Origin of the sequence: Sphingobium sp. AntQ-1 (genome assembly GCF_028538045.1) — a bacterium.
Lineage (GTDB): Bacteria > Pseudomonadota > Alphaproteobacteria > Sphingomonadales > Sphingomonadaceae > Sphingobium > Sphingobium cupriresistens.
On sequence record NZ_CP117158.1, the window covers coordinates 3,618,883 to 3,675,752 of the forward strand.

The 56,870-nt window shown below is 63.8% G+C and carries 52 protein-coding genes, 2 tRNA genes and 1 pseudogene (2 of these 55 only partly in view); 26 read left to right on the forward strand and 29 right to left on the reverse strand.

Annotated elements, in window-relative coordinates; genetic code table 11:
* On the forward strand, positions 1–332 hold the final stretch of the coding sequence (gene rpoH / locus sphantq_RS18115) for an RNA polymerase sigma factor RpoH (protein WP_066605261.1). It extends 580 nt beyond the left edge of the window; only the last 332 of its 912 coding nucleotides appear in the window; the start codon falls outside the window, past its left edge; it ends in the stop codon at positions 330–332.
* Between the two features lie 81 nt (positions 333–413).
* Here rpoH and sphantq_RS18120 read toward each other — a convergent pair whose 3' ends face one another.
* Positions 414–893, reverse strand: coding sequence for a GNAT family N-acetyltransferase (locus tag sphantq_RS18120; RefSeq protein WP_129926093.1), 480 nt, complete (start codon positions 891–893; stop codon positions 414–416).
* Positions 890–1,453: a TetR/AcrR family transcriptional regulator gene (locus sphantq_RS18125; RefSeq protein WP_066605259.1), complete on the reverse strand. Its 564-nt coding sequence runs from the start codon at positions 1,451–1,453 to the stop codon at positions 890–892. Before sphantq_RS18125 ends, sphantq_RS18120 begins: the two co-directional genes overlap by 4 nt.
* Positions 1,454–1,540: 87 nt before the next feature.
* On the opposite strand from sphantq_RS18125, the gene sphantq_RS18130 reads away from it, so the two are divergent.
* Together sphantq_RS18130 and mtgA are read left to right on the forward strand one after the other, a co-directional pair.
* Positions 1,541–2,833 carry an MFS transporter gene (locus sphantq_RS18130; RefSeq protein WP_272799180.1) on the forward strand — a complete coding sequence of 431 codons (1,293 nt, stop codon included), beginning with the start codon at positions 1,541–1,543 and terminating at the stop codon, positions 2,831–2,833.
* A gap of 33 nt (positions 2,834–2,866) precedes the next feature.
* Positions 2,867–3,562, forward strand: a complete 696-nt coding sequence (mtgA, locus tag sphantq_RS18135; RefSeq protein ID WP_272799181.1) for a monofunctional biosynthetic peptidoglycan transglycosylase — start codon at positions 2,867–2,869, stop codon at positions 3,560–3,562.
* 151 nt (positions 3,563–3,713) lie between these two features.
* On the opposite strand, the gene sphantq_RS18140 is transcribed toward mtgA, so the two are convergent.
* The 6 genes from sphantq_RS18140 to sphantq_RS18165 form a co-directional block, all read right to left on the reverse strand.
* Positions 3,714–6,275: a TonB-dependent receptor gene (locus sphantq_RS18140; RefSeq protein ID WP_066601935.1), complete on the reverse strand. Its 2,562-nt coding sequence runs from the start codon at positions 6,273–6,275 to the stop codon at positions 3,714–3,716.
* Between the two features lie 369 nt (positions 6,276–6,644).
* Complete coding sequence (clpX, locus tag sphantq_RS18145) at positions 6,645–7,913, reverse strand: ATP-dependent Clp protease ATP-binding subunit ClpX (protein ID WP_066601934.1); 1,269 nt, start codon at positions 7,911–7,913, stop codon at positions 6,645–6,647.
* 140 nt (positions 7,914–8,053) lie between these two features.
* Entirely contained in the window at positions 8,054–8,689 is a 636-nt protein-coding gene (gene clpP / locus sphantq_RS18150; protein ID WP_129926099.1) for an ATP-dependent Clp endopeptidase proteolytic subunit ClpP, read from the reverse strand.
* Positions 8,690–8,778: 89 nt separating this feature from the next.
* Positions 8,779–9,768, reverse strand: a complete 990-nt coding sequence (locus sphantq_RS18155; RefSeq protein ID WP_272799182.1) for a glycosyltransferase family 2 protein — start codon at positions 9,766–9,768, stop codon at positions 8,779–8,781.
* A gap of 150 nt (positions 9,769–9,918) precedes the next feature.
* Positions 9,919–11,514: a trigger factor gene (gene tig, locus sphantq_RS18160; protein ID WP_129926100.1), complete on the reverse strand. Its 1,596-nt coding sequence runs from the start codon at positions 11,512–11,514 to the stop codon at positions 9,919–9,921.
* 59 nt (positions 11,515–11,573) lie between these two features.
* Positions 11,574–11,658, reverse strand: a tRNA-Leu gene (locus tag sphantq_RS18165).
* Between the two features lie 125 nt (positions 11,659–11,783).
* On the opposite strand from sphantq_RS18165, the gene sphantq_RS18170 reads away from it, so the two are divergent.
* From sphantq_RS18170 to sphantq_RS18180, 3 genes are all read left to right on the forward strand, one after another.
* Positions 11,784–11,981, forward strand: a complete 198-nt coding sequence (locus sphantq_RS18170; protein WP_066605257.1) for a hypothetical protein — start codon at positions 11,784–11,786, stop codon at positions 11,979–11,981.
* Positions 11,982–12,193: 212 nt separating this feature from the next.
* Positions 12,194–12,799, forward strand: coding sequence for a sigma-70 family RNA polymerase sigma factor (locus tag sphantq_RS18175; protein WP_066601922.1), 606 nt, complete (start codon positions 12,194–12,196; stop codon positions 12,797–12,799).
* Positions 12,717–13,745 carry a FecR family protein gene (locus sphantq_RS18180; protein WP_066601918.1) on the forward strand — a complete coding sequence of 343 codons (1,029 nt, stop codon included), beginning with the start codon at positions 12,717–12,719 and terminating at the stop codon, positions 13,743–13,745. The genes sphantq_RS18175 and sphantq_RS18180 overlap by 83 nt, the downstream gene beginning before the upstream one ends.
* 3 nt (positions 13,746–13,748) lie before the next feature.
* Here the strand turns inward: sphantq_RS18180 and sphantq_RS18185 are convergent, their stop codons facing one another.
* From sphantq_RS18185 to sphantq_RS18210, 6 genes are all read right to left on the reverse strand, one after another.
* Positions 13,749–15,491: an MFS transporter gene (locus sphantq_RS18185; RefSeq protein ID WP_129926102.1), complete on the reverse strand. Its 1,743-nt coding sequence runs from the start codon at positions 15,489–15,491 to the stop codon at positions 13,749–13,751.
* 2 nt (positions 15,492–15,493) lie between these two features.
* Positions 15,494–16,240, reverse strand: a complete 747-nt coding sequence (locus sphantq_RS18190; RefSeq protein WP_066601913.1) for an FkbM family methyltransferase — start codon at positions 16,238–16,240, stop codon at positions 15,494–15,496.
* A complete protein-coding gene (locus sphantq_RS18195) occupies positions 16,237–17,382 on the reverse strand; it encodes a glycosyltransferase family 4 protein (RefSeq protein ID WP_272799183.1) in 1,146 nt (381 codons plus the stop codon). Before sphantq_RS18195 ends, sphantq_RS18190 begins: the two co-directional genes overlap by 4 nt.
* The gene (locus sphantq_RS18200) at positions 17,379–18,683 is read right to left on the reverse strand and encodes a hypothetical protein (RefSeq protein WP_272799184.1); all 1,305 of its coding nucleotides are present in this window, start codon (positions 18,681–18,683) and stop codon (positions 17,379–17,381) included. The genes sphantq_RS18195 and sphantq_RS18200 overlap by 4 nt, the downstream gene beginning before the upstream one ends.
* The gene (locus sphantq_RS18205; RefSeq protein ID WP_129926104.1) at positions 18,680–19,432 is read right to left on the reverse strand and encodes a methyltransferase domain-containing protein; all 753 of its coding nucleotides are present in this window, start codon (positions 19,430–19,432) and stop codon (positions 18,680–18,682) included. The genes sphantq_RS18200 and sphantq_RS18205 overlap by 4 nt, the downstream gene beginning before the upstream one ends.
* Positions 19,433–19,516: 84 nt before the next feature.
* A complete protein-coding gene (locus sphantq_RS18210) occupies positions 19,517–20,218 on the reverse strand; it encodes an NAD-dependent deacylase (RefSeq protein WP_066601903.1) in 702 nt (233 codons plus the stop codon).
* A gap of 106 nt (positions 20,219–20,324) precedes the next feature.
* On the opposite strand from sphantq_RS18210, the gene dapB reads away from it, so the two are divergent.
* The 4 genes from dapB to sphantq_RS18230 all read left to right on the forward strand — a co-directional run bounded on the left by dapB (position 20,325) and on the right by sphantq_RS18230 (position 22,449).
* The gene (gene dapB / locus sphantq_RS18215; protein WP_272800258.1) at positions 20,325–21,089 is read left to right on the forward strand and encodes a 4-hydroxy-tetrahydrodipicolinate reductase; all 765 of its coding nucleotides are present in this window, start codon (positions 20,325–20,327) and stop codon (positions 21,087–21,089) included.
* Positions 21,090–21,752 carry an endonuclease III gene (gene nth, locus sphantq_RS18220; RefSeq protein WP_272799185.1) on the forward strand — a complete coding sequence of 221 codons (663 nt, stop codon included), beginning with the start codon at positions 21,090–21,092 and terminating at the stop codon, positions 21,750–21,752.
* A gap of 101 nt (positions 21,753–21,853) precedes the next feature.
* Complete coding sequence (locus sphantq_RS18225) at positions 21,854–22,240, forward strand: hypothetical protein (protein WP_272799186.1); 387 nt, start codon at positions 21,854–21,856, stop codon at positions 22,238–22,240.
* A gap of 132 nt (positions 22,241–22,372) precedes the next feature.
* Positions 22,373–22,449, forward strand: a tRNA-Arg gene (locus sphantq_RS18230).
* On the opposite strand, the gene sphantq_RS18235 is transcribed toward sphantq_RS18230, so the two are convergent.
* The 4 genes from sphantq_RS18235 to sphantq_RS18250 all read right to left on the reverse strand — a co-directional run bounded on the left by sphantq_RS18235 (position 22,450) and on the right by sphantq_RS18250 (position 28,799).
* Positions 22,450–22,947 (reverse strand): methylated-DNA--[protein]-cysteine S-methyltransferase, encoded by a 498-nt coding sequence (locus tag sphantq_RS18235; RefSeq protein ID WP_272799187.1) that lies wholly within the window; start codon positions 22,945–22,947, stop codon positions 22,450–22,452.
* Positions 22,948–23,022: 75 nt separating this feature from the next.
* Positions 23,023–24,435: an efflux transporter outer membrane subunit gene (locus sphantq_RS18240; RefSeq protein WP_272799188.1), complete on the reverse strand. Its 1,413-nt coding sequence runs from the start codon at positions 24,433–24,435 to the stop codon at positions 23,023–23,025.
* Between the two features lie 5 nt (positions 24,436–24,440).
* Positions 24,441–27,614, reverse strand: a complete 3,174-nt coding sequence (locus tag sphantq_RS18245) for an efflux RND transporter permease subunit (protein WP_272799189.1) — start codon at positions 27,612–27,614, stop codon at positions 24,441–24,443.
* A 3-nt stretch (positions 27,615–27,617) separates the two neighbouring features.
* Positions 27,618–28,799 carry an efflux RND transporter periplasmic adaptor subunit gene (locus sphantq_RS18250; RefSeq protein ID WP_129926110.1) on the reverse strand — a complete coding sequence of 394 codons (1,182 nt, stop codon included), beginning with the start codon at positions 28,797–28,799 and terminating at the stop codon, positions 27,618–27,620.
* A gap of 123 nt (positions 28,800–28,922) precedes the next feature.
* On the opposite strand from sphantq_RS18250, the gene sphantq_RS18255 reads away from it, so the two are divergent.
* Positions 28,923–29,507, forward strand: coding sequence for a TetR/AcrR family transcriptional regulator (locus sphantq_RS18255; protein ID WP_066601794.1), 585 nt, complete (start codon positions 28,923–28,925; stop codon positions 29,505–29,507).
* A gap of 4 nt (positions 29,508–29,511) precedes the next feature.
* On the opposite strand, the gene sphantq_RS18260 is transcribed toward sphantq_RS18255, so the two are convergent.
* From sphantq_RS18260 to sphantq_RS18275, 4 genes are all read right to left on the reverse strand, one after another.
* The gene (locus sphantq_RS18260; protein ID WP_066601793.1) at positions 29,512–30,636 is read right to left on the reverse strand and encodes a glycosyltransferase family 4 protein; all 1,125 of its coding nucleotides are present in this window, start codon (positions 30,634–30,636) and stop codon (positions 29,512–29,514) included.
* A 446-nt stretch (positions 30,637–31,082) separates the two neighbouring features.
* Positions 31,083–33,974 carry a M16 family metallopeptidase gene (locus sphantq_RS18265; protein ID WP_129926111.1) on the reverse strand — a complete coding sequence of 964 codons (2,892 nt, stop codon included), beginning with the start codon at positions 33,972–33,974 and terminating at the stop codon, positions 31,083–31,085.
* A 152-nt stretch (positions 33,975–34,126) separates the two neighbouring features.
* Positions 34,127–35,509: a DEAD/DEAH box helicase gene (locus tag sphantq_RS18270; protein ID WP_066601788.1), complete on the reverse strand. Its 1,383-nt coding sequence runs from the start codon at positions 35,507–35,509 to the stop codon at positions 34,127–34,129.
* A 307-nt stretch (positions 35,510–35,816) separates the two neighbouring features.
* Complete coding sequence (locus tag sphantq_RS18275; RefSeq protein ID WP_129926147.1) at positions 35,817–36,287, reverse strand: pyridoxamine 5'-phosphate oxidase family protein; 471 nt, start codon at positions 36,285–36,287, stop codon at positions 35,817–35,819.
* Positions 36,288–36,386: 99 nt separating this feature from the next.
* Here sphantq_RS18275 and sphantq_RS18280 point away from each other — a divergent pair, with 99 nt between their 5' ends.
* The 11 genes from sphantq_RS18280 (at position 36,387) to sphantq_RS18330 (ending at position 45,646) form a co-directional block, all read left to right on the forward strand.
* Positions 36,387–36,962, forward strand: a complete 576-nt coding sequence (locus sphantq_RS18280) for a NifU family protein (RefSeq protein ID WP_066605236.1) — start codon at positions 36,387–36,389, stop codon at positions 36,960–36,962.
* A 99-nt stretch (positions 36,963–37,061) separates the two neighbouring features.
* On the forward strand, positions 37,062–37,688 hold the full coding sequence (gene tsaB / locus sphantq_RS18285; protein WP_066601783.1) for a tRNA (adenosine(37)-N6)-threonylcarbamoyltransferase complex dimerization subunit type 1 TsaB: 627 nt from the start codon (positions 37,062–37,064) through the stop codon (positions 37,686–37,688).
* A complete protein-coding gene (locus sphantq_RS18290) occupies positions 37,685–38,164 on the forward strand; it encodes a GNAT family N-acetyltransferase (protein WP_066601782.1) in 480 nt (159 codons plus the stop codon). The genes tsaB and sphantq_RS18290 overlap by 4 nt, the downstream gene beginning before the upstream one ends.
* 112 nt (positions 38,165–38,276) lie before the next feature.
* Positions 38,277–38,708, forward strand: a complete 432-nt coding sequence (locus tag sphantq_RS18295; RefSeq protein ID WP_066601775.1) for a MucR family transcriptional regulator — start codon at positions 38,277–38,279, stop codon at positions 38,706–38,708.
* 145 nt (positions 38,709–38,853) lie between these two features.
* The gene (locus sphantq_RS18300; RefSeq protein WP_066601774.1) at positions 38,854–39,276 is read left to right on the forward strand and encodes a Fur family transcriptional regulator; all 423 of its coding nucleotides are present in this window, start codon (positions 38,854–38,856) and stop codon (positions 39,274–39,276) included.
* 4 nt (positions 39,277–39,280) lie between these two features.
* Complete coding sequence (locus sphantq_RS18305) at positions 39,281–40,051, forward strand: lysophospholipid acyltransferase family protein (RefSeq protein ID WP_272799190.1); 771 nt, start codon at positions 39,281–39,283, stop codon at positions 40,049–40,051.
* 8 nt (positions 40,052–40,059) lie between these two features.
* Positions 40,060–41,424, forward strand: a complete 1,365-nt coding sequence (miaB, locus tag sphantq_RS18310; protein ID WP_272800259.1) for a tRNA (N6-isopentenyl adenosine(37)-C2)-methylthiotransferase MiaB — start codon at positions 40,060–40,062, stop codon at positions 41,422–41,424.
* 121 nt (positions 41,425–41,545) lie between these two features.
* Complete coding sequence (locus tag sphantq_RS18315) at positions 41,546–42,550, forward strand: PhoH family protein (RefSeq protein WP_272800260.1); 1,005 nt, start codon at positions 41,546–41,548, stop codon at positions 42,548–42,550.
* Between the two features lie 62 nt (positions 42,551–42,612).
* Positions 42,613–43,125 carry an rRNA maturation RNase YbeY gene (ybeY, locus tag sphantq_RS18320; RefSeq protein WP_129926114.1) on the forward strand — a complete coding sequence of 171 codons (513 nt, stop codon included), beginning with the start codon at positions 42,613–42,615 and terminating at the stop codon, positions 43,123–43,125.
* Positions 43,126–43,133: 8 nt separating this feature from the next.
* Complete coding sequence (locus tag sphantq_RS18325; protein WP_066601763.1) at positions 43,134–44,075, forward strand: hemolysin family protein; 942 nt, start codon at positions 43,134–43,136, stop codon at positions 44,073–44,075.
* A gap of 83 nt (positions 44,076–44,158) precedes the next feature.
* Positions 44,159–45,646 (forward strand): DUF2142 domain-containing protein, encoded by a 1,488-nt coding sequence (locus tag sphantq_RS18330; RefSeq protein ID WP_272799191.1) that lies wholly within the window; start codon positions 44,159–44,161, stop codon positions 45,644–45,646.
* 48 nt (positions 45,647–45,694) lie between these two features.
* Here sphantq_RS18330 and sphantq_RS18335 read toward each other — a convergent pair.
* The 4 genes and pseudogenes from sphantq_RS18335 to sphantq_RS18350 form a co-directional block, all read right to left on the reverse strand.
* A pseudogene (locus sphantq_RS18335) lies at positions 45,695–46,282 on the reverse strand (phosphatase PAP2 family protein); the annotation flags it as partial.
* Positions 46,239–47,633: a dihydrolipoyl dehydrogenase gene (gene lpdA, locus sphantq_RS18340; RefSeq protein WP_272799192.1), complete on the reverse strand. Its 1,395-nt coding sequence runs from the start codon at positions 47,631–47,633 to the stop codon at positions 46,239–46,241. The pseudogene sphantq_RS18335 and the gene lpdA, both read right to left, overlap by 44 nt.
* A gap of 29 nt (positions 47,634–47,662) precedes the next feature.
* Entirely contained in the window at positions 47,663–48,064 is a 402-nt protein-coding gene (locus sphantq_RS18345; protein ID WP_066601756.1) for an acyl-CoA thioesterase, read from the reverse strand.
* The gene (locus tag sphantq_RS18350; RefSeq protein WP_066605231.1) at positions 48,064–49,371 is read right to left on the reverse strand and encodes a pyruvate dehydrogenase complex dihydrolipoamide acetyltransferase; all 1,308 of its coding nucleotides are present in this window, start codon (positions 49,369–49,371) and stop codon (positions 48,064–48,066) included. The genes sphantq_RS18345 and sphantq_RS18350 overlap by 1 nt, the downstream gene beginning before the upstream one ends.
* A 184-nt stretch (positions 49,372–49,555) precedes the next feature.
* On the opposite strand from sphantq_RS18350, the gene sphantq_RS18355 reads away from it, so the two are divergent.
* On the forward strand, positions 49,556–50,011 hold the full coding sequence (locus sphantq_RS18355; RefSeq protein WP_066601754.1) for a universal stress protein: 456 nt from the start codon (positions 49,556–49,558) through the stop codon (positions 50,009–50,011).
* 15 nt (positions 50,012–50,026) lie between these two features.
* On the opposite strand, the gene rnr is transcribed toward sphantq_RS18355, so the two are convergent.
* The 3 genes from rnr to sphantq_RS18370 all read right to left on the reverse strand — a co-directional run bounded on the left by rnr (position 50,027) and on the right by sphantq_RS18370 (position 53,389).
* Entirely contained in the window at positions 50,027–52,384 is a 2,358-nt protein-coding gene (gene rnr / locus sphantq_RS18360) for a ribonuclease R (RefSeq protein ID WP_272800261.1), read from the reverse strand.
* Between the two features lie 73 nt (positions 52,385–52,457).
* On the reverse strand, positions 52,458–53,111 hold the full coding sequence (locus tag sphantq_RS18365; protein WP_066605228.1) for an MOSC domain-containing protein: 654 nt from the start codon (positions 53,109–53,111) through the stop codon (positions 52,458–52,460).
* A gap of 59 nt (positions 53,112–53,170) precedes the next feature.
* On the reverse strand, positions 53,171–53,389 hold the full coding sequence (locus sphantq_RS18370) for a DUF2945 domain-containing protein (RefSeq protein WP_272799193.1): 219 nt from the start codon (positions 53,387–53,389) through the stop codon (positions 53,171–53,173).
* A gap of 185 nt (positions 53,390–53,574) precedes the next feature.
* On the opposite strand from sphantq_RS18370, the gene sphantq_RS18375 reads away from it, so the two are divergent.
* The 3 genes in view from sphantq_RS18375 to sphantq_RS18385 are tightly spaced (at most 27 nt apart) and all read left to right on the forward strand, a layout consistent with a single transcriptional unit that may run on beyond the window.
* Positions 53,575–54,753 carry a glycosyltransferase family 4 protein gene (locus sphantq_RS18375; RefSeq protein ID WP_272799194.1) on the forward strand — a complete coding sequence of 393 codons (1,179 nt, stop codon included), beginning with the start codon at positions 53,575–53,577 and terminating at the stop codon, positions 54,751–54,753.
* A 27-nt stretch (positions 54,754–54,780) separates the two neighbouring features.
* Positions 54,781–56,097, forward strand: a complete 1,317-nt coding sequence (locus sphantq_RS18380) for a replication-associated recombination protein A (RefSeq protein WP_272799195.1) — start codon at positions 54,781–54,783, stop codon at positions 56,095–56,097.
* Positions 56,094–56,870 carry the 5' portion of a hypothetical protein gene (locus tag sphantq_RS18385; RefSeq protein WP_242495970.1) on the forward strand. The gene runs 78 nt beyond the window's last position, so the window shows 777 of its 855 coding nt (coding positions 1–777); its start codon is at positions 56,094–56,096; its stop codon lies off the right edge, out of view. The genes sphantq_RS18380 and sphantq_RS18385 overlap by 4 nt, the downstream gene beginning before the upstream one ends.

Sequence of the window (56,870 nt, forward strand, 5' to 3'; positions counted from 1 at the left end):
TGCGCGAAGATGGCGAAGGTCAGTGGCAGGACTGGTTGCAGGACAATGATCCGTTGCAGGACGAGCGCGTCGCGGAAGAGCAGGAGCGTACCCAGCGGCATGAGATGCTGGTGGAGGCGATGACCGACCTCAACGACCGCGAGAAGCATATCCTGGCCGAACGCCGTCTGGCCGAAGAGCCCAAGACGCTGGAAGAACTGTCGCAGGTCTATGGCGTGTCGCGCGAGCGCGTTCGCCAGATCGAGGTTCGCGCCTTCGAAAAGCTGCAAAAGGCGATGATGCGCATCGCCGGCGACAAGCTGGGAAAGATGGCGCGGTTCGCCCTGGCCTGATCGTGCGATCAGAGTGAAACCAAGAAGCCCCGGAGCGATCCGGGGCTTTTTTGTGCCTCCTGCTGGCAGCGGGGCGGCGGATCATTGGGATATCGTCCGTTCCATGGCGAGGCTGTCCTCGCCATAGCCCGCTCCGTCGTTCACAGGCAGGAAGCCCTGTTTCCGCCAGAAGGCGTCAGCGCCGTTGACGGCGGTCAGTGTGATGCGCGCGAAGCCCGCGCTATCCGCCTGATCGACGACCAACTGTACCGCCTGCGCCGCCGCGCCGGCACCGCGCGCCTGTGGCAGGAGCGCCAGGTCGTGAAGATAATAGCGATCAGCCGTCGCAGGAATGGCGAGGATGGGGGCATTGAGCGCTGGCGAGTGATCGTCCTGCCAAGGATGGCTGATGAGATAACCCACCGCATCCCCGGCACGCTCCAGCATCCAGCATCCGGCCGGGTAGAGTTGCAGACGTTCAGCGTAGATGTCGGCATGTTCGGTATAGGCGCCGTGCACCGCGTCGGAGATTGCCGCAACCGCCGGAATATCGGGCCATCGCATCGGTCGCCAGGGGCTCATGCGGACAGACCCAATGCGTGGCGGGTCGCGGCCAATATCTCGTCCGACAGCACCGGATCGCCCACGCCGCGCGCCAGCGCCATGGCTCCGACCATCTGCGCCATACGCGCCAGGGCGTCCTGCCGGTTCATCTCCGGCCCGGCCTGTTCGAGGATGGCGGCCAGTTCTTCAAATCCGTGACAAAAGGCATGAGCGAGATCGCCGCCGCGCCGCGCGGCGTCCGGCGCAAGGGCGACGAGGGCGCAGCCGGTTTCCGGCGCGTCGCGATTGCGGGGGCTGAGATAATTGTCGGCGATCGCTGCGGGCGCATCGCCCTGCCCGGCCGCCTCCGCCAGCCCCCGCCAACGCTGGGCGCTGGTAGCCAGCGACGCGGCGCAGGCTTCGGCCGCCAGCGCCTCTTTCGAGTTGAACTGATTGTAGAAGCCGCCATGGGTGAGGCCGCATTCGCGCATCACCTCCCCAATGCCAACCCCCTCTAAGCCGCGGGCACGAAACAGGCGCGATGCGGCATCGACCACCTTTTCCCGATTCCGCGCAGCCTGATCGCGGCTGACCTTCATATCCTGCATCCTTCGACTGGCCTCTTGACCTTATATATGATGTCTATCATTTAACGCCAGTCCGAACGGGCCCCGAAGGGAAAGCTGATGCTGTCGACCCTGTTTGCGCACCGCTTGACTGCGCGCAACATTCATTATGGCTGGGCAGTCGCCGGCACGACTTTTCTCACCATGCTGGTCGTGGCCGGCGCGGTCGGGGCGCCCGGCGTCCTGATCGTGCCGTTGCAAAAGGAGTTCGGCTGGAGCGCGGCGGATATCAGCGGCGCGCTCGCGATACGGTTCCTGCTGTTCGGCGGCATGGGGCCGTTCGCCGCCGCCTTCATGAACCGCTTCGGCGTGCGGCGCATGATGTTGATTTCGCTGTCGATCGTCATTGGCGGGATGTTGTTGTCGCTGGGCATGACGCAGTTGTGGCAACTGGTGCTGCTGTGGGGCGTGGTGATCGGCATAGGGACCGGCCTGACGGCGATGGTGCTGGGCGCCACGGTTGCAACGCGCTGGTTCGGGCAGCGGCGCGGCCTTGTCATGGGGCTGTTGTCGGCCAGCACGGCGACCGGGCAGCTCGCCTTTCTGCCGCTGCTTGCGAGCCTGACCGAAAGTCATGGCTGGCGCGCGGCGCTGTTGCTGGTGTGCGGCGCGATCGTCGTGGCGGCGGTCGTCGTGCTGCTGCTGATGCGCGACCGGCCCGCTGATCTGGAGCTGGCGCCCTATGGCGAAACGCATGTCCAGCCTGCGCCTCCCCAGCCCGCCAGCTTCGGCGCGCTGCTGATGATCCCGCTGACCGTGCTGCGCGACGCGGAGAAGGCGCCGACCTTCTGGATCCTCTTCTTCTCCTTCTATATTTGCGGGGCGAGCACCAACGGGCTGGTGCAAACCCATTTCATCGCATTGTGCGGCGATTACGGGCTGGCGGCGGTCGGCGCGGCGTCGATGCTGGCGATGATGGGATTGTTCGATTTCGGCGGGACGCTGGCGTCGGGCTGGCTGTCCGACCGGTTCGACAATCGATGGCTGCTCTCCTGCTATTATGGGTTGCGCGGGCTATCGCTGCTCTACCTGCCCTTCAGCGACTTTTCGCTCTACAGCCTGTCAGTCTTCGCAATCTTCTACGGCCTCGACTGGGTCGCGACGGTGCCGCCGACGGTGAAGCTTACGGCGCAGCGTTTCGGGGCGGAGCGGGCGAATATCGTCTTTGGCTGGATATTCGCCGGGCATCAGTTGGGCGCGGCCAGCGCGGCGCTGGGCGGCGGACTTGCCCGAACCCTGTGGCTCAGTTACATGCCGGCGTTCATCGGCGCGGGCATATTGTGCCTGATCGGTGCGGGGTTGGTTCTGCTCATCAATCGCGACCAAAGGCGGGAGACGTTCGCGACCGCTTGAACCGGGGAAGTGGACCGCGCTACGACAGGCGGCATGACCACACCCATCGCATCGCGCCGCCGCCTTTCCCGCTGGATCATGATCCCGATCAAGATATTGTTCGGCTTCATCGCCGTGTCGCTGCTGATGGTGGCGATCTATCGCTTCGTGCCGCCGCCGGTGACGCTGACGATGCTGTTCGACCCCAATGGGATCACCAAGGACTGGACATCGCTGGACGCGATCGACCCGGACATGGCGCGGGCGGCGATTGCGGGGGAAGATGGGAAGTTTTGCAGCCATCACGGCTTCGATGTGGACGCGATCGCCAAGGCGGCGATCCATAACGCCAGCGGCGGCCGCATCCGCGGCGGATCGACCATCAGCCAGCAGACCGCCAAGAATGTCTTCCTGTGGCAGGGCGGCGGCTTCGTGCGCAAAGGGCTGGAAGCTTGGTTCACGGTGCTGATCGAGGCGATGTGGGGCAAGCGCCGGATCATGGAGGTCTATCTGAACGTCGCGGAGACGGGGATCGGCACCTATGGCGTGCAAGCTGGAGCGATCCGTTATTTCCACCATGGCGCGGGCAAGCTGAGCAAGGCGGAAGCCGGGCGCATCGCCGCGGTGCTGCCGCTGCCCAAGAAGCGCGCGGCGGTGGCGCCAGGCGGCTTCACGCGGCGCTATGGCAACACGATCACGGCGCGGATCGGCGTGGTGCAGCGGGACGGGCTGGATAGCTGCCTGCGGTAAAGCATCCCGTAATTTCGCATATTTCGCGCCGGCTTCTACATAAAGTTACGCCGGGTTGGTCCTATCGGAAAACGCGAAGGCCGTTTATAAGCATAGAAAAAGGGCGGGGATTGCTCCCCGCCCTTTTCTGTTTGCGGTGTCGCTGCGGCTTTTAGAAGCCGACGATCAGCGAGGCGCTGATCGCACGCGGCGAACCGAAGTTCACGAAGGCCGACGAAGAACTGGCGAGCGTGTCCAGACCGCCGCTGAATGAGCCGACATAGAATTTGTCGAACAGGTTGCTGACGTTCAGCTGGATCGCGCCCTTTTCCATGCCGAGGCTGGCGAGCGAGTAGCGCAGGTCCAGATCGACGATGGTGTAGGCGCCGAACTTCGCTCCGGCAGCGCTCTGAAGCGTGCCATCAGCATTGAAAACGACTTCACCGTTAACGTCGTTCAGATAACGCGAGCTGGTCTTCTTTGCCTGCACGCCCAAGGTGAAGTCGCCCAGATTACCCTGCAAACGGCCACCGAAAAGATATTTCGGTGCACCGCGCTCGCGCTTACCGGCCGTACGCAGATAGGTGACTCCATCCGACACATAGCACAGGCCAGCCTTGACGAATTCATCGGTGGCCGCGTCACACGCGCTGGTCGTGGTGATGGCATCATTCTGGATTTCCGACTTGATGTAGGATCCGAACAAGTAGGCGGTGATTTCCTTGACCGGGCTGTAGGAAATGCTGGCGTCGACGCCATATTTCTTCACCGGCCCAAGGTTCGTGTCGGTGCCGTTGCCGTCAATGTCATAGGCAGTCACGAGGCGGTTCTTATACTTCGAATACCAGCCGGTGATCGCCGCCTGCACCTTCGATGAATTGTAGCGGATGCTGGCGTCGAAGCTGTCCGACGTTTCGGCGACGCGGTAGGCCGAGTCGCTGTCCGCCGGGAAGACGAACGCATTGTAGAGCGCGTCGGTGCTGGGCACCGAGATGTTCTTGGCATAGCTGCCCGCGATGCTGATTTCCGGCGTGATCTTGAAGGTCGCGCCGACGTTGGGCAGGAATTTGTCATATTTCAGCTTGCGCGCCTGCGGCAGGGCGGAACCCGTCGCCCGGCCAGTGGTCTCGTCGTAGCTGTAGGGGTGGGTCGCGATATAGTCGGCAATCTGGTCGGTGGGGACGCAGTTGACGAAGCCGCCTGAACTGGTGGTGAAGCAGTTCTGGTTCAGCTCACGCTTGAAGAAGGGCAGACGGCCACCGATCAGGACAGTCAGCTGGTCCTGGAAGAACTGGCCGCGATATTCAGCTGCGACCTGGTTCAGTTCGGCGATCGACTTGCGATCACGCTTTTGCAGGACGTTGCCAGCCGCGTCAGCGATCGGATCGTTGATCGGGAACACGTCGAACGGCGTGCCGCCCTGATCCAGGAAGCCGGCAGCGCCGGTCTGGCGGTGACGCGCACGGTCGTAGGAATAAGACAGGCGGACGCGATGCGCATCGCTGATCTCATAAGCGAGGTTGGCGATGCCGACCCAGCGGCGGGTGTTGGTCTGGCTGGGCTGCAGCACGGTCACGCGGCCAAGCACGCCGTCGCCGTTCAGATCCCGACCGAAATAGAAGCTGCCATTATAGTTGCCGGTGCCGGAGAAACCGGTCGCGTCCGTGAAGAGCGTTTCGTTGGCGCCCGTGGTGCCGCCGCCATTCGCCTTCACCCACTGATAAGCGCCATCGACCGAGAAGGTCAGGCGATCGGTCAGGGTGAACTTCGAGTTCAGGCGGACGTTGCCGGTGTTCGACGGGTTGAAACGACGCTCGAAATCAGTGCCGCAGCTGTTGGGCGTGCTGGTCTGGCTGACGTTGCAGGGATAACCGCCGGCGATGTCGTAGAAACGGCCGGATTTGTTGCCAGTGAAGGCGCTGGCGCGCAGCGGCGAACCGCCGAAATTGTTGCGGTTCTGATTGTAGTGACCGGCGATCGAGATGAAATCGCCATTGTCGCCGATGTCCTGCCAGAGTTTGGCGTTATATTGCTGCTTGTAGACCTTCCCATAGTTGGCGAAGGCCGCGTCGTTCTTCAGGCGCGACGCCGAGAACCAGGCCTTGGTGCCATGGCCGGTCAGGTCGCCGGTATTGACGACGCCGAACATGCGGAAATAGGGGCGATCGCCCGAACCATCGGCGAGGATATTGCCGTAGCTGACGCTGGCCAGGACGCCATATTCGTCGCTCGGTTCCATTGTCTGGATGTTGACGGTGCCGCCAACGGCCGCCGCCGTCGGGCTGTCCACGTCGGTCGAACCCAGGTTGACGTTGACGTTCTGGATCAGTTCGGCATCGACCTGCTGGTTGGTGTAGATCGCATAGTTGCCCGAATCGTTGAGCGGAATACCGTCGAAGGTCTGCGAAATACGGTCCGAGCTGAAGCCGCGGATGGTGAAGCTGCCGCCCGACGAACCCCAGGGATCGTTATTGGTGAAGCTGACGCCCGGCACCAGGTTGATGATTTCGTTGATCGTCTGGCCGGGGCGCTGCGCCTGGATGATTTCCTGACCCAGAACGACCTTCGCCTTGGGCGAGTCGGGAATCTTGACGCCGCCGACGCCCTGGTCGATGCGCGCGCCGGTGACGATGATGCTGTCTTCGAAGTCCGACGAACCGGTCGACTGCGCGAAGGCGGCGGAGGGGGCGGCGACGGCGATCAACGCGGCGCTGCCCATCAGAAATGTCTTCATGTGACCCTTGTCCCTTTTCAAGAGTGGCGCGTCGCCGCACCCCTGCAAATAGTCTGCTCTTTCAAGCCGGCGCCGCTCATGGCGGCTACTGACGACGGCCCTGTGATGCGTCGATTGCAATTTTGTTACAATGCACCAACAGGACTGTCACAATCCTCCCCTGCCCCTTTCGCCTGCGCTTTGGGACCTCCGCCATTTGGTCATAAACTATTGAAGTTTAGTGACAAAATTCCGATGACACACAATAGTTTGACGGTGGTGCAATTTTGCAACGCAGCAAGAATTTTTGTGCAGCGCACGCTGGCGTAACGAAAAAGGGCCGGCGATCGCGCGCCGGCCCCTTAAAAAGCGGGTAAAAAAGGGTGTGGATCAGGCCGCGTCTTCGGCCCGCTTTTCCTTCTCGCTGAACACGCGAATCGGCTCCTTGGTGCCCGCCACGACATCCTTGTCGACCACCACTTCACCGACGCCCTCCATCGAGGGCAGGTCGAACATGGTGTCGAGCAGGATCGCTTCGAGGATCGAACGCAGGCCGCGCGCGCCGGTCTTGCGCTCGATCGCCTTCTTCGCGATCGCCACCAATGCGTCATCGGTGAAGCTCAGTTCGACATTCTCCATGTCGAACAGCTTGCCATATTGCTTAACCAGCGCGTTCTTCGGTTCGCCCAGGATTTTCACCAGCGCCGAAACGTCGAGATCCTCCAGCGTCGCGATGACGGGCAGACGACCGACAAATTCGGGGATCAGGCCGAATTTGAGCAGATCTTCCGGTTCGCTCGACTTGAGCAGTTCGCCAGTCTTGCGCTCTTCGGGCGCGGCGACATAGGCGCCGAAGCCGATCGACTTGGCTTCCAGACGGTCGCCGATGATCTTTTCCAGGCCCGCAAAGGCGCCGCCACAGATGAACAGGATGTTGGTCGTGTCGACCTGCAGGAACTCCTGCTGCGGATGCTTGCGGCCACCCTGCGGCGGGACGGAGGCGGTGGTGCCTTCCATCAGCTTGAGCAGCGCCTGCTGCACGCCTTCGCCCGACACGTCGCGGGTGATGGAGGGATTTTCCGCCTTGCGGCTGATCTTGTCGATTTCGTCGATATAGACAATGCCGCGCTGCGCCTTTTCGACGTTGTAATCCGACGCCTGGAGCAGCTTCAGGATGATGTTCTCCACATCCTCGCCGACATAGCCCGCTTCGGTCAGCGTGGTCGCGTCGGCCATGGTGAAGGGCACGTCGAACGTCTTGGCCAGCGTCTGCGCGAGCAGCGTCTTGCCGCAGCCGGTCGGGCCGACGAGCAGGATGTTCGACTTAGCCAGTTCGACCTCGCCCGGCTTGGAGCCGTGGTTCAGGCGCTTGTAATGATTGTGGACCGCAACCGAGAGCACGCGCTTGGCGCGCTTCTGGCCGATCACATAATCGTCGAGCACATCGCAGATTTCCTGCGGGGTCGGCACGCCGCCATCCTTCCGCCCGACAAGACCGCCCTTGGTCTCCTCACGGATGATGTCGTTGCACAATTCCACGCATTCGTCGCAGATGAACACGGTCGGTCCCGCGATCAGCTTACGCACCTCATGCTGCGACTTGCCGCAGAAGGAGCAGTAAAGCGTGCTTTTCGAATCCGAACCGGTAAGCTTAGTCATTCGCCATTCTCTCTTCCCCCCCGGTCTACAGTCACCAGAACCGCGTTCGGTGAGGGATTTTCTGGTCCAAAGGCCATATTAGACCGGGCCGCGCGCGTTCCACAAGGGAAGAAAGTGGCGCGACCCGGTAAAGATAGTCTTTAAGCGTCGGCAGATTCCGGCGCGGCAGGGCGGCGGTCGAACACCTCGTCGACCAGACCGAAGGCCTTCGCCTCGTCCGCTTCGAGGAAAGTGTCGCGATCCATGGCCTTTTCCACCGCTTCCAGCGTCTGGCCGGTATATTTGACATAGAGGTCGTTCAGGCGACGGCGAATCCGCAGGATTTCCTTGGCCTGGATCTCGATATCCGACGCCATGCCCTGCGCGCCGCCGGACGGCTGATGCACCATGATGCGCGCATTGCCCAGCGCGATGCGCTTGCCCGGTTCGCCCGCGGCGAGCAGGAAGCTGCCCATCGAAGCGGCCTGGCCGATGCACACGGTGCCGACCTGGGGACGGATATATTTCATCGTGTCGTGGATCGCCATGCCGGCCGTCACCACGCCGCCGGGCGAGTTGATGTACATCCATATGTCCTTTTTCGGATTTTCCGATTCGAGGAACAGCAGCTGAGCGACGATCAGCGAGGCCATATGATCCTCGACCTGGCCGGTGACGAAGATGATCCGTTCCCGCAGAAGCCGCGAATAAATGTCGAAGCTGCGCTCGCCGCGGTTCGACTGTTCGATGACGATGGGGACCAGCGCGGCCATGGGATCATGCATGATGTTGGTCATTATACTCTTTCAGTCAGGTGCTTTTGCCCACCCCTACATCGGCACAAAAGGCGAATGGTTCAAGGGGGAAGGCGCTTGGCGTTGCGGGGTCAGTCGCGACGGGCGAAGTCGGACGGCGCGCGGAAGGCGAGATAGGCGAGACGTCGCACCTCCCGCCGGCCGCGGACCACGGTGTCTAGGATGAGGCCGCACATGGTCGACAAAGTGGCCAGGATCATGAGGCCGGTCACCAGGATCGCGGTCGGGAAACGCGGGACCAGGCCGGTGTGGAGATAGGTGACGATCAGCGGCGCGGCGAGGCCAAGACCCAGCGCCGCCAAGAAGGTCGCGATAATGCCGAAGAAGAGGACCGGCCGCTCGATGCGGTAGAGGGTGATGATGGTCCGCAGGATACGGAACCCGTCGCGATAGGTGCTGAGCTTGCTGACCGATCCTTCGGGACGGGCGCCGTAGGCGGTCATCACTTCGGCGACCGGCATGGCGAGTTCAAGCGCGTGGACGCTAATCTCCGTCTCGATCTCGAAACCGGCCGACAGAACCGGGAAGCTCTTGACGAAGCGGCGGGAGAAGACGCGGTAGCCAGACAGGATATCGGTGAAGCTGCGGCCGAAAAGCTGCTTCAAGAGGCTGGTGAGCGCCCAGTTGCCGAAGCGATGGCCACGACGATAGGCGGCGTCCGCCTCTTCCCGGCGGCAACCGACCACCATGTCGAGATTATCCTCCAACATGGCGGCGATCATCGCGGGGGCGGCGGCGGCCTCATAGGTCGCATCGCCATCGGCCATGATGTAGATGTCGGCATCGACGTCGGCGAACATGCGGCGCACGACATGACCCTTGCCCTGCTGGCCGACGCAGCGCACGATCGCCCCTGCCCGGGCGGCAAGGTCGCGACTGCCGTCGCTGCTGTTATTGTCGAACACGTAGATGTCGGCGGCGGGCAAGGCTTGGCGAAAATCCTCCACCGTCTGTACGATCGCGCCGGCTTCGTTGTAGCAGGGCAGGATGACCGCGACGCGCGGAGTCACCATGGCCGTTTCGCTATTCACGGCGAGATTCACTGGCGGATATTCCTTCATCGTCGCGACTTGCCCCGTTCCACGCTGGCTGCCCTATGCCGCCTGCATCGAACATCATCCTTAATATTTCGTCTGCCATGCCGGCCCCGAAATGAAAAGCGCCCGCGCTTCACAAGGAAGGCGGGCGCTCATTCCATGGGGTCGAACGGCTTACTCGGCCTTGGCGGCGGCCTTCTTGGGAGCAGCCTTCTTCTTGGGCTTCTCTTCAGCGGTTGCGTCTTCGGCTACGGCTTCGTCCTTCTTGGCGGCGGCCTTCTTGGGTGCGGCTTTTTTGGGCGCTTCCTCGGCTGCCGGCGCTTCGTCGGCGGCCGGAGCGTCGGCTTCAGCCTCACCCTTCTTCGCAGCCTTCTTGGCCTTGGGCTTCTCGTCATGGTCGTGACCACAGTTCGGACCATGAACATGGGGCTTGATGTCGCCGTCTTCGGCTTCGATAGCCGCTTCCAGCTCTTCCTTGGTCACGGCGCGATCGGTGACTTCCGCCTTTTCGAACAGGAAGTCGACGACCTTGTCCTCATAGAGAGGCGCGCGCAGCTGGGCCGCGGCCATCGGGTCCTGACGCACATATTGCACGAAGCGCTCGCGGTCCTGCGGGCCGTATTGCTGCGCGGCCTGCATGATCAGGCGGTTCATTTCCTGGTCGTTGACGATCACGCCATTGGCCTGGCCGATTTCCGAGAGGAGCAGGCCCAGGCGGACGCGACGCACGGCGATCGCGCGATAATCTTCCTTCTCGGCTTCCATTTCGGCGATCGCGGCGGCCGGATCTTCCTCATGGGTCGCTTCATGCTGAAGCTGCTGCCAGATCTGCTCGAACTCGGCTTCCACCATGCTGGGCGGCACGTCGAAATCATGAGCAGCAGCGAGCTGGTCGAGCAGCTTGCGCTTCATATGGGTGCGGGTCAGGCCGTTATGTTCCTGCTCGATCTGCCCCTTGAGCAGTTCCTTGAGCTTGTCGAGGCCTTCCAGGCCCAGCGACTTGGCGAACTCGTCGTCCAGCTTGGGCTTGTCGCCGTTCAGGATCGACTGGACCGTGATGTCGAAGGTCGCGGCCTTGCCAGCCAGATGCTCTGCGCCATAATCTTCCGGGAAGGTGACCTCGATGGTCTTTTCCTCGCCCTTCTTGACGCCGGTCAACTGCTCTTCGAAGCCGGGAATGAACTGGCCCGCGCCGATCTTGAGATTGACGCCCTCGGCGGAACCGCCTTCGAAAGGTTCGCCATCGACCTTGCCGACGAAATCGATCTTGAGCGTATCGCCGTCCTTCGCCTTGTGGCTGGCGGCATGTTCTTCGAGCGCGCCCTGCTGGGTGGCTATGCGGCCGGCAGCCTCATCGACCTGCGCGTCGGCGACTTCGACGGTCAGACGCTCCAGCTTCAAGCCCTCGATGCTGGGCGCTGCGATGTCGGGCAGCACTTCCAGCGCGACCTTGATTTCGGCATCCTTGCCGAATTCGAATCCTTCGTCGAGTTCGACCGACGGCTGCATGGCAGGACGCAGCTTCTGATCGGCGATCAGCTTCTGGATGCTTTCCTGGATCGAATTGTTGAGGGCGTCACGCTGCAGCGATTCACCATGCATCTTCTTGACGAGGTTCGCGGGCACCTTGCCGGCGCGGAAGCCGGGCATCCGCACCTGCGGTGCGATCGCCTTCACTTCCTTGTCGACACGGGCGTCGATATCCTTCGACGTGATGGTTACGGTGTAGGCGCGCTTAAGGCCCTCGTTCAACGTCTCGACAGTCTGCATCTCTTCTCTCAAACGCTTTCTTCAGCTGAATTTCGGTGGCGCTGCCACGGTCGGCATCCTGGTGCGGGCGAAGGGACTCGAACCCCCACATCTTGCGATACCAGAACCTAAATCTGGCGCGTCTACCAGTTTCGCCACGCCCGCATCGGTCGCCGGTCGGCGCGGCATAGAGAAAAGCGTGAGAAGAGGCAAGGGATAGTGGAGCGCCTCTGCGGAACCGCTTATGCTGCCCGAACGTAGGGCTCATGCGTTACACAGGAGAGACAATGATGGCCACCCGCCCCGATACCGGACCCGATGGGGTTCCGCCGCCCGACACAATCCAGCCGCAGTCGCCCGACGAGATGCCCCCGCCCCATGCGCCCGATGAAACGCCGATGACCGAGCCTGACGAAATCACGCCGGTCGGCCCCGATTATGACCAACCTGACAGCGCGCCGATGGAATTGCCCCCGCCGCCCGACTGAGCGGTCACCGCATCGCAAGCAAAAGATTGCGCGATATACGTGTGCGCTCACGGCAACATATCCACAATTAAATTGCCATGGCGGGAACTTTTTTGGTCGATCGTCTTGATTATGACGTTCCTGCGTCTGGACAGCTCCCTGCATCCATGATTGAAATATGACATAGAAAAGAAAAGCGGAGAGGCCCGGCTGAAAAAAAACAGGGGGTCGTCGTGCAACGGGTTCGCGCTAAACTGGAATGGTTCAAGACCGTCATCCTCCCGCAGGAAGCCGCTTTGCGTGGACGCCTGCGCCGGATATTGCCATCCACCCATGAGCTGGAGGATATGGTCGCAGAGGTGATGACCCGCGCCTATGCTACGGAAAATTGGGAGAATGTGACGACGGGCCGCGCCTATCTGTTCACCATCGCCCGCAACCTCGTCATCGACACCGCCCGCCGCAACAAGGTGGTCAGCTTCGAAACCATCGCCGACCTGGAATTGCTGGGCGGCGAGAATAATATCGAGGCGCAACTTCACGCCCGCGAAGCGCTGCGCCAAGTCGAGGCTATTGTCGAGTCGTTGCCTGCCCAATGCCGCCGCGTATTCATTCTTCGCCGCATTCACGAAAAATCGATGCTGGAAATAGCGGACGAGATGTCTCTGTCCGTTTCTACTGTTGAAAAACATCTGGCCAAAGCCATCGCGATAGTTATGCGGGCCTGGGCGGAACGTGAGGAAACGGACTTCGAGCGTGCAGGCGTCGGAACCAGGTTCGAGCAACGGCGGCAGGGACGCGATGGAGGCGCAAGCCGCGCGCCTGCTGGCCAAGCTTAACAACGCCCCCACATCGGAGGACGAAGCGGAGATTTGCGCCTGGATCGAGAGCGATCCGCGCCATGCCGTAGCCTTTGCCCGCGCCGAAGCCGCGTGGGAGGCCGCCGAGCGGTTGAAGAGCGCCGCCGCCGACATCAGCCTGCCGCCGCTCGCCGAAATTGTCAGCGAAGAGCAGCAGCGTCGCCTGTCGCGCAACATCATGATCGCCGCCGCCGTCGCAGTCCTCTTTTTCCTGGTCGCCGCGATAGTCACAGTCCGTACTTTCAGCGGCATCGACCGCTATCAGACGGGCATAGGCGAATATCGCGACATCGCGCTGGACGACGGGTCCACTCTTCATCTGAACAGCGACAGCGAAGCCGAGGTCCGCTTCACATCGAATGGCCGCAAAGTGCGCATCATCAAGGGCGAAGCGTCCTTCGACATTGCCCATGACCGAAAGCGCCCGTTCGATGTCGAAGCCCGGTCCGCGCTGATCCGTGCGGTCGGCACCGCCTTCAACGTGCGGATGCGCCCGTCCCTTGTCGAACTGACGGTGACGCAGGGCATAGTGACCGTCCATTCGGGCGGCGGCGCGGCGCAGAAGGTCGCGGCCGGCAGCGGCGCGGTGATCCAGCCGCGCACCGTCGCGCTGACCCGGCTAGGCCCCAAGCTGATCGATCAGCGCACCGCCTGGCGCGAACAGATGGTCGAACTGGACGGCGAAACGATCGAGCAGGCGGCGGGCGAGTTCAACCGCTATCGCGCCGCGCCGATCCTGATCGGCGATACCCGCGTGTCGTCGCTGCGCATCGGCGGCCGGTTCCGCACTAGCGACAGCCGGGAGTTTCTCTCGGCACTGCAACTGAGCCTGCCGATCCGCGCCGTTCATGGCGAGGACGGATCGGTGATGCTGCTCTATCGCGACGAAGACCCGGCGCCAGCGGACAATAGCGCGGCGCTTTAGGCCTTACATCGCGTTGTCGGCCGCGTTCAGGGCGTCTTCGAATGTATCGGGGAGCGGCGGCTGGACCGGACGGTCGCAGCCTTCTTCCTTCATATGGGCGCGCAGCGCGTCCATCCGGCCGAGGTTCCAGCGCGCCAGCGGCACGCCCAAGGGCCGAAATTCGGCGCGGTCGAACAGTTGGACGACATAGGCCTCGCACAGCGCATCGACCTGCTCCAGCGTAAGCATCCCCAGGTTCATCACCATCGGCTTGCCCGGCACGCCGTTGCGCCCCCGCACCAGATCCGTGACGTAAAGGCCGCCGCGCGGATCGACCAGAACGACATCGGCCTCGCTCGAATCGATCAGCCGGTGGCTGGCCGCGTAGGGTTCGACGAAGACATGGGTGCGCCACACCAGAAAACTGCTGGCGAGGCCGGTGATGACCAGACCGATCAGCAGCGGCCGTAACGCCCCCTGCGGCCGGAAGCGCGCCCAACCAAGGCCCGCGAGCAGGCAGAAGGGGCCGATGAAGCCATGGGCGTAGCGGAATCCCCAGCCATAGCCTTGCGCCAGCGCGAGCAGGCTGCCGGCGAGGCAGCCCAGCGCCAGCGGCAGCGCGATTTCCTGCCCGCGGATCATCGTGCGCCAGCGCATGGCGGCGATGCCGAGCATGGCCAGGGGGACCATCAATATGTTGTTCCAGGCGACATAGCGCGTGAGATTCACCAGTGGCTGCCAGCGATCGCCCAGCCGCTGGAACAGGCTGCCGACCTTGTCCGCGACCCCGGCGGAGGGGCGGACGTCGGCGGGGGCGCCCAAAGCGTGCATCAGGAAGCCGGGCCAGAGTTTAGCCCAGATGATGACGATCGCCGCCAATGTCAGCGCATGGAAAGCCGCGACGGTCCAGCGCCGCGCCAGCAGCATCCACAGGATGAAGGGGGCGATGAAGATGGGCGGGAAATGCCATTGGTGCAGCCCGGCGGCGATCAGAGCGACGAGGCCTGCGGCGACATGACCGACCACCCCGCCGCGCAGCACCAACGCCAGCCAGACCATGTTGAGCGCGAAATGGCCGGTCATGGCATAGGGGGTCATCGCCGTGACCCAGAGTTGGCTGGACGAGAAGCCGAGCAGCACCGTTACCCAGACCGCATCCGGGCGATCGGGCATCAGGTGCAGCGCCACCCGCCATAGCGCGAACAGGCCCGCCATCAGAAGCGCGGGACCAGCCAGGTTGGGATCGCCCAATTGCCAGAACAGCGCCTGGATCGCACTGTTCACCGGCAGATAGGCCGCCGTCCAATAATCCGCCGCGCCGAAAGGGGAGAAAAATTCGGGCATGATCGCCCGGCGATAGGGTTCCCACTCGACCGGGATGGGGCGCGCGAACAGTCCTTCGCGCATGTAGGCGGCGGCGAAGCGGGCGACTTCTTCGTCCCGGCTGATCGCGTAATCCTGAAACAGCGCATAATGGCCGGCCCACGCCGCCATGCCGAGCAGGACGATCAGCGGCACGACGATCCGGGCGGTGGGCCGGGGAAGCGCGATTCCCTTCCCCTCCGCCCAGGGCGCGGCCAGCGCCAACAGCAGCAGAGATCCGAGCAACGCGGGGAAATCCTGATCCAGCAGCAGGATCACCGCCAGGCTGACCCCCTGCCGATAGGTGACGTGCCACAGGAAGGTCGCGCCCAGCCACAGCGCCAGCCCGATCGCGCCCGCCAAAAACAGGCGGCGCGCGCTGACGATGCGGCTCCCCTGCCCCATGGTCAGGCCTGAACCAGGGTCCGGTTGACGAAAATGCCGTCCATTTCGACCAGTTGCGGAAAATGGCCCTTATTATTGGCGAAGAAGGCGGAAGGGACGAAACCGCGCGACTCCAGCCAGTCGATCATCGCGCGATAGCCGACGCCGCCTTCATAAATGGGTCGGACGCCCAGTTCGGTCTGGATGCCCAGCATGGTGGTCAGGACATCGCCCGCGCCTTCGCAGACGGAGAGGTCATGGCCCTGCGTATCCATTTTCAGGAAGGGACGCGCAAAGCCATGCTGCGCGGCCAGTTCGGGCAGCAGCGTATCGAGGCGACGGCATCGCATCTCCACCGTCTTCGTCACCTTGTTGCGGTCGGCGAAGATCGCGTCCTGCGCGTCCGAGGGTTTTTTGAGCGAGCTGAACTGGTCTGCGGCCATGATGTTGAAACTGGCCGTCCCGTCGAAGTCCGACAGGGCCATGTTGAAGACATGCCAGTTGCGATCGGATGCCGCCTGCTTATGCAGATCGGCGAAAACGTCCGGGTTGGGTTCGAAGGAAAGGATCAGCCCCTGATAGCCGGCGTCCTTGCGCGCCGTCGTCGCATATTGGCCGCGATTGGCGCCGACGTCGAAGAGGCAATCGACGGCGAAAGCCGACAGGAAGCGCTTCAAGGCCTGGATTTCGGGATATTGATGGACGCGCCCGGCTACGGCCAGGCGCAGGGCCAGGGCGCGATCGCTCAATTCACGCAGATAGCGGTTCATGCGCGCGCGGCCAACACGGTGCGATAGATGCCGATCGTCGCCACGGCCATATCCTTCCAGCTTCCCATTGCATTCCCGTAATCGCGCGCGCGTGCGCCATGGCCTTGCCTGATGGCCGCGCTTTCGATCAGCGGCAAGAGGGCTTGGGCCAATGCAGGCGCATTTCCCGCGCGGGCGCGGACGGCGACATCGTCGGGCAACTGGCCGAACATGCCCGCGTCCGACGTCACCATCGCCTTGCCATGGTGGAGCGCGGAGAGGAAAGCGCCGCTCGAATCGATATGGCGATAGGGGAAGGCGATCATGTCGGCGCGGACCATGTGGGCGTCGAGCCGGGATTCGGTGAGGAAGCCGAAATCGGTGACGAGGCGGTCGGCGAACCCGGCCTGGGTTACGGCGTCCAGGAAAGGGGCGACGTCCATGAAGGGCTTGCCCACCAGCACCAGTTCGAACACATGCGCGGCGCGCCAAAGCTGGAGGCAGGCGTCGATCAGGATATCGACGCCTTTGTATGGGCGGATCGTGCCGAAGAAGAGCAGGCGCGGGACCGTGGGCACGGAGATGGCGGCGAGATCAGCCGGGGTTGCGGGGGCAAGGCGCATCGGTGGGTGCGGGGTCACATGGATGCGGGCGGGGTCGATGCCCTGCCCTAACAGCGCGGCGCGGGTCGTGTCGCCATGGACGATCAGAGCATCGAACAGGTCGAGCAGCGCGCGGTAGCCGCGCCCCTGCAGGCCGGCATCGGCATGGTAGGCGTCGGCATTGTGCACGGTGTGAACCAGCGCGGTGCGGCCCTTCAGCCGTTTGAGCATCAAGGCGTCGGCGGGAGCGAGCGGGAGCCACTGGGCGTGGACGACGGGGGCGTTGGTGAGCGCGCTCATGTCGCCCAGTGCGCAAGCAAGGCCATATTCCACCGCCTTGGCGACGCGGAAGGCGCGGCCTTCGCCCAGCCGCGCGCGCAGGGCTTCGCTGCGGGGAAAGAAATGCGGCTTGTACAGATAGCCCTGCGGCATGATCGCGTCGGTGGGACGCATCGGGCGGCCGAGCAGGGTGACGTCGGCACCCTCGCCCGCCAGTGCGGCGCACAGGCTGTCGTCATAGCGCCCGGTGAAGAGCGAGGGATCGAGCATGGCCACCTTCATGTCCGCGCCAGCCTGCGCAGCGAGACGAGGTGCAGCCCGGCGACGATCAGCAGGGTGAGCGCGTAGAGGCCGACAAGGGCGAGATCGAAGCGGCCGGGCCAGAGCAGCAAGGCGAGCGGCGCGCTGGCCAGCGATCCGGCGAGGAAAGGGAGCGAGCGGGCGAGCAGTTCGCCGAAGCGGCCAAGCGCCGCCTGCACATAGACAGAGACGCAGAGCAAAGTCAGCGCGAACAACGCCAATATGATAAGGGTGATATCCGCCCGGTCGATCGTGGCGCGATCGTCGAACAGGATGGCGAACAGGCGGTCGCCCGCTAGCAGCAGCACGGCGGACAGGCCGACCGCGAAGATCATCGCCGCGCCGAGCGCGCGGCCCAGCAACTGGCGCAGACGGACCCGGTCGCCGGCATGATAGGCGCGGGTGATGCGCGGCAGGGCGGCCTCCACCGTGGCGCGGACCAACATGGACAGCGACCTGGACACCTTGAAGAAGAAGTCGAAGATGAGCATCGGCCTTGGGTCGCTGGTCGCCAGCGCAATGGTGAAATAGGGCGCGTTGTAGGCGACGATATCGGAGACGGTGAAGGCCGCCGATGCGCCGATGTCGCGCAGATAATGCGCGCGGACATGGCCCCCGCCGACGCGGAAGGCGAGCCAATGGCTGCGCTTCATGTCCAGGCGGCGATGGACATGGCTGATCGCATAGGCGATCACCACGATGCTGACGGCCAGTTGCAACGCCACCGACAGGCGCGGGTCCATGCCCGCCAGCATCGCCAGCAACAGCCCGATCGTCACCACACGCCGCGCGCAATCCAGCCCTTCCCACAGGAAATTGCCATCGACCGCCGCCAGCGCCCGCTTGGCGAGCAGGGCCGGCAGGTTGAGGCTTGCAGATAGGAAGAAGAGCAGGAAGAGCAAAGGCAGGCCGGTTGAGAGCCAGCCCAAAGCCAGCGCGACGATCAGGATCAGGCTGGCGCCCACCACCAGCAGGCCGAGGAAGAGGAAGAGGACGCCCATTTCCTCCAACCGGAAGCCGCCATCATCGTCATCGCCCGTGCCGCTGCTGAGCCAATGGCGACGCAGCCGGGCATAGATGATGCTGGTGAGGCCAAATTCCGCCGAAATGGTGAAGTTACCGAAGGCGACGAGCAGCAGGAACGCCTGAAACTCGGCGATCGGCAGGACGCGCACGAAGACGAAGGTCACGGCGAAGCCCCAGATCAGCACCAGCCCGACATTGGCGAGCTTCACCAGCGCCAGGAAGCGGGCGGACCCTTCCAGCCGCGCGAGGCGGCTCACCGCGCGGGTTCTCCGCCCGGCTTGCGCGCGCGGAACAAACGGTCGTCCAAGCCGTGGAAATGGCGCGTGTCCGTGTCGATCGCTGCGGCGTCGATTTCCTCCAGATCGAAGCCGGCAGCGCGGATTCGATCAGCGAAATCGGGGCCATACTGGCGGACATGATCCCATTGGCCAAAGCGGCGTTCGCGTTCGCGCGGTGGGATGTCGAAGCTGCCATCCTCGGTAGGCCTGTCCCATAATGGCACGATCAGCCAGGCTTCGCCGCCGGGCTTCAACGCATGGTAGATGTTGCGCAGCACGGCCATGTCGTCCGGCACATGCTCCATCACATGGCTGGCGTAGAAGAGGTCGTAGCGATCGCGCTCGGAGAAGTCCATCAGATCGACGCGGCGCATATCGGCAACGGCGTAACGCGATGGGTCGAGATCGGCGGGGGTGTAGTCGGCGGCTGAAGAGAAACGACGCACCAGACTGCGCTCATTGGGGGCCATATGCAGGATGGCGCCGTCCGTGGGCACATCGAGCGTGCCTTGCTGGACCAACCAATTCATGAGACGCTCGCGCGGAGATGCGCCGCAGGCGGGGCAGCCCCATTCCGCGTTATCACCATAGCGGAAGAAGCCGACCACGGCAGAGCCGCAGGCCGGGCAGCTGCGCGTCGCGCGCGCGCCGAGGGCCTTGCGCAGCGTCAACGCCGCCTTGGTCAGATGCTTGCCGGCGGCCTTGGCCACCCGCTGGACAGTAATCACCGATCGCTCCGCGCCATCATGGGGAAAGGCCGCGCTATACTATAAGCGCCGGGCAATGCGAGGGGGTTTCGGGGTTCGTCCCGATCAGGCCAGCAGTTCGCGCACCAGATCGGGCACCAATGCGCTGGCCGGCCCCAGTCGGGTTTCGTGGAAATAGATACTGCCCGCCGACGGATCGAGATTGAGTTCCAGCGTGCGCGCGCCGACATGGCGGGCAGTCTGGACGAAACCCGCCGCCGGATAGACCGCGCCCGACGTGCCGATCGACACGAACAGATCCGCGTCGCGCACGGCGGCGTCGATCCGATCCATTTCGTATGGCATTTCGCCGAAAAAGACGATGTCGGGGCGGAGTGCGGGTTTGCGGCACCCGTCGCAGGGCGTGCCGGGCGGCAAGGCTGCGGCCCAGGGAACTGCCTTGCCGCAGGCCGCGCAAAGCGCCGATTTGAGTTCTCCGTGCATGTGGATGAGGCGCGTGGCCCCTGCCCGTTCGTGCAGGTCATCGACATTCTGGGTGACGATCAGCAGGTCGCCCGGCCACTGTGCGTCGAGCGCGGCCAGCGCCTGATGCGCGGCATTGGGCTGGACCTCCGCCAGCTTGGCGCGGCGCTCATCGTAGAAGCGATGTACGAGCGCTTCGTCGCGGGCCAGCGCCTCTGGCGTGCAGACGTCCTCGACGCGATGGCCTTCCCACAGGCCATCGGGACCGCGGAAGGTGGCGAGACCGCTTTCGGCGGAAATACCCGCGCCAGTGAGGATGACGATGTTGTGGATGTCGGGGTTCATGGCTGAACTTCTAGAGACGTCATGCGTCCGCGCCAAGGCGGAGGGATGACAAAGTCGCGCTGCTCTGGCATCGGCGGAGCGAGTACAGATAATGAAACGGACCATCATGACGACGATCGGCATTTTCGGGGCGGCGGGCCGCATGGGCCGGGCGATTGCACAGGCGGCGACCGATGCGGGCCTGGGCATTGCGGGCGGCACCGATCGCGATCCGGCGGGCGAGATCGCGCCGGGCATCGCCATGACCGCCGATCCGCTGGCGCTGGCGCAAGCGAGCGAAGTGCTGATCGATTTTTCGGCGCCCGGCGCGCTGGGCGCACAGCTGGACGCCTGCATCGCCGCGCGCAAGCCGGTGCTGATCGGCACCACCGGGCTGGAGGCGGTGCATCATGCGCTGATCGACGAAGCTGCCGTCCATATTGCGGTGTTGCAGACGGGCAATACGTCGCTGGGCGTCAACCTGCTCGCCGCGCTGGTCGAGCAGGCGGCAGCGGGTTTGGGCGACGATTGGGATATCGAGATCGTCGAGATGCATCATCGGCACAAGGTCGATGCGCCGTCCGGCACGGCGCTGCTGCTGGGCGAGGCGGCGGCGCGGGGGCGCGGGATCGCGTTGGCGCAGCATAGCGAGCGTGGGCGCGACGGCATTACCGGCGCGCGGGCGAAGGGCGCGATCGGCTTTGCCGCGCTGCGCGGCGGATCAGTCGCGGGGGATCATCAGGTGATCTTCGCGGCCGAAGGCGAGCGGATCGAGATCGGTCATCGCGCGGAAAACCGCACCATCTTTGCACGCGGCGCGGTGAAGGCGGCGCGCTGGCTGGTAGGGCAACCGGCCGGGCGTTATGACATGAAAGGCGTGCTGGGGCTGTAGATGAAGAAGGCCGATATATTCGACTTTTTCAGCCGCCTGGCCGAAGCCAATCCCGCGCCGGTGACCGAGCTGGAATATGGCAATCCCTATCAGTTGCTGGTCGCGGTGACGCTGTCGGCGCAGGCGACCGATGTCGGGGTGAACAAGGCGACCCGCGCGCTGTTCCGCGAGGTCGAGACGCCGCAGCAGATGGTCGACCTGGGCGAAGAGGGATTGAAGGCGCATATCAAGACCATCGGCCTGTTCAATACCAAGGCGAAAAATGTCATCGGCCTGTCGGCGATATTGGTGCGCGATTTCGGCGGCGAGGTACCGGAGGATCGCGACACGCTGACCACCCTGCCCGGCGTCGGGCGCAAGACCGCCAATGTGGTGGTCAACACCGCCTTCGGGCAGGAGACGTTCGCGGTCGACACCCATATTTTCCGCGTCGGCAATCGCACCGGGTTGGCGCCGGGCAAGACGGTGCTGGCGGTCGAACAGCAGTTGGACAAGAAAGTGCCCGGCCCGTTCCGCCGCGATGCGCATCACTGGCTGATCCTGCATGGCCGTTATGTGTGCAAGGCGCGCAAGCCCGAATGTTGGCGCTGCATCGTCGCCGATCTGTGCCGGTTCAAGCCCAAGACGCCTGCGCCCAAGATAGCGACTGCGAAGGCCGCTTAGGCACGCATCCATTCGCTCCCTGTTCAGCCATGGCTCGCTAGGAGCATGACGGAAAGGCGTGCGCCGTGCCGTCGATTCGGCATGATATGAGGAGAGAAGCCATGTCCATCTTTGCCCCTGCCCGGCTCGCACTGAGCCTGGCGCTTAGCTGCGCCGCCCTGCCCGCCATCGCCAAGGACAAGCCCGATCCCTTTATGGCCAAGGGAGAGCCGGTCAACTGCGTCCAGATTCAGTCGATCCGGTCGACCGATGTGCGTGACGACCGCACCATCGATTTCATCATGAACGGCAACAAGGTCTATCGGAACATCCTCCCCAATAGCTGCCCCAGCCTGGGCTTCGAGAAGCGGTTCCTCTACAAGACGAGCCTGTCGCAGCTTTGTTCGGTCGATATCATAACCGTGCTGTGGAATGGCGGCCCCGGATTTCAGCAGGGCGCGAGTTGCGGCCTGGGCAAGTTCCAGCCGATGGAGAAGGCCTCGAAATAAGATGGATTGGCGATTGTAAGGCGATTTTCGAGTCATCAGATGATTCCATCTGATTAGAAATCGCTTCAGGGTGATTTTGACGCTGGCGCAGCGCGGTGGACTTTGCTACCCGCCCCTCCTGACCAGCGTCTTGCACCCATAGCTCAGCTGGATAGAGCGTTGCCCTCCGAAGGCAAAGGCCAGTGGTTCGAATCCACTTGGGTGCACCATTATTCCTGATTTTCGATAGTCTTACGCTCGAAATCGAGTAGCCAGCGCTTGGTTTCCATGCCGCCGGCAAAGCCGGTCAGCGCGCCATTCGCGCCGACGACGCGGTGGCAGGGAGCGATGATTGAGATTGGATTGCGGCCATTGGCCGCGCCGACGGCGCGCGATGCCGTGGGGCGGCCGACGGCGCGGGCGATGTCGCCATAGCTGCGCGTCTCGCCGAATGGGATATCGCGCAGCGCCGCCCAAATGGTCTGCTGAAAGGGCGTACCGCGAAAGTCCAGCGGCACCGTGAACGCCCGAAGCCGGCCTGCAAAATAGTCCGCCAGTTGCGCCGCTGCCGTCTTCAGTATCGGATGATCGCTGCGTTCCGCGCGCGCGTCCAGGCGGACGCGGGCGGGGTCGTCATCCTCCCACAGAATCGCCACGAGGCCGGTATCGCTCGCGACAAGCGTCAGTGGGCCGACCGGCGAGGGGAAAATGCTATGGGCCAGGATCATCTATCGTCTCCGCTATGCACCCAGGCTCATAGCGGAGATCGATCGGCGATTCTTCCCGCAGCTTGCGGCCAAAGCCTATTTCAGGCCGCCGCCCATGGCGCGATAGAGTTCGACCATGTTGCTGGCGCGGGTCAGGCGCGTGCTGAGCAGGCTCTGTTCCGCGCTGTAGAGCGAGCGTTGCGAATCCAGTGTCGTCAGGAAACTGTCGACCCCATAGCGGAAGCGCGCCTCGGACAAAGTGTAGGCGACCTTGGCCGAATCGCGCAGGGAGGTCTGCGCTTCCAACTGGTCGTTCATTGTGCCGCGCCGCGCGAGCGCGTCGGCGACTTCGCGGAAGCCGGTCTGCACGCTCTTTTCATAAGTAGCCAGCATCGCGTCATAAGTCGCCTTGGCGTAGCGCAGATTATTCTTGTTCCGACCAAAATCGAAGATCGGCAGGGTTGCGCTGGGCGCGACCGACCATGTGTCGCTGCCCGACGCGAACAGGCCTGAAAGGCCCAGACTGACCGTACCGAGCGCCGCCGTCAACGAGATGTTGGGGAAGAAGGCCGCGCGCGCCGCGCCGATATTGGCGTTGGCGCCACGTAACTGATGTTCCGCCGAAGCAATATCGGGACGGCGCAACAGCACGTCGGACGCGATGTTCGCCGGCAGATTTTCCAACGTCGCGCCTGCCTGTGGCAAGACGTCGGGCAGGTCCGCGGCCGGGACAGTCGTACCGGCGAGCAGGTTGAGCGCATTTTGATCCTGCGCCACCAGCGTCGTCGCCTGAGCGATGTCCGAGCGGGCCTGATCGTAGCTGGTCTGCGCCTGACGCACTTCCAGATCCGATGCAATGCCCTTGGCGAAGCGCGCCTTGTTCAATTCCAGCGTCTTGCCGAACGCCTGTTCCAGATCGCGGGCGATGCGCAATCTTTCCTGATCCGCCGCCATGGCGAGCCAGGCATTTGCGGTTTCCGCGATCAGCGCGGTTTGCGCCGCGTTGCGGTTCTCGACACTGGCGAAATATTGCTCCTGCGCTGCCTCGGTAAGGTTACGCACGCGGCCGAACAGGTCGATTTCCCACGCAGAAATGCCCAGTTGCGCCTGATAGACGTCAGTGTTCAACCGCTGGCTCTGACCGAACTGGACCAGCGGCTGTTCCGAATAGGTCGCCGTACCGGTTCCCGCCACGGTGGGCAGCAGGTCCGCCCGCTGCACCTTATATTGCGCCCGCGCCTGTTCGACATTGGCGACCGCCAAGCGAAGGTCGCGGTTGTTTGCGAGCGCGGTTTCGATCACCCGCGCCAACCGGGCGTCGGTGAAGAAATCGCGCCAGCCGGTGTCTGCCGTCACGGCCGCGCCCTGCCTCCCTTCGATAGCATAGGCCGGCCCCTGCGGCGAAGTTACAGGCACCGGCAGGTCCGGCCGCACATATTTGGGCGCCATGTCGCAAGCGGCCAGCGCCAGCGAGAGAGTGAGGGCGCCCAGCGCTGTTACATTGCGCATGGTCTTCAAGCCTCCTGCGGGGCGTCGGGTGTCGCCCGGTCGCCGTCCGCCTCATGATTATGATGTTCGCGGAACAGCCGCTTCACGACGGTGAAGAAAACGGGGACGAAGAATATTGCCAGCACGGTGGCCGACAACATACCGCCGACCACGGCCCAGCCGATCGCATTTTGACCGCCCGCACCCGCGCCCTTCGACATCGCCAAAGGCAACACGCCGAAGATGAAGGCGAAACTGGTCATCAGGATCGGCCGCAAACGCAGTTTGCCCGCTTCCAGCGCCGCTTTTGCCGGCGGCATCCCCTCGCGCATTTTCTCCTCGGCGAACTCCACGATCAGGATCGCGTTTTTCGCCGACACGCCGATGGTCGTGATAAGGCCGACCTGCAGATAGATGTCGTTATCCAGCCCCGCAAACGTGGCCGCAATCACAGCGCCCAGCACGCCCAACGGCACCACCAGCATGACCGCGATCGGCACCGACCAGCTTTCATAGAGCGCCGCGAGGCAGAGGAAGACGATCAGCATGGAGAGCGCATAGACATAAGGCGCCTGACCGCCGGAGGTGCGCTCCTCATAGGAAATGCCGTTCCAGCTGTAACCGACGCCGGCCGGCAGCTTTGCAGCGAATTCCTCCATCGCCTGCATGGCTTCGCCGCTCGAAACGCCGGGCGCTGGCGCGCCCTGGATATTCATCGACGGCACCCCGTTGAAACGCTCCAGACGAGCCGGACCCTGCACCCATTCCGTCGTGGCGAAGGCCGATAGCGGCGCCATCGTGCCGCTGCTGCTGCGGACATGGAAAGCGTTGATCGCATCGGGCGAGGTGCGGAAGGGCGCGTCGGCCTGTACGAAAACGCGCTTTACGCGATCACGGTCGATGAAGTCGTTGACGTAGGAACCGCCCAGATTGGTGCTTATCGCGTCGTTGACGTCGGCCTGCGCAATCCCCAGCGCGCCCGCCGCCGCCTGATCGACGTTCAGCTTGAGCTGCGGCGTATCTTCCAAGCCGTTGGGTCGAACCTGGGCCAGACGCTTGTCGCCCTTCGCCATGCCAAGCAACTGGTTACGCGCGGCAAGCATTTTTTCATGACCAAGATTGCCTTGATCGAGCAATTGGAAGTCAAAGCCCGATGCGTTGCCCAGTTCCTGCACAGCCGGCGGAACGAAGGCGAATGCCATGCCGGACGAGAGCTTCTGGAACGCCTTATTTGCGCGCAGCGCGATCGCGGGCACCTGATTATCCGCGCCCTTGCGATCCGCCCAGTCCTTCATACGGGCGAACACGATGCCCACATTCTGCCCCTGCCCCACAAAGCCGAAGCCGCCGATGGTGAAGACTGCGGAGACGTTTTTCTTTTCGTCCACCAGATAATGATCGCGCATACGGGCCAGCGCACGCTCGGTTTCCTCCAGCGTGGCGCCAGCCGGCAAAGAAATCTGGTTGATGATGATGCCCTGGTCTTCTTCCGGCAGGAAGCCACTTGGCAGGCGCAGGAAGATGAAGGCCATGCCAACCACGATGAGGCCATAGGCCAGCATCGTGCGACCCCAGCGACGCTCCACTTTCTCCACGCCCTGGCCGTAACGGACCACGCCCTTGTCGAAGGTCCGGTTGAACCAGTCGAAGAAGCGGCCGAAGATCGAGCCGATTGGTCCGTTCCAGCTATGGCCGTGCGAAGCGGGCTTCAGGATGGTGGCGCACAGCGCCGGCGTCAGGATCAACGCGACCATGACCGACAGGATCATCGAAGAGACGATCGTGATCGAAAATTGCCGGAAGATCACGCCCGTGGAGCCGCCGAAGAAGGCCATGGGCAGGAATACCGCCGATAGGACGAGACCGATGCCGATCAGCGCGCCGCTGATTTCATCCATCGATTTTTTGGCCGCCTCCTTGGGACTGAGGCCCTCATCCTGGATCAGGCGTTCGACATTTTCCACCACGACGATCGCGTCATCGACCAGCAAGCCGATCGCCAGCACCATGCCGAACAGTGTCAGCGTGTTGATGGTGAAACCCGCAGCGCTGAGGATCGCCAATGCGCCCAGCAGCACCACCGGCACGGCGATGGTGGGGATCAGCGTCGCACGCCAGTTCTGAAGAAACAGAAACATGACGACGAACACCAGCAGGACGGCTTCGAAGAGGGTATGGATGACCTGTTCGACCGACAGTTTGACGAAGGTCGAGTTGTCGACCGGGAAGTCATATTTCACCCAGCTGGGGAAATTCTTCGACAACTGGTCCACGCGATTCTTGACCGCCTCCACCGTGTCGAGCGCGTTCGCGCCGGGCGCCAGCTTGACGCCAAAACCCGATGCCGGGTGGCCGTTGAACTTCACGCCGAAGCCGTAATTTTCCGCGCCCAATTCGATACGGGCGACGTCGGACATCAATACGACCGAACCGTCACTGTTGCTGCGCAGGCGGATGTCGCCGAACTCCTCAGGCGTGCGCAGGCGCGACTGGGCCGTGACGGTGGCATTGAGCGCCTGCCCAACCGGCGAGGGCGATCCGCCGATCTGGCCAGCGGAAACCTGCGCATTCTGCGCGATAATCGCCGATTTGACGTCGCCGGTAGTGACGCCCAGATTGGCCATCTTATATGGGTCGAGCCAAATCCGCATCGCATATTGCGATCCGAACAGCTGGGTGTCGCCCACCCCGGTGACGCGGCTGATCGGGTCTTGCAGGCTGGATGCGATAAAGTCGGCAGCATCTTCCTGATCATGGATGCCATCGTCCGAATAGGCCGCCATGATGAGCAGGAAGCTGGAGGTGGATTTGCCCACACGCAAGCCCTGCTGCTGCACTTCCTGCGGCAGCAAAGGCGTCGCCTGCGACAGCTTATTCTGCACCTGGACCTGCGCGATGTCGGGGTCGGTGCCCTGTTCGAAGGTCAGGGTGATGTTGAGATTGCCCGAACCATCGCTGGTCGAGGAGAAGTAGCGCAAATTGTCGATGCCCTTGAGCTGTTGCTCGATGATCTGCGTCGTTGTGCTTTCCAGCGTCTGTGCGTTGGCGCCGGGATAGCTGGTCTGGATCGTAACCGCAGGCGGCGCGATCTCCGGGAACTGCGCGACCGGCAGCGAACGGATCGCCAGCAGGCCCGCAAGCATGATGACGATGGCGATGACCCATGCGAAGATGGGTCGGTCGATAAAATAGCGGGCCATGGCTTAGCGCGCCCCGCCCTGGCCGGATGACGCGGCATTTTTCGCGCCGCCCTGAGCAGCCGTCACCTGCTGCGGCGCGCCGGGCCTGACGACCGTGCCGGGACGCAGGTTCACCAGCCCTTCAACGATCAGCCTGTCGCCGGGCTTGAGTCCGTCGGTGACGATCCACTTATCGCCCACGGCGCGGTCGACCGTGACCTGGCGCACGTCGACCTTATTGTCCTTGCCCACGACCATGGCGGTCGCACGGCCGCGCGGATCGCGACTAATGCCCTGCTGCGGCGCCAGAATCGCCTGGGTCCGCCGCCCCTCGACCAGCTTGGCGCGGACATACATGCCAGGCAGCAAGAGGCCATCGGGGTTGGGGAAGGTGGCGCGCAATGTCACCGCGCCCGACGAGGGATCAACGGTGACTTCGGAAAATTGCAGGCGACCTTCGATCGGATAGGCGCTGCCATTGGGCAACAGCAATTGGATTCGCGCGCCGTCGGCTTCGCTGACGCCGCCATTCTTCATCGCCTGCTTGAGATCGATGATCTGCGCGGCCGACTGCGAGACATCGACATAGACGCTATCCGTGCGCTGAATCGTCGCGAGCGCATCCGCCTGGCCTGCCTGCACGAGCGCGCCGGGGGTGAAGAGAGAACGGCTGATGCGGCCGGAAATCGGCGCCCGGATGCGCGTAAAATTCTGATTCACCTGCGCCGCCTGGACCGCGCCACGCTGCGCCGCAACATCGGCGCGCGCCTGCTGGGCCGCCGCGTCGGCGTCGTCATATTCCTGTCGGCTGACGGCGTTGATGCCGACCAGATCCTTGTAGCGCTGGGCCTGTAGACCAGTCGACCGGATCGCGGCGTTGGCGCGCGCGAGCGAGCCTTGCGCCTGGGCCAAGGCGGCGCGGTACGGCGCATCGTCAATTTCGTAAAGAAGCTGGCCAGCGCGGACGTTGCTCCCCTCCTGAAACAGGCGCCGACGGATTACGCCACTGATCTGAGGCCGCACCTCGGCGGTCTCAAACGCTACGATTCTGCCGGGCAACTCATTCACCAGCGGCGCTGATTCGACCTTGAGCGTGACCACGCCGACGGCGGGCGGCGGCGGCGCAGGTGGCGGGCTTTCGCCGCACGCGCTCAACGCCAGTGCCGACGCGCATGCCAGCAGCCCGATGATTGTCCCCTGTTGCATCGCTTGAATATCCGTCTGTGAATGAGGGATCGAAGATGTGGAATGAATGTTCATTCCGCTTGCCCGGCAGGTACGATCATGGCAATGCGATTTCAAGAGGCAAAAAACGCCAAAGGGGTGGACATGAGTGCAGTGCAGCAAGAAAAAAACGGTCGCGTTCGCATTTTGGCGGCTGCACGGACATTATTCGACAACCATGGATTTCATCAGACCGCGATGGCCGAACTGGCGGTCACCGCTCAAGTTTCCGTCGGACAGATATATCGCCTATTTAGAAGCAAGGAAGATATTATCGAAGCGCTTGTCCTCGACGATGCCGATCAATGGTGCGCCGAAATGGAAGACGTCCAGGCGCGGCTGGATTCGGGCGAATTGACGGTGGAAGCGACGTTCAAACAATTATTTATACATACGATAGACGAGAAGGACGAAGCGCTGTCCTTCGACATATTGGCCGAAAGTTTCCGCAATCCCGCTGTTGCCGACACGATCGGCGCCATGTGCCAGCGGTTCCGCACCTATATCCGCTATTTCGCCTGTGCAGCCAATGACAAATTGTCTGGCGAAGCGCTGGATGCGGCGGAGGAAATGATCCTCGCCTGCCTGTTCGGCCTGGGTCACCGCAGCATCTCGCGGCCCCGACTGCCCGCAAGCAGCGCCGCCCACTGGACGGCGCAGATGATCGTCACCGCGTTGCGCAAGGTGTGACGGTTCAGTCAATTCGTCGATAGAGGTCAACGGTTTCCTGCGCACAACGGTCCCAACTATAGCCCCGCGCGACGACCAGACCAGCCTGCTGCGCCTGCATCCGCCATTGTCCATCGGTCAAAGCCTGCTCCAAATGGCGGGCGAAGCCGTCCACATCCTCCGGGCGTACGAGCATGGCCGCCCCGCCCGTCACTTCGGGCAGGCAGGAGGCGTCGGCGACGACGGCGGGAATGCCGCTCGCCATCGCCTCCACCGGCGGCAGGCCGAAGCCTTCATAGACCGACGGATAAACGAACAGCGCCGCGCCGGCATAGAGGAGCGGCAGGTCTTCTTCGGGCACAAAACCGAGGTAACGCACCCAGCCCTGACGCGCGCCCTTGTCCATGAGGTCGCGAACGGAATCGCTGAGCCAGCCCGCACCGCCTGTGACCATCAATGGCCAGCGCGCCCGGATGGTGGGCGGGAGCGCCTGCCAGGCGCGCAGCAATTCGGTGATCCGCTTGCGTGGCTCCACGGTCGATACGCATAGAGCATAGCCTTGATAGGCCAAGCCATAACGCGACAGCGTGGACCCGACCTGATCGGCATCTCGCGGATGGAAAGCGGTGCTTGCGGCCAGCGGGACTGCGGTTACGCGGGAAAGGTCGAGCGAGAGGAAGTCCGCGACTTCGGCCCGCGTCGTTTCGCTATCCGTGATGAAATGCGCGGCGCGCTCCACCGACAGGCGGAAATAGCGCTCAAACTGGCGAAGCCGCTCTTCGGGATGGGTTTCGGGATAGCGGAATACCGACAGGTCGTGAATGGTGATGACACCACCCTCACCCGCCGGGGGCAGAAAATAATTGGGGCCATGAAACAGATGCGAGCGCATGACGCTGGCGTTTTGCAGGTCGCGCGCCCAGCCGGTACGCTTCCTGATCCAGCGATGCACCTTGTTGCGTCGCTTGCGCGGCACCGGTTCAACCAGAAGGCTGGCAGGGTCTTCAATCCATTCGCCGTTCCGATAGAAACGCAGGCTGCTCATGTCGGGCGCCTGGCCGATCCTCTGCGCCAGTTCCCAGCTATAGCGACCGATGCCCGACAACCGTGGCTCCAGCGCTTCGATCGACAGGATGACGCGCAGGGTCATGCGATGCCGCTCTGCGCTGCAGCGAAGCAGATAGGCGCAATTTCAGTCGAGGCGGCAGGGATCATCGGTTCAGCATTCCTGGCAGAACAAGACAGAACCGCCTTGTAACAACGCGGTAGCGGGATGGATGACTGATATGCAAGCGTAAATCCGGTTGTCGCCCCGCCGCGCCGGTCCCACGCTCCGCCGCATGGAGGCGTGGCTCGCGCTGCGTCGCGGCAACTTCTCGATGCGCGGGTGATTTCCCCTTCGAACCATATGAGAAGGCATTACATGAAGATGACGTCCGCTTTTGATCGCGCCTATTTCGCAGAGCGATTGGAAAGGAACCGCCAATTGGCGGCCCAATCGCATAATCCGGTCATTCGCGAACTGCATCTGGAATATGTCCGCCTGTACGAGCAGATGATGGAGCAGCCCCAGTCCGCCTGACAAGAGCGGCGCGATCAGCGCGCCGCCACACCTTCGGGCAGGACGACCGTCGACCAGCTTTTCCCCGGCACCAGATATTTCGCCGCGAGCGCCTGCAACTGCGCCGGCGTGACGGTAAGCAAATCCGACGACATGGTCTTCATCGCTTCCACATAGCGGGCATCATGGGTCGCGCCCTCCATCTGGTTCATCCAGAAGGCGTTGCCGGTGCTGGCGCGCATCAGCAATTGCCGCATCGGGGCGACCGCGCGTTGCAGTTCGTCGGCGCTGACGGGGGTCTTGGCCAGATCGGCCGCCGTTTCCTTCACCACGCTGTAGAAATAGGCGATCTTGTCCGGCCGCACCTGGCTGGTCACCAAGATATAGCCGCCGCTTTCGTAAGAGAAAGGCCAGTTATTCTGGACGCTTGGCGAGTAAGCCGCGCCCTCCGTCGAGCGCAGCTTGTCGAACAGTCGGTCGTTGAAGATTTGGGTCAATATCTCCAGCTGGCGCGCTTCTTTTTGCAGTTCGAAGCCGCCGGCCGTCGGCCAGGCCATAACCGCCGCCGCCTGTTCCTTGTCGCCCCTGTGCCTCAGAACGACCGGGGTTTCGACATGCGCCGGGAAGCGCATCGCCCGGTTGATCGCGGGGACAGGCACGTCCGGCCGGGCAGGCAGCGCGCCGAAGGTCGCCGCGACCGCCTGGACCGCCTCATCCGGCTTCACCTGGCCGAAAATCTGCACCTCGATCGGACCGGAGGCGAGGATCGGTTCCCAGGTCTCGCGGAAAGCCTGCGGCGTGAGCGCTTCGATCTCCGCGCGCGATGGCGTGCGGAAGCGCACGTCCTTATCATGCAACAGCCAGTTGAGATCGCGTCCCAGCACCGAATCCGGCGCGCGCGACATCGCGTCATAGGCGACAATCGCGCCGGTCTTTACCCGCGCCAGCGGCGCCGGGTCCCAACCCGGCTCGGCCAGCTTGGTCGCGAAGAGGCGCAGTTGATCGCGATAGTCGGCGGGCCGGGTCACCACCTGCATTTCGAACGCATCGTCATCGGTCGAGAAATCCATGCCCATGCGGCGGCCGTTGGTCAGGTCGTCCAGTTCGCGTTGGCCAAGCTTGCCGATGCCGCTGGCGACCAGCGCATAGTCGGCGGCCCAGCTTGCGACCGGCTTGGTCGGCGAGAAAGCCTGCTGCCCATGGCCGAAGCGGACGTTGATCCGCACCTTTTCGGTTTCCGCGTCATTGGCGAAGAGGGTCAACTTGACGCCGTTGGAAAAGGCGACGCTTTCCATGCCCTGGAGGCCGACCGGCGTGCGCGACACCACCTTTCCGGGCGGTCCGAGCTTGGGCAGGTCGTCCATCGTCACCGCCTTGTCGGCGAGACGGGCGTTGGTGGCCGCCTTCACCGGCGCGGCGACTGCGGCGGCCAGTTTCGCGTCGAGGCCGGGCTGGATCTTGCCCGTCACCATCAGCGCGCGGAATACCCCGGCGGAGAAGAGGCGGCGGGTAGAATCGAGGATTTTTTCCGGCGTCATAGCAGGCTTCCCCGCGCGGAAAATGTCGACGGCGGCCTGTGGGCTAACGGTGGTTTCGCGGATGTCGACGGCGCTGACGAGATCGCTGGCCTGCTTCGCGCCCGGCTCCGTATCGGCATTTTCGACCTGGATATTGAGCGCGGTATCCATCTGCGCATATTCCCGCTCGATCTCCGCCACGCTGGGCGGCGTGGCCTTCGCATCCTCCACCACGGCGCGCACATCGACCAACGCCTTTTCCCAATTCTCGCCGGTCGGGATGATGGTCATGAACGTGCCGTCGACAGAGCGGCTGACATCCTGCTGCTCGACGCCCGCTTGCAGGAAGCTGCCGCCCGCGCGCGCCGCCTGCTCCAGCCGACGGCTGATGATTTGCAGCGCCAGCATGTCGGTCAGCTTGTCCTGATTGTAAACAATAGTGTCGGCATGAGGCGTCCAGGGGCGCAGCCAGGCCAGCGTCAGGCCGAGCGGTACGCCCGGTTCCACCACCACGCGGGTTGCGGGCCGATTGGCGTCCGGCGCACCGAAATCGGGCAGCGGCGCACCCTTTCCGGGCACCGTCCAACTGGCGAAATTATCCTTGATAAGCTGTTCGGCCTGCGCAGGATCGATGTCGCCCGCGATCGCGATGACGGCGTTTTCAGGGCGATACCAGCGCTGGTGGAAGGCCTCCACCTTGGCGGCGTTCGCGTCGGTCAGCGTCGCCACTGTGCCGATCGGCGCATGGTCGGCGAGCGGCTGGCCGGCGAAGAAATGCAGTCGGCTGGCGTCGGACATGCGCATCTGAGGCCCGTCGCTTTCGCGCCGTTCGGCGAGCACGACGGCGCGTTCGGCATCGACCGCATTGTCCACGATATTGGGATCGGTCATCATGCCCGCGAGGATTTTCATGCTCTCGGTCAGGCTGGCCGGCGTCGCCTGCGGCAGGTCGAGCGCATAGGTGGTGCCGGTCGGCGTCGTCTGCGCATTGCTGTCGCTGCCGAAGGTGACGCCGAGACGCTGCCAGATACGTTTGGATTCACCGTCGGGCACATGGCGCGATCCGCGCATCGAGAGATGTTCAATGAAATGGGCGTAGCCCAGTTCGCCGGGCCGCTCCATCAGTGAGCCGGCGTCGATTCGCAAGCGGACGGACACCTGCCCCGGCGGCACGCCATTGCGCCGGATGGCATAGCGCAGGCCGTTCGGCAGCGTGCCGAAACGCCATGCCGGATCGATGGGCACATCGCTATTTTCATAGAGCCATGGCCGCACCTGCGGCTGCCCGCTGGCCGGCCCCTGTGTGGCGGAGGCGGAGGCCGTGCCGGTCTGGGCCGACGATGGCGATCCTGACAGAAGCAGGGCGAGGACGGAGAGCGAAGCGGCCGAACGGCGGGGGGAAAAGCGCATAAGCATGGGAGCCTAACGGCATTTTCCTGAATGACCACTGACAATGCGGTCATGATCGGGAGCTAGTTGTTTAGTCGCGATATACGCACCGTTCGCTTCGAGCGGGTCAAGAAGCGTTTCTCGACCCGCTCGAAACGAATGGCGTCTAATATTTAGCGCGGGGCGCCGGTGCGCTGGACGGCACCCTTATGTGCGCCGACGCCGCCACCGCTGCGGCGGCGGTTAAACGGGCGCTTGGCGGGCGCGTCGCCTTCGGCACGATGCGCGCGATCGGGCGCGCCGCGCTGCTGACGCTGGCCGTCCTGATATTTCCGCTGGCCATCGGCTCGGCGCGCCTGCTGCTGCGGGGTCTGACTTGGCCCCTTCTTGGGCGCCGCCGGCTTTGGCAGGTTGCGCACTGCCTCCATGAAATTCTCCGGCAGCGGCGTGATTTGCAACTTGACTCGCGTCGCCTTCTCGATCGCCTTCAAATAGGGACGCTCGTCATCCGCCACGAAGCTGATCGCGATGCCGTCGGCCCCTGCGCGCGCCGTGCGGCCAATGCGGTGGACATATTGTTCGGCGACATTGGGGATTTCGAAGTTGATAACATGGCTGACGCCCGACACGTCGATCCCGCGCGCGGCGATATCGGTCGCGACCAGCAGCTTCACCTTGCCCTGGCGGAAGGCCTGGAGCGCGGTGGTGCGCTGGCCCTGGCTCTTGTTGCCGTGAATGGCGAAGGCGTCGATGCCGGCGCCTTCCAGGAAACGCACGACGCGATCGGCGCCATGTTTGGTGCGGGTGAAGATCAGCGCGCGGTCGATATCTTCGCTCTTGAGCACCAGATGGAGGAGCGCCTGCTTCTCACCCTGGTTCACGAAATACATCTGCTGATCGACGCGCTCTGCTGTCGTCGATTGCGGCGCGACGCTGACCTTGACCGGATTGTTGAGGAACTGCGCGGCGAGCGCCTCGATCTCCTTGGGCATGGTGGCCGAGAAGAAGAGGTTCTGGCGGTCGGCGGGCAGCATCTTGGCGACGCGCTTCAAGGGGTGGATGAAGCCCATGTCCATCATCTGATCGGCTTCGTCGAGAACGAAGATTTCCGTGTCCTTGATGGTGAAGGCGCGCTGATCGATCAGGTCGAGCAGGCGGCCGGGGGTCGCGACGACGACATCGACGCCGACGCTGAGCGCACGGATCTGCTTGCCGATCGGCACGCCGCCAAAGACGGTTTCGACCGACAGCTTGAGGAAACGGCCATAATCGCGGAAGCTCTGCGCGATCTGCGCGGCCAGTTCGCGGGTCGGCGCCAGCACGAGCATCCGGCAGCCCTTGACCGGCGTCGGCCTGGGGTTGCGGGCGAAATAGTCGAGACTGGGCAGCGCGAACGCCGCGGTCTTGCCGGTGCCGGTCTGGGCGATGCCGCACAGATCCTTGCCTTCCAGCAGGACGGGGATCGCCTTTTGCTGGATCGGGGTCGGGGTGACGTAGTTTTTGGAGGCGAGCGCCTTCATGATGGGCTCGGCGAGACCAAGGTCGTTGAATTGCATTGGGAAAACTCACAAGTCGGCCATGCGCCAACTTGCTCTGCGGACGCAGGAAGGGCGCGAGGCGGGTTACGAAACGACCCGCGTGAAAAGGGAAGCCTCAAGCTTGGCGCAGACTCTCATTGGCCGGTCCGTGGTCCTCACCTGACCATAAAGGTCAATTGGGATAGCGGACGATCACGCTGCCAATCGCTAGGGGGCCGAAACGACCCGTCTGCTGCGCTGCAACGCATATGGCGAAGTTGCAGGTAAATAGCAAGTGGCCGCGGAATGGACCGCGGCCGCTGCTTTTCAGGCGAGGGAACGGGCGTCAGAGCGCCACTTGGGCGTGTTTGCCCTTCATTTCTTCGCGCACGTCGCCGCCGAACAGCATCTTGAAGACGCCCTTGATCGACATGTCCGAACGCCAGATTTCAGCGTTCCCCAGATCGAAGCGCAGCATCAGCAGACTGGGATCGTTGCGACCGCCCGGATACCAGGCCTCGACCTCTTTCGACCAATAGCGGTCGATGATGACCGGATCAGTTTCGGGCGAGAGCGTCCCTTCGATACAGGCGAAGAGATTATGATCCTTCGCCGCATATTGCGCCATCGCCGCGCCACCGGGGGCAAGCCGGTTGTCGCGCGAGGTGTAGAACCAGAAGCAATGATTGGCGTCCGGATCAAGTTGCGCCGTCATCGGCAGGCTATGTTCGCCGCTGTTCTGAAGGCCGAGCATCACAAACGGACTGCTCGACAGTTCCGCCCAGAAACGCTCCCGAATATCGTTGTTGTCGCTCATCATGCTGTCTCCTTGTTGGGTCGCCTGTTTCAATCGCCGGGATGCGGCGAAGTTCCCGAAGCGCTTGATCTTGGCCGCGGCAATCGCCACATGAGGGCGATGCTGATCGAGACAGAACTCACGCCCAACCCGGCGACCATCAAATTCCTGCCCGGACGCGAAGTCATGGGTGCCGGTACGCGCGATTTTGCGACCCCGGAGGAAGCCGAAGCATCGCCGCTGGCCGATGCGCTGTTTCGCCTGGGTGATGTGACCGGCGTGTTCTTTGGCGGGCATTTCATTTCGGTGACGATCGCGCCGGGATCGGAATGGTCTGATGTGAAACCCGATGTGCTGGCGACGCTGTTGGAACATTTTTCCGCCAATATGCCACTCTTCACGCCTGGCTCCGCGGCCGGGATCAGCGTCCCTTCCGACGAGGACAGTTTCGCCGACGCGCCGGAAGATGCCGAGATTGTGGAGCAGATTCGCGAATTGATCGACACGCGGGTGCGGCCGGCCGTGGCCAATGACGGCGGCGACATCATCTATCGCGGGTTCGACAAGGGCACCGTGTACCTCAAGATGCAGGGCGCCTGTTCGGGTTGCCCCTCCTCGACCGCGACGCTCAAGAACGGCATCGAACAGTTGCTGAAACATTATGTGCCCGAAGTGACCGAGGTCCGCGCGGTCTGAAGCCTGCCTGCGACATTTGGCAAATCCCCAAGGATCGACTAACCGCAAGACGACTCCGCAAAGCATCGATGCTTGGAGCGGATGTTTGAGGGGGTTTGTTTGCGTCTTCTGGTGATCGACACCGCCACCCAGGCCCTGTCCGTCGCGCTATTGGAGGACGGGGCGCCGATCGGTCGGTTCCACGAAGTCGTCGGACGCGGTCATGCCGAAGCGCTCTTGCCCGCGATCGCCGCATTGCCCGATGGGGGACGCGCCGACGCGATTGTCGTGGATGTGGGACCGGGCAGCTTCACCGGGGTGCGGATCGGCATTGCCGCCGCCCGTGCGCTGGCCCTGGCCTGGAATATCCCGCTGCATGGCTATAGCGCGCCGTCGCTGATCGCGGCGAAGGCGGCGCAGAATCATGATGGCGGCCCGGTCGCCATCACTATAACCGGGGGGCATGGCGAACTGTTCTGGCAATGCTTCACCGCCGACGGAATGACCGCAACAACCGCGATCGCCTCCACGCCGATTGCGGAACTGGCCCAATTGCTGGACGCGCCGATCCTCTATGGCGCCGGCGCCGAAGCGCTGGTGACCGCGCGCGGTAGCGGCGCGGCGATCACTCTCTATCCCGACGCGACCGACTATCCGCTGATCGCCGGGCTTGCGGCGCTGCCTCCCAGCCCGATCTATGGCCGTGGCGCGGACGCGATGACCATGGCGGAGCGCGCCGCATCATGATCCCCGACCTGCATATGAGCGTCTATGACGAAGGCGAACGTAATGCGCTGGGCGATGCGATGGACGTCATGGCCCGCGCGTTCGATCCCGTGTTCGGCGAGGCCTGGACGTTGCCCCAACTGGCCGGGGTAATGATGATGCCTGGCACCTGGCTGACGATCGCCCGTCTGGATGCCGCGCCGCTGGGCTTCGCGCTGGTGCGGTCGGTGCTGGACGAGTGCGAATTATTGTTGCTGGCGGTCGACCCGATCTGGCGCGGGCGGGGCATTGGCGAGACATTGTTGCGCCACAGCCTGCGCACCGCGCGGCAGCGGGGCATCACTTCTATGAACCTGGAAGTGCGCTCCACGAATAAGGCGATCAAACTATACGAGAAAACCGGGTTCGAATATGTACATCGGCGCCCCGGTTACTATCGCGGTAATGATGGTCAACTTCATGATGCGCTAAGCTTTCGCATCGACATGCTGGCATGACCCAATAGGGTCTTGCGAAATCGTCCGGCAAGGTCTAGCGACCATATACCGCTCCTGAAACGAAATCCTTGGGCGGGTCGCACAACAATATAGCCTTGTAGGAAACAGGAAAATGGAAATCGAATCGGCCCAGAGCGAGTTGCTCATTACTTTGACTTCGGACATTGTGGCTGCCCATGTTTCGAACAACAGCGTCGCCGTCTCTGACGTGTCTACGCTGATCCAGAATGTTCATGCTGCGCTGTCGGGCCTGAGCCAGCCTGCGCCCACGCCTGAAGTCAAGCCGGAGCCGGCCGTTTCGGTCCGTTCGTCGATCAAGCCGGACTATATTATCTGTCTGGAAGACGGCAAGAAGCTGAAGATGCTCAAGCGCCACCTGATGACCCATTATCAGATGACGCCGGACGACTATCGCGCCAAGTGGGGCCTGCCCGCCGATTATCCGATGGTCGCCCCCAATTATGCCGAACAGCGCCGCAATCTTGCGAAGAAGATCGGCCTGGGCACCAAGCGCCGCCGGACGACCGCCGCGCGCGGCAAGTAATTCGTCTGGCTGATCCGTCAGCCTTATCGAAAAGCCGTCGAGGAAAGGGGCGCGTCGCCGACGCGCCCCTTTCCTGCATATGGAAAAGTCGCTAGGCTTGACCCAACCTGTCGCACCAAGCCATCAAGCCATTAAGCGAGCCTGCATGAACCGCAAAATCGATGTCGAAGCCCTGTGCCATGAAAAGGGACTGCGGATCACCGAACAGCGCCGGGTTATCGCCCAGGTGCTGAGCGATGCCACCGACCATCCCGATGTCGAGGAACTGCACCGCCGTTCCGCGGCGATCGATCCGGGCATCTCCATCGCCACGGTATACCGCACCGTTCGCCTGTTCGAAGAAGCCGGCATCCTGGACCGACATGATTTCGGCGATGGCCGCGCCCGGTACGAAGCCGCGCCGGAATCGCATCACGATCATCTGATCGACGTCGAGACGGGCAATGTCATCGAATTCGTCGATCCGGAACTGGAGCAGTTGCAGAAGCTGATCGCCGAGAAGCTGGGTTTCCGTCTGGTCGACCATCGCATGGAACTATACGGCGTCGCCCTCGACCGGAAGAACTGACCGGTTGAGCGGACTGCGCCGGACGATCCGCATAGCGGCATTGATCGCCAGCCTGCTCGCCTGCCTGATCCCGCATCTGCTCTGGCGCCTGGCGCGCCGCCCTTCGCCGTGGCCGCGCCGCTTCCTGGCGATGGCCGCGCGATCGGTCGGCGCGCGCGTGTGGAAGGACGGGAACCCCCATGACGGCGACATCTTCCTGCTCGCCAATCATGTCAGTTGGCTCGACATATTGGCGCTGGCCGGCGCGACCGGCGCAGCCTTCGTCGCGCATGACGGCATCGCCCGCTGGCCGGTGATCGGCTGGCTGGCGGCGCAGAATAATACATTGTTCGTCGCCCGCGAGCGGCGCGGCGCGCTGTCGGGCCAGATCGATGCGTTGCGCACAGCGATGCTGGGGCATCAGCCTGTGGCGCTCTTTCCCGAAGGCACGACGAGCGACGGCAGCGGCCTGCTGCCGTTCAAGCCGGCCTTGCTGGCCGTGTTGCTGCCCCCCCCGCGCGCAGTGATGATCCAGCCGGTGCACATCGATTATGGCGCGGCGACGGCGGAGATCGCCTGGCATGGCGAAGAACCGGTCGGGACAAATGCCATGCGCATATTGGGACGCAAGGGGACGCTGCCAGTCACGCTGCGCTTCCTGGAGCCTTTCGATCCCGCCGGATGCGCAGACCGGAAGGTCATCGCGGCAATGGCGCGCGAGCGGATCGCGCGCAGTATCGTCCAAAATGCGCCAGCGCATCAGCGCCCTTCCGCTTCGCCCCTGCCCCCTGTATAGCGGTTATGATGAATCGTAACGACGCCCCTCCAAAACTCGCCAAGACCGTTCCAGCGACTTTCCACGTCAAATCCTTCGGCTGCCAGATGAACGTCTATGATGGCGAGCGCATGGCCGAAATGCTGGGTACTCGCGGCATGACCGCCGCGGCGGAGGGGGCGGACGCCGATCTGGTCATCCTCAACACCTGCCACATCCGCGAAAAGGCGGTGGACAAGGTCTATTCCGATATCGGCCGCATGGTGCGTGAGGATGGCAGCCGCCCGATGATCGCCGTCGCCGGTTGCGTTGCGCAAGCCGAGGGTGGGGAAATCCAGCGCCGCGCGCGCACCGTCGACATCGTCGTCGGCCCGCAAGCCTATCACCGCCTGCCCGACCTGATCGACAAGGTCGGTCGCGGCGAGGCGGCGGTCGATACCGACATGCCGCTGGCGTCCAAATTCGGCGCCCTGCCCGCCCGCACCAAACAGGTCCGGCCGACCGCGTTCCTGACGATCATGGAAGGGTGCGACAAATTCTGCACCTATTGCGTCGTGCCCTATACCCGCGGCGCGGAAATCAGCCGGTCCTGGGATGCCATCCTGGACGAGGCCAAGGCGCTGGTCGATGGCGGCGTGCGCGAAATCACGCTGCTGGGCCAGAATGTGAACGCCTGGACCGGGGAGGACGACAAGGGGCGGATGCAGGGCATGGACGGGCTGGTCCGCGCCTTGGCGACAATCGACGACCTGAAACGCATCCGCTATACCACCAGCCATCCCAACGACATGAGCGACGGCCTGATCGCCGCCCATGGCGAGGTGGAGAAGCTGATGCCCTTCCTCCATCTGCCGGTGCAGTCGGGCAATGACCATATCCTCAAGGCGATGAACCGCAGCCATAGCGTGGATAGCTATTTGCGCATCATCGATCGCGTGCGGGCGGTGCGGCCCGACATTGCAGTGTCGGGCGACTTCATCGTCGGTTTCCCCGGTGAAACCGACGCCGAGTTCGAGGACACGCTCAGGATCGTGGATCAAGTGCGCTACGCCCAATGCTACAGCTTCAAATATAGCCCGCGGCCCGGCACGCCCGCCGCCGACATGGATCATCAGATATCCGCGGCGGTGATGGACGAGCGGCTCGCGCGGTTGCAGGCGGTGATCAACCGGCATCAGGTGGATTTCAACACCGCCACTGTCGGTCGCAGCACCGAGATTTTGTTGGAGCGCAAGGGCCGCAACCCCGGCCAGTTGATCGGCAAAACGCCCTGGCTCCAGTCCGTCCATGTCACCGTGCCCGACCTTTCCATCGGCGACATGGTCGACGTCGACATCATCAGCGCCGGCCCGAATAGTCTGGCCGGCGAACCCAGCAGGAGGCAGGCCGCTTGAACCAAAAAACCGTCGTTCCGGCATATGCAGGAACCCCTCTCCGCCCGTGTCCACCCGGATCGAACGGCGGAAGATGGATACTCGCGTTAGCGAGCATGACGGATGGGAAAAGGGGCTGACCGTGGGTAAGAAACCGAACCAACATCATCGCGAGCCCATCGCCGAAAAAGCGCGGCTGGAAGTCACTTTCGAAAAGCCGCATCTGCTCGGCACCTTGTTCGGTCAATATGACCGCAATCTGGTGGCGATCGAAAACCGGCTGGGCGTCTATATCGCCGCGCGCGGCAACAAGTTGCAGATCGAGGGCGAGGCCGAAGCCGCCGCCCGCGCCCGCGACGTGATGACGGGCCTCTACAATCGCATTGTCGCTGGTCAGGAAATCGACACAGGCGCGGTCGAAGCGGTGATCGCCATGTCGTCCGAACCCACGCTGGACGGCATCATCCGTACCGACGTCGCCGAACCGCCCAAGGTGATGATCCGCACGCGCAAGAAGACGATCGTGCCGCGCAGCGCTACGCAGGTCACCTATATGGAGGCGCTCAATCGCAACGACATCATCTTCGCGCTTGGCCCGGCAGGCACCGGCAAGACCTATCTGGCGGTGGCGCAGGCGGTCAGCCAGCTTATCACCGGCAGCGTCGATCGGCTGATTCTGTCGCGTCCCGCGGTGGAAGCGGGCGAGAAACTGGGCTTCCTGCCCGGCGACATGAAGGAGAAGGTCGATCCCTATCTCCGCCCGATCTATGACGCGCTACACGACACGCTGCCGGCCGAGCAGGTCGAACGGCGGATCGCGAGCGGTGAGATTGAGATTGCGCCGCTGGCCTTCATGCGCGGGCGGACGTTGGCCAACGCCTTCATCGTGCTGGACGAGGCGCAGAACACCACCATCGCCCAGATGAAGATGTTCCTGACCCGCTTTGGCGAGGGCAGCCGCATGGTGATCTGCGGCGATCCAAAGCAGGTCGACCTGCCGCAGCCGGGCACGTCGGGCCTGGCGGACGCGGTCGCGCGGTTGCAGGGCGTCGAGGGGATCGCCATGGTGCCGTTCGGCATTGCCGACGTCGTGCGGCATCCGGTGGTCGGCCGCATCGTAGAGGCCTATGAGGGGCCGGATGCGTAATAGAATAGAACCGTTCGCACTGAGCGAAGTCGAAGTGCGAACGGGGTCGAGGAATTGTTTGCATGATTGAAGTCGCCGTCCTGCATGAAGAGGGCTGGCCCGGTGTCGATTGGGACTATCTGGCCCAACGCGCCGTGGCCGCCGCCATCGCGCACAGCCCCTATGCCGCCTTCGCCAGCGACGAGGCGCTTTATGAAATCGCGGTTAAGCTGACCAGCGACGAAGAGGTGCATCAGCTCAACCGCGCCTATCGCGATAAGGACAAGCCGACCAATGTCCTGTCCTTTCCGATGGTGCAGGACGACCTGCTGGAGGTAACCGCCAATACCGACGATGGCGAAGTGCTGCTGGGCGATATCGTACTGGCCGAAGGGGTCTGCATCGCCGAAGCGTCGGAAAAAGGCATATCGGTGGCCGATCATGCCACGCATCTGATCGTCCATGGGACTTTTCATTTGCTTGGATATGACCATATGGACGACAATGAGGCCGAAGCAATGGAAGCGCTGGAGATTGCAGCGCTTGTCAGTATGGGCCTTGCCGATCCCTATGGGGACCGAACAACTGGGGAATAAAGACTATCATGGCAGACGGCAGTCCGAAGGACGGCACCGCTTCGAAAGAAGGGGACAGTAGCAACGAGGGCGGATTATGGAGCGGCATCAAGTCGCTCCTGTTCGGCGAGGGTGAGGAAACCAGTCTCCGCAAGGAGTTGGAAGAGGCGCTCGACGAATATGACGAGGACGAGCAGGACGAGAATAGCGCCGCGCCGGCCAAGGGCGACCTGTCGGCGATCGAGCGCCAGATGGTGCGCAACCTGCTCCATTTTTCCGAACATACTGTCGACGATGTCGCCGTGCCGCGCGCGGACATCGTGGCGATCGAGGAGAAAGCCAGCTTCGCCGAGCTTGCCGCGCTGTTTGCCGAGGCGGGACATAGCCGCGTGCCGGTCTATCGCGGGACGCTCGACACCATCGTCGGCATGATCCACATTCGCGACGCTTTCGCGATTCTGGCCGGCAAGTCGCCCGTCCCGCAGACGCTGGAACCGCTGATACGCCAGCCGCTCTATGTGCCCGAAAGCATGGGGGCGCTTGACCTGCTCGCCGAAATGCGCGCCAAGCGAACCCATCTCGCCATCGTGCTGGACGAATATTCGGGCACCGAAGGGCTGCTGACCTTCGAGGATCTGGTCGAGGAAATCGTCGGCGACGTCGAGGACGAGCATGACGATGCGCCCGAAGCGATGCTTGTGCCGCTGGACGGCGGCCTGTGGGAAGCCGATGCGCGCGCCGAACTGGACGATGTCGCCGAGGAGATTGACGAGAGACTGGGCAACGTCGAGGAGGATGTCGATACGCTGGGTGGACTGGCCTTCGTCCTGGCCGGGCGCGTGCCGGAACCCGGCGAGATCATCGACCATGGGCCGAGCGGCTGGAAGCTGGAAATCGTCGCAAGCGACGGCCGCCGCGTGACCCGCTTGCGGCTGCATCCTCCAGTCGAGCGGGAAGAGGCGGAGGCGTAAAAGCCCTCCGCGTCACCATTATCTTGCCAGCAATAAAGGGTTACGGTCGCGAAATGTTAAGCTGCGCCGGATAGGGTGCGGCCATGCGGAATGATCGGAGCAGATTTGCCGGCGCGACCAATAGTGACATGCTGTTAGCGGCGCCATGGACGATGATCGAAACGCTGCTGCTTACTGCCGTGTGCGTCGGCACCTTTTTCTTCGCCATCATCACGCCGCCCTTCCAGGCGCCGGATGAAAACCAGCATTATATGAAGGCGCTGGCGCTGGCGCGGGGGCATGTGCTGACCGAACAGCGCGGCGAGGCGATCGGCGTAGCGTTGCCGCGGGCGGCGCTGGATATCCATGCCGTGGATTTTCCGACCGATGTGCCGCCAGCGCCGCGACGCTTCGACCGGGCGCAGATCGTCGCCAGCGCGGCCGCCGACGCCGGCCGTCCGGGCGCTGCCTTCGCCGACTTCCCGAATGTCGCCAGCTACGCGCCGAGCCTCTATGCGCCGGGCGCGGTGGGGCTGACGCTGGGGCGGGCGCTGGACCTGCCCTGGATCGGCGCCTTCTATGTCGGGCGGCTGGTCAATGCGCTGACCGGGCTGGCGCTGCTGATCGCGGCGCTGCGTCTGCTGCCCTTCGGCCGCAACGCCTTGCTTGCCACCGCCTTGCTGCCGACCTTCGCCTATCAGACCGGATCGCTGTCACCCGATGCGGTCATCAACGGTCTTGGCTTTCTGGGCCTGGCGCTTGCGCTGCGCACCGGGTTCATGGGCGGAGCGCATAGGCGATCGGCGGCTTTGCTGGTGACGGGGCCGCTGCTGGCGCTGTGCAAGGGTGTCTATCTGCCCATCATGGCGGCGGGGCTGCGTTGGCCGCAGGATCGCCGCGACCTGCGCGCCGGGCTAATTCTGGGGGCGATGGCACTGGGCGCGATCGTCTTTATCGGCTGGATGCACTATTCGGGCGGAAGCCAGGCGCTCTATCATATCCAGTCGCGCAAGACGGGCGAGACGATGATGACCGCGCCGTTGCGCGACCAGCTTGCCATCCTGCTGCATGACCCGGTCGGTTATGGGCGCATCCTCGTCAGCAGCGTGGTTGAGCGCGCGCCGGTCTATGCGCTGCAAATCGTTGGGCGTTTCGGCTGGAACGCCATCCTTTTGCCGCTAGTCGCCTATCCGCTGGGGTTGCTGATGCTGGGCGCGGGCATCGCCAATGGCAACGGTGCGCGCTTCGGCATCGGCCAGCGACTCTGGTGGCTGGCGGTGGCCGCGGGCGTCGCGCTGCTGATCGAAACGGCCATGTATCTGACCGGGACGCCGCTGGGCGCCGACTATATCCAGGGGACGCAGGGGCGCTATTTCCTGCCGCTGCTGCCGCTGGTGCTGATCGCCCTGTCGCCCGATGGCGCCGCGCGCGGTGCGCAACGGATATTCGCCGTCACGGCGATCATGCTATTGCTGATCGCCGCGGCGACAGCCTTCGACAGTTTCTGGGTGCATGGCTTCATCACCAGCGACGGGATGCCGCCGCACAGCAGCATGGCCCGCGCCCTGCTGCTCCCCTCCCCGCGCTGGTAGCCAGACGCGACATAAAGCGAGCCAGCCCAGCCCTTCGATCCAGCCCGCGGTAACATCGCTGGGCCAATGGACGCCGAGCCAGACGCGGCTGACGCCGATCATCGCGATGATGGCAGCAGCGACGCCATAACCGGCGCGCGACCCCGCCAGCATCGCGATAGCGCCGAAGAACATCATGTTTCCTGCCGCATGGCCGCTGGGAAAACTATAGGTGTGGACGATGTCGAGATGGGGAAGCAGGTCGGGCCGCGGCGCGGCGAAAATCTGTTTCAGGCCAAGGTTGAGCAGCGTCCCGCCGGCGATCGTCAAGGCCAGCCATTGCGCCGCGCGCCACCGCCCGAACCATAACAATGGCAGCAGCGCCACAGCCAGCAACGCCATACGCCCTGCCGTTCCGCCGACCGCCGATGCCAGCCGCATGACCATGGTGACCGGGCCGCCTGTCGCCGTTTCCCGCGCCTGGCCGGCCGCGGTCATCAGCCCGACATTCACACCGTCGAGCCACCCTGCCCTTTGCGCCAGCGCGATCAGCAGCACGCAAAAAAGCGCGAGAGCTAAAGCCCCCGCGCCTTTCAGCATCGCTATGCGCCGATCAGATATGGAGCGCACGGCCATAAGCCGCCAGCACGCTTTCATGCATCGATTCCGAAATGGTCGGATGCGGGAACACGGTGTGCATCAGTTCCGCCTCGGTCGTCTCAAGGGTCTTGCCGATGGTATAGCCCTGGATCATCTCGGTAACTTCCGCGCCGATCATATGCGCGCCCAGCAATTCGCCGGTCTTGGCGTCGAATATGGTCTTGGTGAAGCCTTCCGCCTCGCCCAGCGCGATCGCCTTGCCATTGCCGATGAAGGGGAACATGCCGACCTTCACCTCGTAACCAGCTTCCTTCGCCTTGGCTTCGGTCAGGCCGACGCTGGCGATTTGAGGGTGGCAGTAGGTGCAGCCCGGAATGTTGCGCACGTCCATGGCATGGGGATGTTTGCCGGCGATGGCTTCGGCCACGATCACGCCTTCATGGCTGGCCTTGTGGGCCAGCCATGGCGGCGCGGTGACATCGCCGATCGCCCAAATGCCATCGACATTGGTCTTGCAGGTGGGGTCGGTGACGATATGGCCGCGCTCGGCCTTGATGCCCAATTCCTCCAGGCCGATATTCTCGGTGTTGGGGACGATGCCGACAGCAACGATGACATGGCTGTAATCGCCATGGACCACCTTGCCGTCCTTGCCCTTGATCGCGGCCTTCACGCCGTTCGCGCCGACTTCCAGCGTCTCGACGCCCGCGCCGGTCATGATGGTCATGCCCTGCTTCTTGAGCGCCTTTTCGAGAAAGGCGGAGACATCGGCATCCTCGACGGGAACGATCCGGTCCATCATTTCGACCACGGTCACGTCCGCGCCCATGTCGTTATAGAAGCTGGCAAATTCGATGCCGATCGCGCCCGACCCGATGACGAGCAGCTTGGTCGGCATTTCCGCCGGGGTCATGGCATGGCGATAGGTCCACACACGCTTGCCGTCCGCCTTGGCGAAGGGCAGGTCGCGGGCGCGGGCGCCGGTGGCGACAATGATGTTCTTGGCGGTCAGTTCTTCGGTCTTGCCGTCCTTGGTGACGGACAGCTTGCCTTTGCCCAGCAGCTTGCCGTCGCCCATATGAACGGCGATCTTGTTCTTCTTCATCAGATGCGTGACGCCCTGATTAAGTTGCTTAGCGACGCCGCGCGAGCGCTTCACCACCGCTTCGATGTCGGCCGTGATATTGTCCGCCGCCAGGCCATAATCCTTGGCATGCTGCATATAATGAAAGATTTCGGCAGACCGCAGCAGCGCCTTGGTCGGGATGCAGCCCCAGTTGAGGCAAATGCCGCCCAGATTTTCGCGCTCGACGATCGCGGTCTTGAGCCCCAATTGGGCGCTGCGGATGGCGGCGACATAGCCGCCGGGGCCGGAGCCCAGAACGATGACATCGTAATTCTCAGCCATTGTCAGTCTCGCTTATTGTCTTGATAAAGTCACACGCCCGGCAGGGGCGGCACGGAACGGGGCTGGCGATCCTCACCGATCGCCACGAAGCTGAAGGTCGCGTGGGTCACGCGGTAGGACCGGTCGTCATGCCGGGCGCGCCGCCAGGCTTCGACATAGATTTTCATCGACGTACGCCCGACGGATTTGAGCGTGGCGAATACCGACACCTCATCCCCGACCACGACGGGACGCAGGAAGGTCATCCCTTCCACCGCGATCGTCACGGCGCGACCATGGCTGTGCCGGGCGGCGACGGAACCCGCCGCCGAATCCATCAGACTCATCAACCAGCCGCCGAAAATATCCCCATAGGGATTGGTATCGGTCGGCATGGCGATGACACGCACCGCCGGACTGATATCCGGCGGGGTTTCGTCGACATAGGCCATCAGGCCAGCATACCGATCGGGTTTTCGACCAGTTCCTTGAAGGCCTTCATCAGGCGTGCGCCATCGGCGCCGTCGATCGCGCGATGGTCGAAGCTGCCGGTCGCCGACATGACGGTCGCAATCTGAAGCGAGTCATCGACGATATACGGACGCTTTTCACCCGCGCCGATCGCCATGATCATGGCCTGGGGCGGGTTAATGACGGCTTCGAACTGCTTGATGCCGAACATGCCCATGTTGGACAGCGACGCGGTGCCGCCCTGATATTCTTCGGGCTTCAGTTTGCCGTCCTTGGCGCGGCTGGCCAGATCCTTCATCGCGTTGGAAATGGCGGCGACGCCCTTGCCGCCCGCGTCCGTGATGATCGGGGTAATGAGGCCACCGGGGATCGACACGGCCACGCTAACGTCGGCACGCTTGAACTGGAGCATCTGGTCGCCGGCGAACTGCACGTTGCACTCAGGCACCTGCTCCAGAGCGACGCCCAGCGCCTTGATGAGCAGGTCGTTGACCGACAGCTTGACCTTGCGGCTTTCCAGACCAGCATTGAGTTCGCCGCGCAGTTTGAGCAGCTTGTCGAGCTGAATATCGACGGTCAGGTAGATGTGCGGCACCTGCTGCTTGGATTCGGTCAGGCGGCGCGCGATCGTCTTGCGCATACCGCTGAGCTTGACGACTTCGTGCGGGATGCCGAAATCCTGCGCGGCGGCAGCGACCGGGGCGGGCGCAGGAGCCGCGGCAGCAGGCGCGGGGGCAGCGCTCGGCGCGACTGCACCGGGCTGGGCACCTTCGATATCCGCCTTGACGATGCGGCCGTTAGTGCCCGATCCAGTGATGCTGGCCAGATCGATGCCCTTCTCTTCCGCCAGGCGGCGCGCCAACGGGCTGACCTTCACGCGGTCGTCCGATGCGACCGAAGGCTTGGCCGCCGCGGCCGCCGCCTTGGGCGCGGTATCCGCCTTGGGAGCCGATGCGGTGTCTGCCTTGGCGGGGACAGGGTCCGCCTTGGGCGCGGGAGCGGCGTCCGCCTTGGCGCCGCCAGCGGCGACGGTCGCGGCGTCTTCACCCTCTTCGGCGATGATGGCGATGACGGTGCCGACCTTCACGCCTTCGGCCCCTTCGGCGATCAGTATCTTGGCGATCACGCCTTCATCGACCGCTTCGAATTCCATCGTCGCCTTGTCGGTTTCGATCTCCGCCAGCAGATCGCCGGACGATACCGTGTCGCCCTCCTTGACCAGCCATTTGGCCAGCGTCCCTTCCTCCATGGTCGGGGACAATGCGGGCATCTGGATCGTCTTACTCATGCTTTCGGGCCTCTTCTTGGCTTTACGGCTTTGGTCATTTTGATGCCCGTTTTCACCCATTCGCCGGATCGGTCAAGCGACGCCTTGTCAGAGGGGCTTTTATCCCCCACATTTCACCATTATGGTTAGTCGGGCGCTTTGACCGACTACTCACGCCATAAATTACATGCAGGGGCGATAAGAAGTGCGGACATATCTGGTTGTTGTGGACGAATCGCCTGAGGCGGAAACCGCCTTGCGCTTCGCCGCGCGGCGCGCAGCCAAGACCGGCGGCGCGGTCCGCATCCTGGCGTTAATCCCCCCGGCCGAGTTCGTGCAGTGGGGCGGCGTCCAAGCCACGATGGAAGACGAAGCGCTGCAACGCGCCGAGGCGCTGGTGACGAGCGCGGCCGGCACGCTGACCAATGAATCAGGCATCCGTCCCAGCATTACCGTGAGACAGGGTGAGGCGGTCGCTGTCGTGCGCGGCACGCTGGAGGAAATGGACGATGTCGCGGCGCTGGTGCTGGGCGCTGCCGCCAGCGGGAATCCTGGCAAGCTGGTGACGCATTTTGCAGGCGCGGATGCAGGCAAGCTGCCCTGCCCGCTCATGATCATTCCAGGCGGACTGGACAGCGAGGCGATCGACCGGCTGAGTTGATTTTCCGTCGACGTTTTACCGCTTATGCTTGCCGCGCTTTGCGCCCTGGTGGCGGATATTGATCGGGCGACCGCGGTGGGCGCCGGGCCGGGTGCGATCACGCTTCATCGGGCCGCTGCGGGGCGCGGGATTGTCGGGCAGTTCAAAGCGTAGCGAGCCGTTGATCGGATCGGCTTCCGCCAATCGCAGTTCCAGCCGCTGGCCGACCGTGTAGCGATCGCCGCTTTCGACGCCCTGCAAGGCCTTGCCCGCTTCGTCATAAAAGAAATGTTCGGCGCCCATGGTGGACACCGGCACCAGTCCGTCGCCGCCCAGCCCGTCGACCGTGGCGAAGAAGCCGAAATTCTGGACCCCGGTGATGCGCGCCTTGACGATTTCGCCGACATGGGCGGACAGGAAGGCAGCAACATAGCGATCGACGGTCTCACGCTCCGCCTCCATCGCGCGGCGTTCATGGCCGGAGATGAGTTCGCCGACCCGGCCCATATTCTCGTAATCGTCCTGGCTGAGCGCGGTGCGATCCGGGATCGTCTCGCCCTTTTGCGCGGGCAGTTCCAGGCTGTAGGCGCCGACCAGGGCGCGATGGACCAGCAGGTCCGCATAGCGGCGGATGGGCGAGGTAAAATGGGCGTAGCTGCCCAGCGCGAGGCCGAAATGGCCCATATTTTGCGGGCTGTAATAAGCCTGGGTCTGGCTGCGCAGGATCTGGACCATGATCTGCTCCTTCTCCTCCGACTCCGCGATTTTGCGGATCAGCGCGTTGAAGGTCGATGGGCGGATGACCTGACCAAGCGCGAAATCCATGTCGAAGGTGGCGAGATAGTCTTTGAGCGCGACCAGTTTTTCGCGGCCCGGCGCTTCATGCACGCGGTACATGACGGGGGCCTTCTTCGCCTCCAGCGCCTTGGCCGCCGCGACGTTCGCCGCGATCATATAATCCTCGATCAGCATATGGGCGTCGAGCCGTTCGCGCACCGCGACGCTGACGATCTTGCCATGCTCGTCCAGCACCACGCGGCGTTCGGGCAGGTCGAGCGCCAGCGGATCGCGTGCGTCCCGCGCCTTGCGCAGCAACGACCAGCAGGCCCAGAGCGGCTGGAGGGCAACGTCCAGAAGCGCATCCGCTTGTTTGCGCGAAGGCGTCGGCGTTGCGTCGTCTTCCGCGCCGTCGATCGCGGCCTGCGCATCTTCATAGGCCAGCACCGCCGCGACACGGATCACGGCGCGGGTAAAGCGCCAGGCGGTGACCTTTCCGTTCGCATTGATGGTGAGATGGCAGGCCATCGCCGCCCGGTCCTGCCCGGCACGCAGCGAACACATGTCGGACGACAGGTCGTGGGGGAGCATCGGCACGACCTGGTCGGGAAAATAGACGCTGTTGCCGCGCTTGCGCGCTTCCTTGTCCAGCGCGCTGCCGGGCCGGACATAATAGCTGACATCGGCGATGGCCACGATCGCCTTATAGCCGCCGGCATTGGCGTCATCGTCATCCGGGATCGCCCATACCGCATCGTCATGGTCGCGAGCGTCCGACGGATCGATCGCCACGATCGGCAGATGGCGCAGATCCTCGCGCTTGTCCTCATGCAATGGCAGGGCGGAGGCGGTGATCGCTTCCTCCTCCACCCGCTCCGGGAAGACATGGGGGATGCCATGCTTGTGGATCGCGATCAGGCTGAAGCTGCGCGGGGCGAAGGGGTCGCCGAGAATGTCGGTGACGCGGGCGGCGATGCGCGGCGGGCGGCCATGGGGTTCGGCCAGCACCAGGTCGCCGGGCTTGGCGTTGCCGACGTCGCTGATCGGCGTATCCTTGCGGATGCGCTTGTCGACCGGGCGGAGCCACAGCTTGCCGTCGGCCATCACCTCCACCACGCCCAGCAATTCCTCGCTGGCCTTGGCGAGCTTCTTCATGACGTGCGCGACATAGCCGCGCCCGGCTTCCTCGGAGCGGGCGAGGATGCGGTCGTCGATGGTCAAGGCGCCGCGTTTGCCGCGTTCCAGCACGCGCAGGCGGGGCGCGGGCTGGCCTTCGGCTTCCCACCGTTCGGGGGTGGCGATCAGGGTCGTGTCATCGACATCGACGATGCGCAGCACCGTGACCTTGGGCACGCCGCCCATCTTGTGGAAGGCGCGAGCGGGGCCAAGGTCGATCAACCCTTCATCGGCCATATCCTTGAGCAACGCCTTGAGCGCGATCTTTTCCTGCCCCTTGAGGCCGAACGCCTTGGCGATCTCGCGCTTGCCGGCGGGTTGGTCGGAACTGGTGATGAAGTCCATCACCGCGTCGCGGGTCGGGAAGCCGGCGGGCCGGACCTTGGTGCGCACCGGGGCGCGAGGGGGGGCGGATGCTTTGTTCTTGGGGGTCGATGCCATGGACCAGTTATAGGCAGGCGCCACGCCCGACGCCAGCGCTATGGCAGGCCATACAGGCGCAATGTCAGCATTCCTACGCCGCCAGTTTGCGCGCTCTCTCCCGCCAGGCTTCCGCCAGCAGCGGCATGTTCGCCAGCGCGCGGACGGCGTCGGGCTCGTTTCGGTGGCCGCCGGCGATCAATAATTGGAATATCCGCGCGATGCTCCAGCCGGGCAAGGGGCGTTCGAGCAATTCCATGCGCGTGCCGGATGCCGCCTCCCCCTGCCGGATGACGCGGAAATACAGACCGCTGCGGGCGGTTTTGACGATCGTCGCCATAACGTCGCGCGCGCCGAAGCGATGATCGAGCTTCCAGCAAGGCTGGCGGCCATGGCTGACCTCCACCACCGCGCTGCCCAGCGAGAAACGATCGCCCAGGAAAATATCCGCCTCCGTCATCCCGCGCGAGGCGATATTTTCGCCGAATGCGCCGGGCGCATCAAGCAGCGGCTGGTCGGGCTTGCGGTCCCGCCACCAGCCATAATGATCCTGCGGGTAGAGATGGATCGCCTTGTCCCAGCCGCCATGATGGATGGGGTCGGCCACCGCGTCATGTTCGAACCCGTCCCATGTGACACGGACGGGGCCGGTAACCGGTCGTTTGGCGATGGCGCTGTAATCGCCGTTACGAAAGGGCGCTGGCGTGCCGACCAGCAGCGCGTCGATGGTCATGAAGGGCGTCGTCATGTCGACCCTCATGCCATGATCGCAGGCCAGGCGCGATGGCCGGTTGAGGGGGAAAGGCGTTAGCTGTCGCTCAGTTCCGAACGCAGCTTGAGCACTTCGCCGCCGCTGTCGGCCCGAATGAGATAGGCGGGATCGCGCGGCGAGCCGTTGCGGCGGATCAGCGACCCGTCGATGGTGCGCTCGACATGGCGGTCGAACCGTTCCGCAATGCGCCCCCGGCCGACGCCCAGTCCCCAGTTCCACTTGACCCGCGATCCTTTTCGGAAAGTCTCGGTCATGGGCATCCTCTCCTTTACTGGGCGCATCCTGCGCCGGCCGGTTTCATCACGAACAATCGGCATAATTCCCAGTGACTTGACTGGTTCCATCACATCTTTGCAGCAGCGTAAATTATCCTGCAACGGCGATATTCCGTCGATTGTCCGCTGTTTCGCGGCAGCCCTTTATAGTCTAAGGGGCGGCGATGGATGCTACCGGCCTGCGCGTCGCCCTGTTCAGCGGCAATTATAATTATGTGCGCGATGGCGCGAACCAGGCGCTCAACCGCTTCGTGACCTATCTGCTGCGGCAGGGGGCGGCTGTGCGGGTCTATTCACCAACGACGGCGACCCCCGCTTTCGCACCGGCCGGCGACCTGGTCAGCACGCCGTCCTTCCCGGTGCCGGGGCGCAAGGAATATCGGGTGCCCCATCGCATGTCGGCGCAGGTGCGCCGCGATCTCAAGGCGTTCGCGCCCAATATCGTGCATCTGTCCAGCCCAGATCCGCTGGGCCATCGGGCATTGAGTTGGGCGCGCGCGCGCGGGCTGCCGACCGTGGCGTCAGTGCATACGCGGTTCGAAACCTATCCGCGCTATTATGGGCTGGCCTTTCTGGAGCCGCTGATCGAATCGATCCTGCGCCGCTTCTATCGCCGCTGCGACGCGATCGTCGCGCCATCCGAATCGATGGCGCAACTGCTGCGCGATCAGCGGATGAACTATGATGTCGGCATCTGGACACGCGGCATCGACCGGGAGATTTTCCATCCCGGCCGCCGCGACCTGGACTGGCGGCGGTCGCTGGGCATCGCCGACGACGCGGCCGCCATTGGCTTCATCGGCCGGCTGGTGATGGAAAAGGGGCTGGACGTCTTTTCCGACGCAATCGACCAGCTCGCCGCCCGGCAGGTGCAGCACAAGGTGCTGGTGGTGGGCGAAGGCCCGGCGCGCGAATGGTTCCAGAACCGGCTGCCAGACGCGGTCTTTACCGGCTTCCAGAAGGGGGCGGACCTGGGCCGTGCAGTCGCCAGCATGGACATGCTGTTCAACCCGTCGGTGACCGAGACGTTCGGCAATGTCACGCTGGAGGCGATGGCGTGCGGCCTCCCCACCGTCGCGGCGCGGGCCACCGGCAGCGAGAGCCTGGTCACGGACGGCGTCACCGGGCGGTTGATCCGCCCCGGCGCGATTGGCGCCTTCGCCGATGCGCTGCAAGCCTATTGCATCGATGACGGCGCGCGGCAGGCCGCGGGCGCAGCGGCGCAGCAGCGGGCGGAGCGCAATGGATGGGACCAGGTCAACCAGGCGCTGGTCGACACCTATCTGCGCGTCATCCGCCAGCGCGCCCAGGGGCTGGCGCCGCGATCCAGCCCGGTTCCATAATCTGCGCCACACCCTATATCGGTAGCGATGGCCGACCTTTTCGCTCCCGATGATCTTCCTGCTGATGGACCGGCGGACACCGCCCCCCTCGCCGATCGGCTGCGCCCGCGCACGCTGGCCGATGTGGTGGGGCAGGAGCATCTGACAGGGCCGGACGGCGCGATCGGCCGGATGGTGGCGGCCGGGCGGCTGTCGTCGATCATATTATGGGGGCCGCCCGGCACCGGCAAGACGACGACGGCGCGGCTGCTGGCCGATGCGGTGGGGATGCGCTTTGCCCCGATATCGGCGGTATTTTCGGGCGTGGCCGACCTCAAGAAGCTGTTCGCGAGCGCCAGGGACCATGCCCGGCGCGGCGAGAAGACATTATTGTTCGTGGACGAGATCCATCGCTTCAACCGGGCGCAACAGGATGGTTTCCTGCCCTTCGTCGAGGATGGGACGGTGACTTTGGTCGGGGCGACGACCGAAAATCCGAGTTTCGAGCTGAACGCGGCCCTGCTGTCGCGGGCGCAGGTGCTGATCCTGCGGCGGCTGGACGCGGCCGCGCTGGAGCAGTTGCTCGACCGGGCCGAGGCGCTGACGGGGCGGCCGGTGCCGATCGACGCCGCCGCGCGCGAGGCGCTGGTGGCGAGCGCGGATGGCGACGGGCGGTTTTTGCTCAACCAGGTCGAGACGCTCTATGCGATCGACATCCCCGAACCGCTCGATCCGGCCGGCCTGTCCGCCCTGCTCCACCGCCGGGTCGCGGTGTATGACAAGGACCGGGAGGGGCATTATAATCTCATCTCCGCGCTGCATAAGTCGCTGCGCGGGTCGGACCCGCAGGCGGCGCTCTATTATCTGGCGCGAATGCTGACGGCGGGGGAAGAGCCGCTTTATGTGCTGCGCCGGCTGGTGCGCTTCGCCACCGAAGATATCGGCCTCGCCGATCCGCAGGCCGTGGTGCAGTGCCTCGCCGCCAAGGACGCCTATGATTTCCTGGGATCGCCCGAAGGCGAATTGGCGATCGTCCAGGCGTGCCTCTATTGCGCGACCGCGCCCAAGTCGAACGCAGCCTATGCGGCGATGAAGGCGTCGTTCAAATCGGCGCGCGATACCGGGTCACTGATGCCGCCGATGAACATCGTCAACGCACCCACCAAGCTGATGAAGCAGGTCGGTTACGGCAAGGGCTATCAATATGACCATGACGCGGCGGATGGCTTTTCCGGGGCCAATTACTGGCCGGACGAGGTGACGCCGCAGATTTTCTATGCGCCGACCGATCGTGGGTTCGAGGCGCGGATCGCCGAGCGCATCGCCCATTGGGACCGGTTGCGGGCGGAGCGCGCGAGCGGGTGACGCGGTTCGGGCGGTTCGCCGCGATCGACTGGTCGGGCGCCAAGGGCGCGCGGCACAAGGGGATTGCAGTGGCGCTGTGCGAGGCGGGCGATGCCGTGCCGCGGCTGGTGGCGGCGCCGGGCGGTATCTGGTCGCGGCAGGCGGTGGCCGACTGGCTGGTCGGGGCCGGGCGGCAGGCCCCTACCCTGTTCGGCTTCGATTTCAGCTTCGCGCCGCCCTTCGTCGCGCGGGGCGGCTATCTGCCGGGCGATCGGGTGCCGGAAGACGGCCCCGGTTTCTGGGCCTATGTCGATGCGATCTGCGAGGATGCGGACCTGGGCGCGGCGAGCCTGCTGGAAGTCGCGCATCGCCGCCATTTCTATTTCGGCAAGGCGGATGGGGTGAAGGCCGCTTTCATGCATAATCGTGTCTGCGAGGCGCGGTACAAGGCGGGCGGCGGAGGCAAGCCATCGACCGTCTATGACGCGATCGGCGCGGCGCAGGTGGCCAAGGCCAGCTTTGCCGGGATGCGGATGCTGCATCACCTGCGCGGCAAGCTGCCCGTGTGGCCGTTCGATCCGCTGCCTGACGCAGGATCGGCGGTGGTGGAAATCTATACCAGCATCGCCGCGCGCGCGGCGGGGCGGCCCAAGGGGCGCAGCAAGATGCGCGATGCGGCTGCGCTGAACGAGGCCCTGGCGGCGTTGGGATCGGCCGCGCATGACGGCCCGATGCCCGACGATCATGGCGCGGACGCGATCGTCACCGCTGCCTGGATGCGCCGGGCCGCAGCT

Bases quoted from the DNA above. Each gene is read 5' to 3' on its own strand.
- sphantq_RS18210 (WP_066601903.1), bottom strand. From the start codon at position 20,218: ATGAACCCCGACATCCACAACATCGTCATCCTCACTGGCGCGGGTATT.
- mtgA (WP_272799181.1), top strand. From the start codon at position 2,867: ATGACCACACCCATCGCATCGCGCCGCCGCCTTTCCCGCTGGATCATG.
- clpX (WP_066601934.1), bottom strand. From the start codon at position 7,913: ATGACTAAGCTTACCGGTTCGGATTCGAAAAGCACGCTTTACTGCTCC.
- sphantq_RS18250 (WP_129926110.1), bottom strand. From the start codon at position 28,799: ATGCAACAGGGGACAATCATCGGGCTGCTGGCATGCGCGTCGGCACTG.
- sphantq_RS18350 (WP_066605231.1), bottom strand. From the start codon at position 49,371: ATGAGTAAGACGATCCAGATGCCCGCATTGTCCCCGACCATGGAGGAA.
- sphantq_RS18245 (WP_272799189.1), bottom strand. From the start codon at position 27,614: ATGGCCCGCTATTTTATCGACCGACCCATCTTCGCATGGGTCATCGCC.
- sphantq_RS18155 (WP_272799182.1), bottom strand. From the start codon at position 9,768: ATGAAGGAATATCCGCCAGTGAATCTCGCCGTGAATAGCGAAACGGCC.
- sphantq_RS18195 (WP_272799183.1), bottom strand. From the start codon at position 17,382: ATGAAGGTGGCCATGCTCGATCCCTCGCTCTTCACCGGGCGCTATGAC.
- sphantq_RS18275 (WP_129926147.1), bottom strand. From the start codon at position 36,287: ATGAGCGACAACAACGATATTCGGGAGCGTTTCTGGGCGGAACTGTCG.
- dapB (WP_272800258.1), top strand. From the start codon at position 20,325: ATGACGACGATCGGCATTTTCGGGGCGGCGGGCCGCATGGGCCGGGCG.
- sphantq_RS18255 (WP_066601794.1), top strand. From the start codon at position 28,923: ATGAGTGCAGTGCAGCAAGAAAAAAACGGTCGCGTTCGCATTTTGGCG.
- sphantq_RS18130 (WP_272799180.1), top strand. From the start codon at position 1,541: ATGCTGTCGACCCTGTTTGCGCACCGCTTGACTGCGCGCAACATTCAT.
- sphantq_RS18375 (WP_272799194.1), top strand. From the start codon at position 53,575: ATGGATGCTACCGGCCTGCGCGTCGCCCTGTTCAGCGGCAATTATAAT.
- sphantq_RS18225 (WP_272799186.1), top strand. From the start codon at position 21,854: ATGTCCATCTTTGCCCCTGCCCGGCTCGCACTGAGCCTGGCGCTTAGC.
- sphantq_RS18330 (WP_272799191.1), top strand. From the start codon at position 44,159: ATGCGGAATGATCGGAGCAGATTTGCCGGCGCGACCAATAGTGACATG.
- ybeY (WP_129926114.1), top strand. From the start codon at position 42,613: ATGATTGAAGTCGCCGTCCTGCATGAAGAGGGCTGGCCCGGTGTCGAT.
- rnr (WP_272800261.1), bottom strand. From the start codon at position 52,384: ATGGCATCGACCCCCAAGAACAAAGCATCCGCCCCCCCTCGCGCCCCG.
- sphantq_RS18125 (WP_066605259.1), bottom strand. From the start codon at position 1,453: ATGAAGGTCAGCCGCGATCAGGCTGCGCGGAATCGGGAAAAGGTGGTC.
- sphantq_RS18190 (WP_066601913.1), bottom strand. From the start codon at position 16,240: ATGAACCGCTATCTGCGTGAATTGAGCGATCGCGCCCTGGCCCTGCGC.
- sphantq_RS18120 (WP_129926093.1), bottom strand. From the start codon at position 893: ATGAGCCCCTGGCGACCGATGCGATGGCCCGATATTCCGGCGGTTGCG.
- sphantq_RS18290 (WP_066601782.1), top strand. From the start codon at position 37,685: ATGATCCCCGACCTGCATATGAGCGTCTATGACGAAGGCGAACGTAAT.
- lpdA (WP_272799192.1), bottom strand. From the start codon at position 47,633: ATGGCTGAGAATTACGATGTCATCGTTCTGGGCTCCGGCCCCGGCGGC.
- sphantq_RS18280 (WP_066605236.1), top strand. From the start codon at position 36,387: ATGCTGATCGAGACAGAACTCACGCCCAACCCGGCGACCATCAAATTC.
- sphantq_RS18265 (WP_129926111.1), bottom strand. From the start codon at position 33,974: ATGCGCTTTTCCCCCCGCCGTTCGGCCGCTTCGCTCTCCGTCCTCGCC.
- sphantq_RS18235 (WP_272799187.1), bottom strand. From the start codon at position 22,947: ATGATCCTGGCCCATAGCATTTTCCCCTCGCCGGTCGGCCCACTGACG.
- sphantq_RS18325 (WP_066601763.1), top strand. From the start codon at position 43,134: ATGGCAGACGGCAGTCCGAAGGACGGCACCGCTTCGAAAGAAGGGGAC.
- sphantq_RS18345 (WP_066601756.1), bottom strand. From the start codon at position 48,064: ATGGCCTATGTCGACGAAACCCCGCCGGATATCAGTCCGGCGGTGCGT.
- clpP (WP_129926099.1), bottom strand. From the start codon at position 8,689: ATGACCAACATCATGCATGATCCCATGGCCGCGCTGGTCCCCATCGTC.
- sphantq_RS18365 (WP_066605228.1), bottom strand. From the start codon at position 53,111: ATGACGACGCCCTTCATGACCATCGACGCGCTGCTGGTCGGCACGCCA.
- sphantq_RS18240 (WP_272799188.1), bottom strand. From the start codon at position 24,435: ATGCGCAATGTAACAGCGCTGGGCGCCCTCACTCTCTCGCTGGCGCTG.
- sphantq_RS18185 (WP_129926102.1), bottom strand. From the start codon at position 15,491: ATGGGGCAGGGGAGCCGCATCGTCAGCGCGCGCCGCCTGTTTTTGGCG.
- sphantq_RS18140 (WP_066601935.1), bottom strand. From the start codon at position 6,275: ATGAAGACATTTCTGATGGGCAGCGCCGCGTTGATCGCCGTCGCCGCC.
- sphantq_RS18370 (WP_272799193.1), bottom strand. From the start codon at position 53,389: ATGACCGAGACTTTCCGAAAAGGATCGCGGGTCAAGTGGAACTGGGGA.
- tig (WP_129926100.1), bottom strand. From the start codon at position 11,514: ATGCAGACTGTCGAGACGTTGAACGAGGGCCTTAAGCGCGCCTACACC.
- sphantq_RS18295 (WP_066601775.1), top strand. From the start codon at position 38,277: ATGGAAATCGAATCGGCCCAGAGCGAGTTGCTCATTACTTTGACTTCG.
- sphantq_RS18380 (WP_272799195.1), top strand. From the start codon at position 54,781: ATGGCCGACCTTTTCGCTCCCGATGATCTTCCTGCTGATGGACCGGCG.
- sphantq_RS18300 (WP_066601774.1), top strand. From the start codon at position 38,854: ATGAACCGCAAAATCGATGTCGAAGCCCTGTGCCATGAAAAGGGACTG.
- miaB (WP_272800259.1), top strand. From the start codon at position 40,060: ATGAATCGTAACGACGCCCCTCCAAAACTCGCCAAGACCGTTCCAGCG.
- nth (WP_272799185.1), top strand. From the start codon at position 21,090: ATGAAGAAGGCCGATATATTCGACTTTTTCAGCCGCCTGGCCGAAGCC.
- sphantq_RS18170 (WP_066605257.1), top strand. From the start codon at position 11,784: ATGGCCACCCGCCCCGATACCGGACCCGATGGGGTTCCGCCGCCCGAC.
- sphantq_RS18270 (WP_066601788.1), bottom strand. From the start codon at position 35,509: ATGCAATTCAACGACCTTGGTCTCGCCGAGCCCATCATGAAGGCGCTC.
- sphantq_RS18260 (WP_066601793.1), bottom strand. From the start codon at position 30,636: ATGACCCTGCGCGTCATCCTGTCGATCGAAGCGCTGGAGCCACGGTTG.